The organism is Polynucleobacter sp. es-EL-1, assembly GCF_018687975.1.
GTDB lineage: Bacteria > Pseudomonadota > Gammaproteobacteria > Burkholderiales > Burkholderiaceae > Polynucleobacter.
This window is the reverse complement of record NZ_CP061310.1, coordinates 1323763-1379150: the sequence shown is the minus strand read 5'-3', so window position 1 is coordinate 1379150 and position 55388 is coordinate 1323763. Positions and strand designations below refer to the sequence as shown.

The window sequence follows — 55388 nt, the reverse complement described above, 5'->3', positions numbered from 1 at the left end:
CCTAAGGGTGACGACTACGCTAAGTACCGTGGCGCCACAGTCTTGACTCCGAATCGTAGCGAACTACGTCAAGTGGTTGGTCAGTGGACTAGCGAAGAAGATCTTACAAAGCGAGCGCAAGATCTTAGAAAATCATTAAACCTGGAAGCGCTTCTCCTGACTCGCTCTGAAGAGGGGATGAGTTTATTTACTGAGGCTGGTGTGAGCCACGTTAAAGCGCAAGCCCGTGAAGTATTTGATGTCTCTGGTGCCGGTGATACTGTTATTGGCACGCTGGCAGTCGCATTGGCAGCTGGCTGGCCCCTGGAAAGAGCGATGGCTTTGGCTAACCGAGCTGGCGGTATTGTGGTTGGCAAGTTGGGAACAGCCACCGTTACTTCTGAGGAATTGCAATGACGATTATCGTAACCGGCGCTGCCGGATTTATCGGCGCCAATATTGTTCAAGCGCTCAATGCGCGTGGTGAGAAAAATATCATCGCAGTAGATGATTTACGCCCTGCAGATAAGTATCGCAATCTAGCTGACCTAGACATCATTGATTATCTGGACAAAGATGAGTTTCTAGAAGCATTTAGAAGTGGTCGCTTCGGCAAAGTAAAGGCAGTTTTTCATGAGGGGGCTTGCTCCGATACGATGGAAACTGATGGCATTTTCATGATGGCTAATAATTTTCGCTACACCATGGATTTGCTCGATATCTGTACGGCTCAAAATGTTCAGTTGCTCTATGCCTCTTCTGCAGCAACTTACGGTGGATCAGATATTTTTATTGAGAGCCGTGAGCATGAGAAGCCACTCAATATTTATGGCTATTCAAAATTCTTATTTGATCAAGTAATGCGTAAGCGCTTTGCTGAAAAATCAAATTCTGCCCAAGTGGTTGGATTCCGATATTTCAATGTGTATGGTCCGCGTGAATCCCATAAGGGTCGCATGGCTTCTGTAGCTTTTCATCAGTACCATCAGTACAAATCTGCTGGTAAGGTGAAGCTTTTTGGTGAGTATGGCGGCTATGGCGCCGGTGAACAAAGTCGTGACTTTGTTTCGGTAGAAGACGTTGTCAAAGTTAATCTCTATTTCTTGGATCATCCAGAAATTAGCGGCATCTTTAATTTAGGCAGTGGTCGTGCGCAACCCTTTAATGATGTGGCACATGCAGTGGCTAACGCCATGCGTAAGATTGATGGTGCTAATCCTGCAAGTCTCGAAGAATTGGTTAAAGAAAAGGCGATTGAATACATTCCTTTCCCCGAAGCACTCAAAGGGAAGTATCAGTGCTTTACTCAGGCTGACCTCACTAAGTTGCGTGCCGCTGGGTATGCAGAACCCTTCTTAAATGTAGAGCAGGGTGTCAGTCGATATATTGCTTGGTTATCAGCCAATACTGATTTCTTGGCAAGCCCGCTTTAAAGACTGAAATACAGTCAACAGTCTTTAATCCCATTCGTTGTAACTGATTCACCGGCACGTTGTGCGGGTGGATTTTTTTATTCACTAATGGAGATTGCATGAATCAATTATTAAAGTCTTTAGTATTTTCGGTATTAGTAGCTGTCTCTGCTTTATCTGCGGCCTCACCAGTCAACGTCAATACTGCTACCCAGTCTGAGTTAGAGAGTATTAAAGGAATTGGCCCATCCAAGGCTAAAACTATTATTGCCGAGCGATTGGATGGAGGTCACTTTCAGGATGCCAATGATTTGCAAAAACGGGTACGGGGAATTGGCATGAAATCAGTCGAGAAAATGGTGAGTAATGGTCTGACAATCGAAGCGCCAAGTTCCTTTCGTGAGCCCAATGGGCGCACCAACAAGGAGGGGTCTAGCTCCACTAGGCGTAGTTCGCGTTCTCAAGGCGGTTCTCGTCATCATACGGATCGTACGGGCTCAAATCGCCGAAATTAAGCCCTTATATGTCTAGGCGCGCTTATGGCTAAAATGGCTTCATGAGCACACCTTCTTACCTTACCATTTCTCAGACTGTAGGCAATACGCCTTTAGTTCGTTTACAACGCATTCCAGGTGCGGATATCGACAAAAGAAATAATCTGATTTTAGGTAAGTTAGAGGGCAACAATCCAGCGGGGTCGGTTAAAGATCGACCCGCGCTGTCGATGATTCTGCGTGCTCAAGAGCGTGGTGAAATTAAGCCAGGCGACACTCTGATAGAGGCAACGAGTGGTAATACCGGTATTGCCTTAGCAATGACGGCTGCGATGCTAGGTTATAAGATGATTCTAGTAATGCCCGAGAATCAAAGTATTGAGCGTAGACAAAGCATGGCTGCTTATGGTGCTGAGCTCATTTTGACGGCGACCTCTGGCGGTATGGAATTTGCACGTGATTATGCTTTGCAGTTGCAAAAAGAGGGACGTGGTCGATTGCTTGATCAGTTTGCCAATCCTGATAATCCCCGTGCACATATTGAAACGACTGGCCCAGAAATTTGGCGCGATACGGATGGGCAAGTCACTCATTTCATTTCTGCAATGGGTACTACTGGGACTATTACTGGTGTATCCACCTTTCTGAAGTCGATGAATCCTGATATTCAGATTATTGGCGCCCAACCAGAAGAAGGTTCACAGATTCCGGGTATTCGTAAATGGGCTCCGGAATATTTACCAAAAATTTATCAGGGCGATAGAGTGGATCGCATTGAGTATGTCAGCCAGGCTGAAGCTGAAGAAATGGCCCGACGTATGGCGGCCCAAGAGGGTATTTTCTGCGGTATATCTGCTGGTGGCGCATTGGCTGTGGCTTTAAGGGTTGCACGTCAAGTGGAAAATGCCACGATTGTGTTTATTGTGTGTGACCGTGGTGATCGCTATTTGTCTACCGGCGTATTCCCTGCTTAAGTCGGTAAGCAACATACCGCTGCTCTAACTCTTTTGTTTTGACTTTTTTGAGCCTGTTTTTTTCGTCTTTGCTTTTGTAGCCCCGGGCGCCTTTACTACCCCTGCATCAGTGTTCGCTGGTACTACACTTTGGTTTTTATACCCCAGCGCTTCTGCAAATTCAGCAACACTTTGTGCATAAAAATAACTGCGGTTGTACTGAACAATCGAGAGAAAGTTATTAAGACCAACTACGTAACGGACTTGATCAATTCCATCTTTGTCGGGATAAGGAAGATCGACAATCAGCGCTTTACTCTGAGGCTCCACCCCACCGCTTTGCAGATCTCCCTGGGCCTTTGTCAAAATACCTTTTTCAATAAGCTCTTGCACTGTGTACTTGAGTTGAGGTTCGCCATCCGCTAGCGCTCTTGCAGCTTCAATCCCCGATTCTGGGATTGGGAAGTAAATGGGCATACCTGGTTGCCAGCCATGTTTTCTCATGAAGTTAGCAACACTAGCGATCGCATCCTTAGGACTTTGTTTGAGATCAATATAGCCGTCACCATCTCCGTCAACTGCAAAGCTACGAATACTGCCTGGCATAAATTGAGGCAATCCAATGGCGCCAGCATAGGAGCTATTTTGATTGAGGCAAGAATTCAATCGTGAGTTATTAACGCCCTGAATACTGTTATTTGCCGGTAGCTGACCGCCAGCCTCAGTCCAGCACAAGAGAATGAGATCTTGTAATTGGTCCTTAAAGAGTTGCTCGCGCGCTGCTTTGTTTGGAGTATCTGGATAGCTAAAGGCCAGGGTAGATAAAACATCCTTGACTCGAAAGTTCCCAGTATGACGACCATAGATGGTTTCAATGCCAATAATCGAGACAATGACTTCAGCGGGTACGCCAGATTCTTGCTCAATCTTGTCTAGAAAGGCTTGGTTTTGCTCCCAAAATACTTTTCCGGCTTTTAGGCGGATGGGCTCAATAAAGCGTTTGCGATAAGCCACCCAATTCTTTTTAAAGGTTCCCGATGGGGGTAATACGAGCTTGCGGATGGATGCAATGGTCTTAACATCGGCAAAACTAGATTCGAGGATAGGTAAAGGGATGCTTTGTTTCTGCGCAACTTGGCCAATTAATTGCTTAAGGTTTTGGCTAATTTGGGCCTCTGAAGCAAGATTCTCGGACTGGTTTACGATAGCCTCTGGAGTTTTTACTTCTTGGGTGGGGGTGGTAGAGCAGGCACCCAAGACAAGTGAACTAATTAGTAATACAGTAAAGTGGCGGGCGCGAAAATTCATGAAATAGGGTGTGGGTTTTTGATGTGCCGCAAGAATAAATGAAATTATAAAAATTATAGTTCTGCTAAAGGGAATTCTTAGTCATGACAACAGGATACATAACGCATTCAGACTTTCTCAAGCATGAGATGGGCAGTCACCATCCTGAGTGCCCAGAGCGCATTCAGGCCATTAATGATCAACTCATTCGTAGCGGTATAGATCGTTTTTTACACCATTTAGATGCGCCATTAGCAAGCGAGGATCAACTTGAGTTAGTACATAGCCCTGAGCACATTGCTTTTGTCAAAGAACGATCCCCAGCTAGTGGCTACTACATGCTAGATGGCGACACCATTATGAACCCTTATACATGGAGTGCAGCTCTGCGTGCTGCTGGTGCGGCTATTGCAGGGGTAGATGCTGTGATGAAGGGTGAGGTCGAGAATGTATTTTGTGCAGTTCGTCCACCAGGGCACCATGCTGAACCAACTCGCTCGATGGGATTTTGTGTTTTTGATAATGTGGCAGTAGCCGCTCGCTATGCCATGGAGGAGTACGGTATCAGTCGTGTGGCGATCATTGATTTTGACGTACACCATGGTAATGGTACTGAGGCGGCATTTTTTAATGATCCCAATGTGCTGATGTGTAGCTTCTTTCAGCATCCCTTCTACCCCTATAGTGGCTTGGATAAAGCAAAGAATATGGTGAACGTCCCACTACCAGCTGCCACACGTGGCGATGTAGTGCGCTCAATCGTAGAGGAGCAGTGGTTGCCACGGCTAAGAGAATTTGAGCCAGAGCTCATCATTATTTCTGCTGGGTTTGATGCGCATCGTGAGGATGATTTGGGTCAGATGGGTCTGGTAGAGGATGACTATGCTTGGATTACTAAGAAGCTCAAAGAAGTTGCCAATCAATTTGCCCACGGTCGTATTGTGAGTTGTCTAGAGGGTGGATATAACTTGTCTGCCTTGGGGCGCAGCGTAGTGGCTCATGTGAAAGCACTGGCTGACATCTGAAATGATTTTGCCTGGGATGATTGTGGGCAGATAAAATAGAGAAGTTAATTCATAGATTAGAGAATTGAGAATGAAGATTTTAGTAGCTGTAAAGCGTGTTGTAGATTACAACGTCAAAATCCGCGTTAAGTCAGATGGTTCTGGTGTTGATCTTGCCAATGTCAAGATGAGTATGAATCCTTTCGATGAGATTGCTGTTGAAGAGGCGGTGCGACTGAAGGAGGCTGGTGTTGCCAGTGAGATAGTGGTGATTTCTGCCGGCCCTACCCAATGTCAGGAAACGCTTCGTACAGCTCTAGCAATCGGCGCAGATCGAGCCATCCTAGTCGAGGAAGACGCTGAATTACAACCTCTTGCAGTTGCCAAGATCCTCAAAGCCTTATGTGAAAAAGAGCAAGCGCAAATCGTGATTCTGGGTAAGCAGGCAATCGATGATGATAGTAATCAGGTGGGCCAAATGTTGGCTAGTCTAATGGATATTCCGCAAGCGACTTTTGCGTCTAAGGTGCTCATAGCGGATGGTAGGGCCAATGTGACTCGTGAAGTTGATGGTGGTCTAGAGACAATCGCCATTAGTTTGCCGGCAGTTATTACAACTGACTTGCGTTTAAATGAACCTCGTTACGTTACTCTCCCCAACATCATGAAGGCCAAGAAAAAGACGCTTGAACTGATTAAGCCAAGTGATCTTGGGGTGGATATTAGCCCGCGCCTTAAAACCCTCAAAGTGGAAGAGCCTCCTAAGCGCTCAGCTGGTGTGATGGTGGCCGATGTTGCTGCTTTGGTTGATAAATTAAAAAATGAAGCGAAGGTAATTTAAATGGCTGCATTAGTAATTGCTGAACACGACAATGTCTCTCTCAAGGCGGCAACCTTAAACGCAGTGAGTGCTGCCTTACAGTGCTCACCAGAGGTGGATATTTTGCTAGCCGGTAGCAGATCTGATGCTGCCGCAGCTGCAGCTACCAAAATTACTGGGGTTCGCAAGGTGATCCAGATTGATGATGCAGCCTTGGCTGACCAGTTGGCTGAGCCGTTAGCAGCCCAGATTCTGTCGATTGCTTCTGATTACGGTCATATCTTGGCTCCTGCAACTGCAAATGGCAAAAATGTTCTGCCACGAGTTGCCGCTAAGTTAGATGTTGCCCAGTTATCAGACATTACCAAAGTGATATCAGCAGATACTTTTGAGCGCCCAATATATGCGGGCAATGCAATTGCTACTGTTCAATCAATCGATCCCGTCAAAGTGATTACAGTTCGCACTACTGGCTTTGATCCAGCTGCTTTGGGCGGTTCTGCAGTACTTGAAAAGCTTGCTGCTGTAGATGGCTCTGGTAAATCCACTTTTATTGGTCGTGAATTGACTAAATCTGATCGTCCAGAATTGACTGCTGCCAAGATTATTGTGTCTGGTGGTCGTGGCCTTGGTTCTGGTGAGAAGTACCAAGAACTCGTGGTGCCATTGGCTGATAAGTTAGGTGCTGCACTGGGTGCATCTCGTGCTGCGGTAGATGCAGGTTATGTGCCTAACGACTATCAAGTTGGTCAAACGGGCAAGATTGTGGCGCCACAGCTTTATGTTGCTGTAGGTATTTCTGGTGCGATTCAGCACTTAGCTGGTATGAAAGATTCCAAGGTCATTGTTGCTATCAATAAAGATCCAGAGGCGCCAATCTTTGGTGTTGCTGATTATGGTTTAGTTGCCGATTTGAACGTAGCGGTTCCTGAGCTTACAAAGGCGCTGTCATAATCAATTCAATAACTTAGCTGTCTCCAAGTAAAAGCTATCCGCATTATTGGGATAGCTTTTTTGCTTCTTTGAGTTGTGAGATGAAAAATTGCTCAAATGCAATGGCTAGAAAAGTCATCATGAAGCCAGCACCAAATACCAATGAAAAAATCACTGTGAGTACAACTGGCCAGCCCGATTTTGTAGCGCGACTTGGCTCTAAGTCAGGGTTGAATTGAGCATCCCATTTTTCATCGGCGCGTAGACCGAAGGCAATTGTCGTAAGCCAACTTGCTTCTAGCGTGATGAATCCAAAGGTGATGAGAACCCATCCGGGCGCAGAATTAAATTGGGTATCTTTGAGGATGAGCCATCCAGCAATGCCGCCAATGAACGCAAAGAGCTGAGCCCAACCCCAGAATGATTTAAAGCCTTGGAGGTAAAAACAATTGAGGCCCATGCCTGGAAAAAATAATCCAAGTGAGCAAAATAGAAGTTTGTGTTTTTTCATAGCTACTTTCAGGAACAGTGATTATTTTGCATCACTAAGCTATTCCATGCTTTTTAATTAGCGCGTTGAGTGAAACTGAGAACCTCACGGTTCGCTCCAATCATGAGCAATTGATCGCCATTGCGCACAATGTTGCGGTAGTCATTGAGCTCATAGAGAAAGTCTCGTTCTAATTCCATCCGCTGAGGTGTGCAAGCCATCTTGGTACTGGCGATTTGATCGAGAGTGAATCCTCGAGCATCCTCGTTGATCCGAGCCGTAAAGCGATTGCAGCCCGTTGATCCGCTGATGCGCTCCCCATTGCCATCAAAAACAATTTGGATGGGATTGCTGTTGTCGCCCTGGGGGATTTGCCTGGTGCGAACCTCTCCCCGACTGTTGGGGGGTAGGTTCCAGCGTACAAGCTCCCACTTAGTATTGCGAAGCTCGCTAGCGGGAGGACTAGTTTTGGCAGTGCATGGCGGTATGACGTTGGCGCAAGCAGTTAGAAGGCTCAATCCTGCGCAAGAAATCACTAGAAACAGTCTATTTAAAGAGCCTCTAAATGGAAAAAAGGGTGCTATTTTAGCGGTCATATTTCTGTAACTTATTGTTTTTAATGGGTATTTATTGATTTCTGCTATCTCATTCTACTGTTGTAGCTCCATTGGTGAAGTTTTAAATAGGTGGAACAAGTAGGGGTTTTCGTCTAGAATATGAGGTTTTCCGCTCTACCGTGCATTTGTATTGTCAATTTGCCTGGTAAGTTGGAGCCCAAGATTTTGTAGTAATTTCATTGGGTTGTAATCAACCTGTTTTCATTTTAGATTTTAAGGAATAAGTATGGTCGTCATTCGACTGGCACGCGGCGGTTCAAAGAAGCGCCCTTTTTATAGCATCGTAGCTACAGACAAGCGTAATCGTCGCGACTCGAACTTCATCGAGCGTATTGGTTATTTCAATCCACAAGCAGCTGAATCTGAGCAGGCAATGCGTATCGCTCAAGATCGTTTGACTTATTGGACTGGTGTTGGCGCACAGATTTCTCCAACAGTTGTTCGTTTGATTAAAAACAATCCTGCAGTTTAAAAACATCCATATCAAAGACTTTTTCTCATCGATAAAGTCTTTGGTAGCAGAATTGATTTGTAGTGTCATTTGGGGAAATGGGGTGGCTTTATCATGAGTACACCTTCCCTAGATGATCTGATTGAGCTTGGCGCAGTCCAGGATGCTCAAGGCCTGCAGGGTCAGATTAAGATTCGTCCGCATTCATCGGACCCCGTAGCGCTTCTATCTTCTAAAGAAATTTGGCTATCACTCATCCCTCGTCGAAGTGCAGGTGTTGCGCTATCTTATGAGCAGGCATCATTAACGCTCTACAAAGTAAAGCTAGCAAAGATGCATAGCGGTACAGTTGTGATGGCCTTAGATGGCGTTACAGATCGTGATCAAGCTGAAGCTTTAAAAGGCGCACGCATTTTGGTGGCACGCGATGTATTCCCAAAGGCGGAGACTGATAGCTATTACTGGGTAGATCTCATTGGCTGCAAAGTGATTAATCTCCAAGATGAAGATCTTGGAGAGGTGATCGACATTAATGACAATGGTGCACACGGCATTATTGCTATTGGCGATCTGCAAACAAAGACCGTCAAACAATTGGTTCCTTTTGTAAAAGAAGTGGTTCAAAACGTTGACCTGGCAAATAAGCGCATTACACTGGATTGGCAAGCCGACTGGTAGTCCAATCTAAAGCCACAACAGTAATTGATCCTTAAATTCCAATATGCGCTTTGATGTAGTGACCTTATTTCCAGAGATGTTCTCCGCTTTAACTCAGTGGGGTATTACTGGGCGCGCCTGTGATCAAGGTCTTGCCAAGGTAAATCTTTGGAATCCCCGCGATTATTGTGCTGACCCTCGTAAAACAGTGGATGATCGTGCTTATGGTGGTGGCCCAGGAATGGTCATGATGGCAAAACCCTTGGAAGACACCTTATCTGCTGTTAAAGCTGCACATCAAGCAGAAAATATCGCTTCTGGGCCAATTTGTCTTTTGGCGCCTCAAGGTGAGGTGTTTTCGCAGAAGATAGCGACAGATATCCTCAGTTATCGTAATTTAACCTTTATTTGCGGTCGATATGAGGCTGTTGATCAGCGTTTTATCGATCGAAATGTGGATTTGCAGCTTTCTATGGGCGATTTTGTGGTTTCTGGCGGTGAATTACCCGCCATGACTATGATGGATGCCGTGATTCGCCTTATTCCAGGGGCATTAGGGGATGGAGAATCAGCAATCCAGGATAGCTTTATGAATGGACTTTTGGACCATCCTCACTATACCCGCCCAGAAATATATGAAAATTTATCTGTTCCGGACGTGCTTTTAGGCGGACATCACGCTAAAATAGCGGATTGGCGTCGGCAGAAGTCTTTAGAGCTGACGTTAACGCTTCGGCCTGATCTGATTGAAAAGGCGCGAGCAAATGGGTTGCTAAGTAAAGAAGATGAGCATTTTCTTCGTACGCTGTCAGTAATGTCAGTTGCGAATAAATAGTTTGTGTTTTGATTTAGTGAAATGGTTTTAACTACATCCTCTGTCTGGTCCGTTGATGAAAGTCTCGGGATTGAACGCTGACAAGATGTTTAAGGATTAATAATGAATTTGATCGAAAAAATTGAGCAAGAAGAAATTGCTCGCTTAAGCGCTAATAAAACTCTTCCAAGTTTTGCCCCTGGCGACACTGTTGTAGTTGGCGTAAACGTTGTTGAAGGTACACGTAAGCGTACCCAGGCGTTTGAAGGTGTTGTGATTGCTAAACGTAATCGCGGACTCAATTCCAGCTTTATCGTTCGCAAAATTTCATCTGGCGAAGGCGTAGAGCGTACATTCCAAACTTACTCACCATTGATTGCTAGCATTGAAGTGAAGCGTCGCGGTGATGTACGTCGTGCTAAGTTGTACTACTTGCGTGATCGTTCAGGTAAGTCTGCACGTATTAAAGAGAAGTTGCCTGCTCGTAAGGTTGCTGCTCCAACTGCTGCATAAGCATTGCTTTAATGCGGTGAGAAGGCAGCCTAGGCTGCCTTTTTTATTGCCCTAAAATAGATCTATGACTCAGTCACCACGCTCAAACAATTCGGCCTTTAGTGCTGCTGTGCCAGCGGGGTTTGATGCGCAAGCCATTCCGATTCAAGAAGTTTGTAGCGATCAGCCAAGGATTGCAGTAGATCGCTTGCATCCAATGGCGCTCAAAAGTCGCTTGCAGAGCCCGCCCCCTTGGCAGCCAGAAATCACTGATGAAAATCGCCATGTGATTGCTGCAGACATTATTGCTAAGCGTCAGGCAGCGGGAAAGGTTACCCATGCTGCGGTATTAATTCCTTTGCTGTTAAAAGAGGAGGGGCTCTCAGTCCTATTAACGCAGCGTACGAATCACTTACATGATCACGCCGGTCAAATTAGCTTTCCTGGAGGCCGAATGGACCAGCAGGATTTGACTCCTCATGACACAGCTTTGCGTGAGAGTGAGGAAGAAATTGGTCTTCAGCGCGAGGCGGTGGAGATCATCGGTCATTTGCCTCAGTACTTAACTGTTTCGGGCTATAGTGTTACACCAGTGGTCGCTTTAGTTCAACCTCAGGCAGAATATGTCTTAGATACATTTGAGGTGGCTGATGTTTTTGAAGTGCCCTTACACTTTTTGATGGATCCAGCCAATCATCAGGTGCGGGTTTGGCAAAGTGATTTGGGTAGCCGTCGTTTTTATTCAATGCCCTATGAAAATCGCTTTATTTGGGGTGCTACTGCTGGAATGTTGCGTAACCTTTATCATTTACTAAAAGTATGACTTTCTTTTCTATTCTTATCGCCCTCATTGCTGAGCAATATCGCCCAGTAACTTCCGCTCATTGGATTGCGCGTATCAGTGCGCGCTGGTTGGATTGGGTTGCAGGGGAGTTTGGTGGAAAGACGGAGCAGGGTGCAAGCCCGGTGGGCGCTCGTATGGCCTGTTTAGTCGCCTTCATATTGCCAACCTTTTTAGTATTTGTAATCTATGTAGTGTTTATGGTGACGTTTCCCATTCTGGGCTTTATTTGGAATGTGATCATCGCCTACCTATTTTTTGGCTTTCGCCAATTTAGCCATTCCTTCACCTTGGTTCATGAAGCGATTGCAAATCATGATTTACCCGCTGCTCGTGCAGCATTGGGTGAATGGTATGGGCCTGAACTAGATACAGCCAATCTATCTGAAACAGAAGTCATTTCTCTAGCCTTAGAGCGTGCAATTATTGGTTCGCATCATCATGTATTTGGAGTGCTATTTTGGTTCTTAATGCCAATGGGTCCTGCGGGTGTGGTGCTATACCGTCTTGCAGATACAGCGGCGCAGCGCTGGTCACAGAGAGGTGACTTCAATTTAGGTGAGTCTGCTCGTCATTTTTTCTATGTCTTAGATTGGGTTCCAGCTCGCATTACGGCAATTGGCTTTGCTATTGTCGGTAACTTTGAAGGCGCAGTGTATTCATGGCGACACCTTACGCAAAAATGGTCTGATTCCTTATCGGCTGTGATTTTGGCCGCTGGTAGTGGTGCTCTTGGTGTCCGTTTGGGTGAACCAATGAGTGAGCCTGATAGTGATGAAGCTTTGCGAATGGCTGAGGCTGGTGAGCCAGTAGTTTATGAAGTGGGTCTAGAGCCTAATGAGCGAACTATGCGTTCTGCAGTAGGCTTGGTATGGCGCCTGGTTATCGCTTGGATGATTTTATTGCTAATGCTGACCATCGCTCTTTGGCTTGGCTAATTCCTTGAATCTGCGTATCGGCTGTTTTTGAGTCGGAGCGTAACTGTCTAAATAGCGCTAGTCTTTCTGGCGCTATTTCATTTTTGTCTACCGCATCTCGAATGGCGCAGTCTGGTTCAGACTGATGTGCGCAATTATGAAAACGACACTTCCCAAGATATTCTTTGAACTCCCTGAAGGCATGCTCTAGTTCGCTCACGGACATATGGGCTAAACCAAATTCTTGAAACCCTGGAGAGTCAATGAGTGCGCCTAGCTTGCCATTAGCATCACGTCCCCAGGATTGGGGCAATTCAAAATAGCGACAAGCAGTAGTTGTATGTTTACCGGTATCAAGCCTGACTGAATATTCTTGTGTAATGGCAGCAGCATTGGGTATCCAAGCATTTAACAGGCTGGATTTTCCCATGCCAGATTGCCCAACAAAGACAGATACCTTTCCGGATATGGCTGGGCGAAGAGCCTCAATCGATGCTGCATCAAACTTGGCAGATACCTCCGTAACTGGATAGCCCATACGCGCATATGGCGCAATGATTTTTCGGGCATGCTCTAAATTCTCTTTGAGGTCGGATTTATTGAGCAGAATATGCAGGCCAATTTGGTTTGTTTCTGCAGCGACTACTGCTCTGCCTAATAGGTCTGGCGAGAATGCAGGCTGAGTGGCAAGCACAACCAAGATTTGATCAACATTAGATGCAATGAGTTTGCTTTTAAAAGCATCCGATCGGTAGAGTAAATTTTCTCTGGGTTCAATGCGAATAATGCGTGCTTGATCAGCTGAAGTCATTTCTAACAACATACGATCACCAACCGCGCCAATATGCTGTTTGGCCGGAGTGCTCACTTGAATTAACTCTCCAGCAGGGCTTTCATTGCCGTACTCATCTTCAAGTAAGCGCTGCGCTAAATAATGCCTCCCGTAAGAGGCAGTCAGTAGCGCACGAAATTGATCCATTAAGGCTGATGCGAATTAACTAAATCGTTTGAGATTAGCAATTCGTAATGGTGCAGGTGGGTGAGAGCTGTAAAAGGCTGTGTAGATCGGATCTGGCGTTAAGGTTGAAGCATTGTCTTGATACAGCTTTACCAAAGCCGAAATCAAATCCGAGGCAGAGGATTTCTCAGCGGCAAAGCCATCGGCCTCATATTCATGTTTACGTGACGCCAAACTAGACAGAGGTGTGAGGAAGAAGCTAAACACTGGTGATACCAGCATAAAGAGAGCTAAGGCAAGACCACCGTTATAGCCATTTGGGTTGGGAGTCACGCCGAGATCGCTATAGAACCATGGCTGAATACTAAGCCAACCCAAAGTTGCGAATGATAATAAAAATAGAATATACATAAAGATCAATTGTTTTCGATTATGTTTTTTCTTGAAGTGTCCTAATTCATGGGCTAAGACGGCTTCGATCTCTGCGGGCTCTAGTTTTTCAATCAAAGTGTCATAAAAGACTATGCGTTTCGCAGTACCCATTCCGGTAAAGTATGCGTTCCCATGGCTGCTACGCTTGCTACCATCCATCACAAATAGACCTTGGCTTACAAAATTACAGCGATTTAGCAGAGCCTCAATTTGTGTCTTGAGTGCGCCATCCTCTAATGCTTGAAACTTGTTAAAGATGGGGGCAATAAATGTTGGCGCTATCACCTGCATTACGGTTGCATATACAACAACAACACCCCAGGCCCAAAGCCACCAAAGGTCACCTGCTTTTTCCATGAGGCTCAGTACTACCCATAACAAGGGCACGCCAATTGCGCCACCTACACCAATACCTTTAAACATATCGCTAAAGAACAATCTGGTGTTCATGCGGTTAAAGCCAAAGCGCTCTTCTAAATGAAATTGTTTGTACCAAGAAAAGGGAATATCAATAATCCCAGAAATCAAAACAATGGATACCAACAAGGCAATTTGTTGGGCAATGCCTTCACCCAAGAGTCCTAAGAGCGCTGAATTGAGAAGTTGTAAGCCACCCAAAAGCGTAAAGGAAATGAGGATGATGGCACTGACACCATTCTCTAAAATACCCAAGCGTAATTTGGCGATCGTATAGTCAGCAGCCTTTTGATGCTCAGCTAAAGTAATCTGGGAGGCGAATTCTGCAGGGACCGAATCACGATGATTGGCCACATGGCGAATTTGGCGTTGAGATAACCAGTGGCGTAAACCAAAGCTGGCAACAAAGGCGATTAGAAAAACAATAGTGAATGTCATGAGATGATTATAGATATGAGTGAAAAAACAAGTATTCCGACAGCAAAATCTGCTCCCGCTAGCGAACACCTGATTTGGGTGGATATGGAAATGTCAGGCTTAGATCCTGAAAAAGAGCGAATTTTAGAAATTGCCGTCATTGTGACCGATGCCCACCTCAACACCATTGCGACCGCACCAGTTTGGGTTCTGCATCAAGAGGATGCCCTTCTTGAGGCAATGGATGCCTGGAATAAGGGCACCCATGGACGCTCGGGCTTGATTGATAAAGTAAAGGCATCGACTTTGGACGAGGCTGCCGTAGAGGCTCAATGTATCGCTTTTTTGAAGCAATACATCAAACCGGGGATTGCTCCCATGTGTGGCAATACGATTGGTCAAGATAGGCGCTTTATGGCCAAATACATGCCTAAGCTGGAGGCGTATTTTCACTATCGCAATATTGATGTCTCGACCCTGAAAGAGTTATGCAGGCGTTGGCATCCTGAATTAGTCAAGGGGTTTACCAAAAAGCAGGCCCATACTGCTTTGGCGGATATTGAAGAGTCCATTGAGGAGCTCAAGTATTACCGAGAAAAATTTATTATTCCGTTGCCGCAACCCGCTTAAAAATCAAAAGGCCCTCACTGGGCCTTTTTCTTGATCGCAAGGATATTTGGGCGATATTGAGATTTCTTAGGTTTTGACCGCACTTTTAGGTCTAAAGACTTTAATAACCGATTCGTGGGTTTGAACAATAGGGCCGCCAAACAATTCGATGCAATAGGGCACGGCGGCAAAAATACCGGGCACTATCGAATTTCCCTCTGCGTCTTTTAGGCCCTCAAGGGTTTCCTTGATGGATTTAGGCTGCCCTGGCAAGTTAATCACCAGAGCCGTATGCCCCTCGATTTCTCGTAAAACGGCTGTCTGCCGAGAAAGTATGGCGGTGGGGACAAAACGTAAGCTAATTTGACGCATTTGCTCGCCAAATCCGGGCATTTCACGGGTTCCAGCATTGATGGTGGCCTCAGGGGTCACATCTCTGCGGGCGGGCCCTGTACCGCCTGTAGTGAGGATTAAATCGCATCCCAATTCATCGCATAACTCCACAATGGTCTCGGTGATGACTTCACGTTCATCTGCAATTAAGCGCTCATGAAAAACATGGGGGGTACTGAGGGCGGTTATAAGCCATGTTTGCAGGGCGGGTATCCCTTGGTCGGCATAAACGCCTTGGCTGGCTCTATCAGAGATGGAGATGAGGCCAATTTTGATTTCATTGGGGGCAGAACGTGCCCAGGCTTCGGTATGCTTCATGTTTCTATTCTAGCTATTATTGGGATATGTTTACATACTCATCAAACCAGTTTCAAGAAATTATTGATTTCATGCTCAAAGAGGCCAAGAGAAGGGGGGCCTCCGATGCTGTTGCGGAAGTGTCTGAAGGCCAAGGGCTATCAGTGACGGTGCGCAAGGGCGAGGTGGAAACTATTGAGCAAAGTCTTGATAAGCAAGTGGGTGTCACGGTGTTCTTGGGGCACCGGCGTGGCAATGCCAGCACCAGCGATTTTTCCACTCAATCTCTTAAAGCAACAGTAGAGGCTGCGTATCACATAGCGCAGCATACGGCTGAGGATGTTTGTGCGGGACCAGCTGAAAAAGAATTACTAGAAAAAAATCCACTGGATTTGGATCTGTTTCATCCTTGGGATTTAGATTCTGCTACGGCAATAGAAATCGCTCGGTCTGCTGAAGGGGCTGCCTTTGCAGTGAGTAAGCAAATTCAAAATAGCGATGGTGCATCTGTATCCGCTCACCATGCCCATTTCATGATGGGGACAAGCCATGGTTTTATGGGTGGCTATCCATTTTCCCGTCACTATATTTCATGCGCTCCTATCGCAAATGAGGGTGGCAAAAAAGCACTCATGCAACGGGATGATTGGTATTCCAGCTCGCGCATTCCTGAGGAGTTAGCTGACCCACAGGCAATAGGAAAATATGCTGCTCAGCGAGCGTTATCTCGTTTGCATGCCAGATCATTAAGTACGCGTAAGTGCCCAGTCATTTTTGAGGCGCCCTTGGCAACTGGCTTACTGGGAAGTTTGGTTCAGGCGGTGTCAGGCGGTGCCTTGTATCGCCGCTCTAGTTTTTTATTGGATAGCCTTGGAAAACAAGTCCTTCCAAAGCACGTCAGCCTTTTTGAAAATCCGCATCTTTTGTCTTTAACTGGCAGCGCGCCATTTGATGAAGAGGGCGTGAAGACCTCGGCCAGAACGGTGGTGGATAAAGGTATTTTGCAAGGCTATTTCTTATCCACTTATTCTGCTCGTAAGCTGGGAATGAAGACTACTGGTAATGCGGGCGGTTCTCACCACCTCACTTTGCAAAGCAAGAAGACACCTAAAGGTGGCCTATCTGCTTTATTAAAGGTAATGGGCTCAGGACTTTTAGTTACTGAGCTAATGGGTCAGGGCGTGAACTATGTCACTGGAGACTATTCACGCGGCGCATTTGGTTATTGGGTAGAAAATGGAGAAATTCAATACCCGGTTGAGGGAATTACCATTGCTGGTAATTTGCGCGACATGCTTCTAGATATTCAAATGATTGGCAGCGACTCCTTAATTCGAGGCACCAAAGAGACCGGCTCTATTTTGATTGGATCTATGACGGTTGGCGGTAAATAAATTATAGAAATTGCAAAGGGATATTGATGCAAAGACGTTCATTTTTAAAGAAAGCTACCTTAGGCGCCGGGGCTGCTGCTTTATCTGCTCCAGCTATTGCGCAGAACTTACCAACGCTAAATTGGCGCTTAGTTTCTAGCTTTCCCAAATCATTAGATACCTTGATTGGCACCCCAGAGATTTTTGCAAAAGCATTGAGTAAGGCAACCAACGGAAAATTTAATGTCAAAGTCTTTGCTGCCGGTGAGATTGTGCCGGCATTACAGGTGTTAGATGCAGTACAAAATGGCACGGTTGAGTGTGGACATACCGCGAGCTACTACTACATTGGTAAAAATAGCGCCTTTATCTTTGATACAGCTGCACCATTTGGAATGACGGCTCGTCAACAATCAGCTTGGATGCTGCAAGGCAATGGGATGAAGTTAATGCGTGAGCTCTATGCCAGCTACAACATTGTCAATTTTTTAGGTGGTCAAACCGGCACGCAAATGGGTGGATGGTTTCGTAAAGAAATTAAGTCTCCCGAAGATCTCAAAGGCTTGAAGTTTCGTATTGCAGGCTTTGCGGGTCAAGTCCTCGCTAAGTTGGGTGTAGTGCCTCAGCAATTACCTGCCGGTGAAATTTATTCCGCTCTGGAGAAGGGTACGATTGATGCCGCTGAGTTTGTTGGTCCTTATGACGATGAAAAACTCGGCCTAGCTAAGGTCGCTAAAAATTATTACTACCCCGCTTTTTGGGAAGGGGCAGCTGGATTGTCCTTCTTAGTCAATAAAAAACAGTGGGACTCCTTGCCTCCTTCTTACCAGGCTGCGTGGCAAGCCGCTTGCTTTGAGGCTCATACTGACATGTGCGCTAAATACGATGCCTTAAATCCTCCAGCATTACAGCGCCTTATTCAGAATGGGGCAGTCTTAAGAAAGTTCAATACTTCGGTATTAGATGCCTGCTTTAAGGCTGCTCAAGAAACTTACGCAGAAGAGTCTGCTAAAAATCCACAGTTTAAGAAAATCTTCGAGGATTACCGCGTCTTCAGAAATATGGAGGCTCAGTGGTTCAGTGTTGCTGAGCAGGCTTTTGCTCAGTACAGTTTTGCTAAGAAACTGTAAAGATAGTGCAAATGATTTGAGGTGGAATAAAAAGGGCCCGAGTGGGCCCTTGATTATTTTCGCTCTAGCGTAATAAAGCTAAAGTGAATATCACCTTCAGAGGCTGGGGTTCTTTCAACTTCCTGCCACTGCTCTGGATGAGGGACTGTAAAGAAGGTATCGCCACCATCCACATCGATATCGATTTCAGTGATGAAGAGGCGATCCGCTTTTGGGAAAGCTTGTGTAAATAATTGCTCTCCGCCAATCACAAATACGCGGGGGAATTCATTCAAAGTAGCGAGTGCTGCATCCAAAGAGTTGACTACCTCTGCACCGGTTATCGTGAGATCTGCATTGCGGCTGACCACAATGTTACGACGTCCAGGTAGAGGGCGCCCAATCGATTCCCAGGTCTTGCGCCCCATAATGACGGGGTGACCCATCGTCACCTTTTTAAAGAACTGCAAGTCTGCAGAAATCTTCCACGGCATTTGATTGTCTCGGCCAATGACATGATTGCGTGAGCGAGCAACAATCATTGAGATAGCAGGTTGTGAAGTAGCGGTCATGGGATCAATTCAATTAAACAGCTACAGGAGCTTTAATAGCAGGATGGGATTCATAGCCGACGATTTCAAAGTCTTCGAATTCATAATCAAAAATGGAATCAGGCTTGCGCAATATGTTGAGCTTGGGTAGTGGATAAAAGTCTCTGGATAATTGCAGATCGACTTGCTCTAGATGATTGCTATATAAATGGCAGTCACCGCCAGTCCATACAAAATCGCCCACCTCAAGATTGCATTGCTGCGCCATCATATGTGTGAGTAGCGCATAGCTAGCGATATTAAAAGGTACGCCCAGAAAAATATCAGCACTACGTTGGTAGAGCTGACAGGATAATTTTCCATCGGCCACATAAAACTGAAAGAAGGCATGGCAAGGCGCTAAAGCCATGCGGGGAATATCTGCCACATTCCATGCGGAAACAATAATGCGACGGGAATCCGGATTCTTTTTAAGTGTTTCAACAACTTCTGCAATTTGGTCAATATGCTCACCATTGGGGGCGGGCCATGAGCGCCACTGATAGCCGTAAATGGGGCCGAGGTCACCATCAGGCGCTGCCCATTCATTCCAAATCGATACGCCACGCTCTTTGAGCCAATTGTTGTCTGTACTGCCTTTCAGAAACCATAGTAATTCAAGGATGATGGACTTGAGATGTAGCTTCTTAGTCGTCACCATCGGAAAGCCTTCGGCCAAGTTAAAGCGCATCTGATGACCAAAGATGGAGAGGGTGCCGGTCCCCGTGCGGTCAGATTTTTGGACGCCTTTTTCAAGGACTTCCTTCATGAGATGGTGATATTGATGCATGACGATATTGAGCTAAGTAATTGGGTTATAGGTAGAGCTTACTCGAATCTGGGTGGGTTGACCCCAAGCGCCTTATGGAGCTTTGGCGAGGTCGTGGTGTACTGGAGCTGAATCTGTTTTTCAGGGGCTAGGTACGCTGCAGCAGCAAAAGCAGCGAGAGCCGCCTCATGAAAGCCTGACAGAATAAGTTTTTTCTTGCCGGGGTAAATATTGATGTCGCCAACAGCATAAATTCCGGGTGTGCTTGTCTGAAAGCAGGCGGTATCCACAGCAATTTGTTTGCGATCAATATCTAAACCCCATTGCGCTATAGGACCCAATTTGGGTGATAAGCCATAAAAGAGTAACAGGGCATCGACGGGTAGCTGTTGCGTTTCCCCGTCAATATTGCTGACTTCAATGCCAGTTAAATTACCATCTGATTCTTCTAAGCTAGTAATTTGCCCGATACAGAGTTGAAGATCGCCAGCGGCACAGAGCGCACGCATTTTTTCTACGGATTGAGGGGCAGCCTTAAATTCATCACGACGATGGATTAGGGTAACGCTAGCGGCTTTGCCAACAAAGAAAAGCACCCAGTCAAGGGCGGAATCTCCCCCGCCGCAAATCACTATTTTTTTACCAGTGAATTGATCGGGATTTTTAACGCGATAGAAAACCTGTCGGTCTACAAATGCTTCAATGCCTTCAAGATTGAGCGTTCTTGGCTGAAATGCGCCAACCCCTGCAGCAATAAACACGGTCTTAGCTAAAAAGTGCTGATCTTGAGAGGTGCTCAGCAGAAAACGGCCATCTGCTTGTTTTTCAAGGCTAGAGACTTCTTGATTGAGATGAAACTGCGCTGCAAAGGGTTTGATCTGTTGCAGTAGATTGTCAACCAGCTCACGACCGGTGCAGACCGGAATGGCTGGAATATCGTAGATGGGCTTGTCGGGATAAAGCTCAATACATTGACCGCCTACTTCAGGCAGGGAGTCAATGACATGGGCTTTAATTTCTAGCAGTCCAAGTTCAAATACTTGGAAGAGTCCCACTGGACCGGAGCCAATAATGACTGCATCGGTTTCAATGGGGGAATGCAATTTACTTTACCAGCTGGTCAAGTTTGTTTTTAACCTCTTTCCACTCTTCCGCTTCGGGAAGGGCTGCCTTGGATTTGGTAATTGAGGTCCAACCAGGCGATAGTTCAGCATTGAGCTTGATAAATGCTTGTTGATCTCCTGGCACATCATCTTCTGCATAGATTGCATTTACCGGGCACTCTGGCACGCATACCGCGCAGTCAATACACTCGTCTGGATCGATCACTAAAAAGTTAGGGCCTTCACGGAAACAATCGACAGGGCAGACGTCCACACAGTCAGTGTATTTGCAGCGAATGCAGGCTTCAGTAACAACGTAAGTCATGATGGTATAAATGTAAGGCGCCCAAAGTATCAGCAGGCCGCCGAGTTGTCAAAACTCAATTTTATCCGATTCAAGTAAATTTTTAGGCAAAAAACCAATTTAGTTTTTGAGGTAAAGTCCCTTTATGAATACAACCACCAACCCCGCCCACCTAACCCGAAAACCTAAAATTTTGGTTGCCAGGGCCATATTTCCTGAAGCGCTGGCGAAATTAGAAGAGACTTTTGAGGTTCGCTCTAATCAGGCGGATAAAGTTTTCACCCCGCAGGAGCTGCAAAATGAGCTCGCCACGGTCGAAGGGGCTCTAGTTACTGGAAGCGAACGTATCGATGCTCAAGCCTTATCCCAAGCCGATCAACTCAAGATAGTGGCTAATATTTCCGTAGGCTATAACAACTTCGATATCCCGGCTATTACTGCGGCAGGGGTCATGGCCACTAATACCCCTGATGTTCTTACGGATACAACGGCGGACTTTGGCTTTGCTTTGTTGATGGCTGCAGCTAGGCGCATTACTGAATCCGAGCATTGGGTTAGAGCCGGCAAATGGGATCAGTGGTCGATTGTGAATAACCCATTGGGTATGGATTTAAATGGCAGCACTTTGGGCATTATCGGTATGGGGCGTATCGGTAAGGGAATTGCTCGGCGTGCACTTGGTTGTGGCATGAACGTGATTTATCACAATCGCAGTCGTTTGCCTGCTGATGAAGAGAAAGCTTATAGCGCAACATATGTTTCTAAAGAGGACTTACTCCGCACGGCAGACCATGTCATTCTCGTGTTGCCTTATACAGCAGAAAACCATCATACGATTGGCGCTAAAGAGCTGGGCTTAATGAAGCCCACGGCAATATTAGTAAATATCGCCCGCGGTGGAATTGTCGACGATGCAGCCCTAGCACAAGCTTTGCAAAACGGAACAATCTTTGCAGCGGGATTGGATGTTTTTGAAGGTGAGCCTAAGGTGCATCCTGAGTTGCTAAAGTGCAGCAACATCGTCTTGGCGCCACATATTGCTAGCGCAACAGAAAAGACACGAAGAGCGATGGTCGATCTTGCGATTAAAAATCTCACTACGGCACTGGCTGGCAACAAGCCACCAAGTTTGATTAATGCGGAAGCGTTTAAAGGCTAAATGATTGAGAATGAAGCTGACTGAGAAATCAGTCGGCTTCAATTTCTTCTGGGAGCTCTCTGAGAGCCAATTCAATCCCGCCAAATTTTCCGGCGACCCAGTTATATACTTTGCAAGCAATCCAAAGCAATCCAAAGCCCAAGATGGCATTTAAGATTAATGCTGAAAGAACTGTAAATCCGGGAATAGCACCATCACGTATGAAGGCTACAAATAAGGCTAACAAGACAATCGGCACTGAAAAACAGAGGTAAACCAAAACTAGGGTTTTGGCAGTATGCATGGGGTCTAAGAAGACAAGTTCTTTTTTACTAAGTTTCATGAGGTGCAATCTTAAAGCAGTCCGTCGAAAAGCGCCACATCTACCCAGTCCCCAGCAGCAACACTCCCTTGTTCATGATTGAGAATGACGAAACAATTTGCCTCACTCATTGAGCGCAAAATACCAGCACCCTGACTGCCAGTAATGCGCACGGTGGGCTGGCCATTGGCTCCGCGCTCCATGATGGCCCGCTGAAATTCAGTTCGACCAGGCTTTTTACGAATGGAAGTTTGGGCAATAGCCTGAGTCAAAAGGGGCTCAGTTTGACTTGCGCCATTGAGTTGCAGTAGGGCCGACCTCACAAACTGATAAAAAGTCACCATAACTGCTACTGGATTTCCGGGCAAGCCAAAAAAGAGCGTTCTATGCTTTGCACCAGATTCTGCGATAGGTTTTAATACCCCAAAAGCCATGGGGCGCCCTGGGCGCATCGCAATTTTCCAGAATCCAACATCCCCTAGCTCTTGCATGATTTGTTTGGTGAAATCAGCTTCACCAGCAGAAACTCCTCCTGAAGAGATCAGTACATCTGCTTTTGTAGCTGCCGCAATGAAAGCGGCTTTCAGAGATGCGGGATCATCCTGCACAATTCCGCAATCGATGATTTCTAAATTGAGGCGATTGAGTAAGCCGGTAAGACTATAGCGATTACTGTCATAAATACTGCCCGCATCAAGTGATTGACCAAGGGGCCGCAGTTCATCACCAGAAGACAGAATCGCTACCTTGAGTTTGCGATGCACTTTGAGTTCCGCAATTCCCAGGGACGCAGCAAGACCAAGATCGGAGGGGCGTAATAGGCGACCAGCTGAGATGGCAGGTTTGCCACACTGCAAATCTTCACCAGCAAGGCGTCTATTCTCGCCACGCTTTAATTGGCTTTGCTGAAAAGTAACTATCGTGCTGTCGCCCTTACTTGTTGCGCTAGTAAATTCTTGCGGGATAACAGTATCGCAATCGGGAGGCATTAATGCTCCAGTCATAATCTTGAGACACTCTCCTTGGCCGATGCTTCCTTCATAGGGCTTGCCTGCAAACGCAGTTCCCACTACTTTAAGTGTGATGTCTGGGTCTTGAGTCTCTAGACAGTTGCCATTAAAAGCATAGCCATCCATTGCCGAGTTATCGGCTGCAGGAACATCAATCGGCGAGAGCAAATCTTCAGCCAAAATTCGGTTAATTGCTTGATCTAAAGAGACAAGCTCGATATCACCCACGGCGTTTCGGATGCGGGACTCGGTGATTAAATCGTTGACTAAGCCAGCAATAGCCTTGCGAGCATCATCAACATGTAAGGAGGGTGTCAGTAAAACAGGGCTATTGGGAGAAAGAGGATTGGAGTTACTCATGGAGATACTTTTTCTAAGGCCTCTAGTTCTTCTGGTGTGTTGACATTGGCAAAAGCAAGTGCATTTTCAAAAATGACAGTGCCGCTATGAAGTTCTTTAAACCAGCGATCAATTTTCAAATCACCCTTGTTAAGGAAGTTCGTCAATGAGTCGCGTAAATTACTGCGCATTAAACAGAAAACAGGTTGCGCCCAAGCCTTGCCATCTTCAAGCGATGAAGCATAGACTAAATCTAGATTGTGTAATTCCAGTTCTGTCACCATTTTTTCTGCAAGATCGCTTGGCAGTAAAGGGGAGTCGCAAGGCGAAGTTAATAGATAGGGTGTTTGGCAATGCTTTAGGCCAATAGAAAAGCCAGCCAAGGGACCAGAAAAGTCTGGCGTTTCATCCATGATGACTGGATATCCATAATGGGCATACTTCGTAATATTGCGATTGGCATTAATGAGAATGCTAGCCACTTGTGGTTTTAAGCGCTCAATGGCAGATTCAATCAACGGTTTGTTATGAAAGGGTATGAGGCCCTTGTCAATGCCGCCCATTCTTTGGGCGCGGCCACCTGCCAAAATAAGTCCAGTAATTTTTTTGGAAGAATTCATCATCCGCCGATGTATGACATTTCTACTTTTCTAGCACCTTTGGTGCTAGGCGTATTCGATCCTCTAATTTCAGAATAGTGATCATCGCGACCAGACCAGGTGTTCATAATCGCATTGGCAATCTCTAAATCAGATTTTCCTGAGCGCAGTAATGTTTTGAAATCAAAACCTTCATTCGCAAATAAACAAAGATAAAGTTGGCCATCAGTTGAAATGCGCGCTCGAGTGCACTCATGGCAAAAGGTTTGAGTAACGCTTGAAATAAAACCAATCTCACCAGAACCATCTAGGTAGCGCCAGCGCTGAGCAACCTCACCAGGGTAGTTGGCTTCAATTGCTTCAATGGGAAACACAGCATTGATGCGATCGGCCACTTCTTGAGAGGGGAGAACTTGAGACATATCCCAACCATTAGAGCTTCCCACATCCATAAATTCAATAAAGCGCAGTGTGACACCGCTACCCTTGAAATGTTTGGCCATGGGAATAATCTCTTGGTCGTTCGTTCCCTTTTTAACCACCATATTAACTTTGAGATTGGTAAAGCCCACTTCTTGAGCGGCAGCTATTCCATCTAGTACGTCGGTAACCGGAAAATCGACATCATTCATTTTCTTGAAAATGTCATCATTCAAACCATCAAGGCTAATAGTGAGACGTTGTAAACCTGCTGCTTTGAGCGCAGCAGCTTTTCTACGCAAGATACTGCCGTTGGTAGTGAGCGTTAAATCCAGAGGCTTGCCCGCTGTTGTCCGAATCTTCGCGAGCATTTCCACCAGGACTTCTAGATTTTTACGTAGTAAAGGCTCTCCTCCGGTAAGGCGAATTTTCTCAACGCCAAGACCGGCAAAGATCGTAGTTAATCGCGCGATCTCTTCAAAACTGAGAAGATCCTTGTGAGAAAGGTAGGGGTAGTTAGAGTCAAATACTTCCTTTGGCATGCAGTAAGTGCAGCGAAAGTTACAGCGATCAGTAACTGAAATGCGCAGATCCCGTAATGGTCGTCCACGAGTGTCTGTCGTCAATCCATTGGGGGCAGTAAGCTGCCCAGGAATGGACGGCGTAAGGCCTTTACCTTCATCTAAACGAATGGGGATGACTTTTTCAACCATGGCTAATTATGGCTGTGAAACGGTATTTCTGCCAAACTGCCAAATATCCTTGTGGGATAAATGACAGTCTGGAGAAAATGTTTTAAACCGCTTTTTCTTGGCCGCCAGTTTCCACCAGAATCATAGGGCCTTCTGAGAGACTAACTGGCGCTTTAGGCGTTCTGCCTAAATGGAGGGTTTCAGGCTCAGCTTGAATCTGCGATTGCGCTTGAGCATGTTTGCCCGCATCCGTTGCAACCCAAATCATGCCAGCAGATTGAACAACGCTATGGAGCGGAGTTTCTTCTAATGCCTGAAATGATACTTTTGGGAGAGCCGGCATCGGTTTGGTAATCACCTCAATGCTACTGACAGCAACTGCTACAGCGCTGACTGTCTGAGTGCTTGGTGTCTGAGCATGGTTAGCGTTAGGCCGATTCTCTGTGCGTGGTGCACGTGGCTCTCTTGGCGTACGTGGTGCACGTTCCTTCGGAGCGCTAGCAACTGCATTAAAGCTCTTGACAATGTTCTGAATTGGCATCGATGCAGATGCGCCGGCCATTCCTACTGGTGGGCCTGAGAAAGCAGTTGGAGCTTGCGCGCCTGATGCAACACCGGCTTCACCAGTATTTTCAGTACGCTCGCCACGTTCACGTTGACCACGTCCGCGACTACGGCGATTACGACTACGTCCACGGCGCTCTTCGCCCTCTGCGCTCGGAGTAGCTTCTGCTCCAGAGGCAGCTTCAGTTGCTGGAGTTACTGCAGCTGGATTCTCTGGTTTTGGATTATTTTGATTGCGATTGCCGTTGCGGTTACGACCCTCTTGACGAGGGCGACCACCATTGGCTTCACGTGGAGCAGCACCTTCAGCATTGGATGGTGAGCCTTCTGCAGAACGTTCGCCACGATCATTGCGATCACCACGACGACCGCGATTGCGATTGCGATCGCCATTGCGATTATTTTGATTGCGTCCACGCGGTGCACTTGGGGCTGGTTTTGCTTCTGGTGCTGGTGAGGAAGAGAACAGTCGCTTGATAAATCCAAAAATTCCACCGGTACTAGTAGCTTCGACTTGCGATTTTTCAGCACGTGCAGGACGTGGCTGGCTTACTGGGGCTGGTGCATTAGGAGTGATCCCCTTCACAGCAGCTTCAGGACGGACTTTCACATCTGCATCTTTGCGGCTAACAGCAGTATCGGTTTCGAGTTCGCTGGCAGCTTCTTGGGCCATGACATAACTGGCTTTTTGGTCATCTAAGCGCGGATCATCGTGACGTAAGCGCTCTAACTTGTAGTGTGGCGTTTCTAAATGCTTATTCGGGATCATTAAGACATTGACTTTGAAGCGAGTCTCAATCTTGATCACTTCAGGACGCTTTTCATTCAACAAGAAGGCAGCCACTTCAACTGGTACTTGTGTATGAATAGCGGCTGTGTTTTCTTTCATCGCCTCTTCTTGGATGATGCGCAAGACTTGTAATGCAGAGGACTCGGTGTCACGAATGTGGCCAGTACCGTTACAACGTGGGCAGGTTACATGGCTGCCTTCTGAGAGGGCAGGGCGTAAACGCTGGCGTGACATTTCCATGAGGCCAAACTTGGAGATCTTGCCCATTTGAACGCGGGCACGATCATGACGCAGCGCATCACGTAAGCGATTCTCAACATCCTTTTGTGCCTTACTCGATTCCATGTCAATGAAGTCGATCACAATCAAACCACCTAAGTCACGTAAACGTGCTTGGCGAGCGATTTCATCGGCAGCTTCTAAATTGGTACGTGTAGCAGTCTCTTCAATATCAGAGCCACGGGTAGCGCGTGCAGAGTTGACATCTACAGACACCAAAGCTTCGGTATGGTCAATCACGATTGCGCCGCCGGATGGTAATGGCACAGTACGTGAGTAGGCAGTTTCAATTTGATGCTCAATTTGAAAACGTGAGAATAGCGGCACGTCATCCTGATAGCGTTTTACTCTCGGTAAATTATCTGGCATGACAACAGACATAAATGCCGCAGCTTGCTCATAGATGTCATCGGTGTCGATCAAAATCTCGCCAATATCTGGCTGGAAGTAATCGCGGATTGCCCGAATGACTAAGCTAGATTCAAGATAAATCAGTAGGGGGGCAGAATTGCTTTTAGCGGCTTCATCAATGGCACCCCATAACTGCATGAGGTAACTTAAGTCCCACTGCAATTCAGTAGCATCGCGGCCAATACCAGCGGTACGGGCAATGATGCTCATGCCGTCTGGTACTTGTAATTGAGACATTGCCTCACGCAGTTCTTGACGGTCTTCACCCTCAATGCGGCGAGAAACGCCACCACCACGAGGATTATTTGGCATTAAGACCAAATAACGACCAGCTAAGGAGATAAAAGAGGTGAGGGCGGCGCCTTTTTGGCCACGCTCTTCTTTTTCTACCTGAACAATGATTTCTTGGCCTTCACGTAAGGCATCTTTAATGGAGGCATTGCGAACATCAATACCTTCCTTAAAGTAGGTTCTTGCAACCTCTTTAAATGGCAAAAAGCCATGACGCTCCTCGCCGTAATTTACAAAGCAAGCTTCGAGCGAAGGCTCAATGCGGGTAATAACACCTTTGTAGATATTGCCTTTGCGTTGTTCGCGACCGGCAGCTTCGATATCGATATCGATGAGTTTTTGACCATCGACGATGGCAACTCGCAACTCTTCTTGTTGAGTTGCATTAAATAACATGCGTTTCATAACACTCTCCTATTGGGGAGTGAGTCGTTGCGCGCTGCGTTAGGGACAGATTAAGCACCGCTTGGGGCATAGCCCATTGGCGGTTTTGGAGTGTGGATCAAGCAAATCCAGGCATCTTTTACCTAGTACACCGAATTCAATGGTTGTTAAACCGGTGCCACACTTGACGATCGCCGCAGAGACCTCCTTTAGGTCATCAATGCAGGCGCGCGCCTGAAAACTGTCTTCTAATCGCGGGTCGCGGCATACGGCACACTAACCCTGCGCCTCATTACAACGGGGGAGGGGCAACCCCGGGAGTCTATTAAGGGCGACTCCAAGCTCCACGATTCAAACCTGACTTCAGGTTGGGATCTGGCCAATAAATTGGCTAGAGCGTTGATTATACGGCACAAGTTGAACGACAATGGGGTATTGTTGAGTCCCTTGTCGACCACTGTCGAGGTGACAAGAGAGATAAATCATGAAATCCGAACCCATTTCCAAGCCATTGGCAGCAAAAACAGCTACTGCAGCTGCAGTACATCTTCAGACCATCGGTCCTGAGGAGGCGGGTCAGCGCTTGGACAATTACCTGCTGCGTTGGGCTAAAGGGGTTCCCAAAAGCCACGTTTATCGCATTATTCGCTCTGGAGAAGTTCGGGTAAACAAGAAGCGTGCTGAGCCAACTACCCGTCTAGTTGAGGGTGACATTGTTAGAGTGCCGCCCGTCAGAATTGCCGAGCCAGCCCAAATGGCAGCCGTCAATACTGCCCAAACTAAGTCCCGAGCTCAAGGGTATTCCGACAAAATGCCGATTTTGTTTGAAGATGAAGCCTTGCTGATTGTGAATAAGCCCGCCGGCTTGGCTGTTCATGGCGGCTCTGGTATTGCCCTTGGAGTCATTGAAACTTTACGGATTACGCGTCCGGAGCTGAAATTCTTGGAATTGGTTCATCGACTGGACCGCGACACCTCGGGTGTTCTACTTTTGGCAAAAAAGAGAAGTGCTTTGGTGGAGCTACATCGTCAAATTCGAGAGGGGCAGACAGATAAGCGCTATTACTTGCTAGCCCACGGTGAGATTGCGCAAGGTCCAGGTGTAATGCAGCTGAAGTACCCACTGCACAAATACTTATTGGCCAATGGAGAGCGCCGCGTGCGGGTTGATCCAGATGGCTTGCCAAGTCACACCGCCTTGCGAGTCACTAAAGTAATGAAGCGGGAAGATGCCACCATTACCATGGCAGAAGCTCAGCTGAAGACGGGTCGCACCCATCAAATTCGGGTACACCTACAAAAACTGGGCCATGCTATTTTGGGTGATGATAAATATGGCTTTGAAGATCAAGATAAGGCAATCAAGTCAAAGCGCCTGTACCTTCACGCTCACTTGGCCGGCTTTACCCACCCACGCACCGGCGAGAAGATGCGTATTGAATCCCCACTGCCAGCAGAATTTACTGCCATGATGAAAACCTTTGAGGCAGCTAGCAATGATTGAAGAGTCAAAGCCAGATCGTCGTTATGACTGCATTGTGTGGGATTGGGATGGAACGATTATGGATTCCACGCCAACCATCGTGCAGTGCATTCAGCAAGCTTGTCGCGATTTGGGTTTTAAAGAACCCGATGATTCCTTAGCCAGTTCAGTAATCGGCTTGGGTATTCAAGATTCATTACGAAGAGCAGTGCCTTGGATTGAGCCAATGCACTTCCCTAAATTAACCGAACGTTTTCGGTATCACTATTTGGCCAAAGACCACGAGCTACATTTGTTTCCCGGCATACGTGAATTATTGGACGGTTTGCGTGAAGATGGCTATTTATTAGGCGTTGCTACCGGCAAGTCTCGCGTGGGTTTGGATCGCTCTTTGCAGCATCATCAAATTGGACACCTGTTTCATGAGACTCGTACTGCAGACGAATCTTTCTCGAAGCCTCACCCGGGAATGCTCTTAGAGTTATCGGATGTGATGCAAGTGCCCACACGTCGCATGCTGATGATTGGTGATACCACCCATGATTTAGATATGGCCGCGAATGCTGGAGTAGATGCTGTCGCTGTGACCTACGGAGCGCATCCTCCTAGCACCTTAAAAGAAGCGCCATCACTGGCCCACGTTGACGATGTTGCTCAACTTGCGCAATGGCTTAAAGATAATCTCACTGTCACTAAGGAATAAAAGACATGGATCAAAATCAATCTGAGAATGCTAACCAAAACTGGGAGCGTCAGGCGCTTGAGCATTTATTGCTAGAGAATTTAAAAGAGACTCGAAAGGCGCGTCGTTGGAAGGCGGTTTTTCGAGTTCTGACATTGATTGTATTTGTAGGTGTGATCCTCGCAATCTTTGATTTTGAAGTGCCTGGTGGTCGTATGGGTACAGAGAAACACACCGCACTCGTTTCTCTTGAGGGTGAGATTTCATCTAGTTCGATGGCAAATGCACTCGATATCAATTCTTCCTTGACAGCTGCATTTGAGAATGAACATAGTGTTGGCGTGGTGCTGCGTATTAATAGCCCTGGTGGTTCACCAGTACAAGCCGGCATGATCAATGATGAGATTGCACGTTTACGCAAGCTTTATCCAAACAAGCCGCTACACGTAGTGGTTGAAGATATTTGCGCATCTGGCGGCTACTATGTTGCAGTGGCTGGCGATCAGATTTTGGTGGATAAGGCGAGCCTCGTTGGATCCATTGGCGTCATCATGGAAGGCTTTGGTTTCACTGGATTGATGGAGAAGTTGGGTGTAACTCGTCGCATGATTACGGCTGGATCCAATAAAGGGATGCTAGATCCTTTTTCCAAAGAAAATCCACAGCAGGTAGAAATGCTGAAAACCATGATCGATGAAATTCATCAGCAATTTATTGATGTAGTGAAAGCAGGGCGCGGCGATCGTTTGAAAGAAACACCGGAGATGTTCTCAGGACGTGTTTGGAATGGAGAGCAAGCCGTCAAAATTGGTTTAGCTGATGGTTATGGGACAGTGGAAACCGTAGCGCGCGATATCTTTAAAGCTCCTGATATCTTGGACTACACCATGAAAGAAAATTTCGCCGAACGGGTTGCCAAGCGTTTTGGTGCTGAGGTTGGTGCTGCAGCTGGTAAGGCTTTAATTAAGACACCCGATCTCAAGTAAAAAAATATAGATAAAAAGCTAGCTCAGCAAGCAGTTAGGCCAGCAATAGAAATATCGCTGGCCTATTTTGTAATGGGGCGCAGCCCGCTTCATTCGGATAGCGCTTGCGCCAGTCCGCAATCGAAAGCGTTGTAATCATCTCGGATTTAAGACTGAGGTCCATACCAACACACAACATAGAGTGTGGTGACAAGGTATTGAAGCAGGCCATCAGCATTGCCAAATTACGATAGGGTGTCTCAATCCAAATTTGGGTCTGCTGAAGTTTTCTAGATTCACTTTCCAATTGTTTGAGTTTTGCGATGCGGTCTTGTGTATCGTGTGGAATATAGCCTTGAAAAGCAAAGCGTTGACCATTTAAACCGCTTGCCATAAGGCCCAATAAAATCGAGCTTGGGCCAACCAAAGGCTTTACTTTTGCACCTAGCTTATGCGCTGCCAGCACGAGTTCAGCGCCTGGATCGGCAACCCCTGGAACACCGGCCTCTGACATCAGACCCATGTCATTGCCAGCCATTAAGGGTTTGAGTAAATCGATTGGTTTGACCGCGTCACCATATTTAGCGTTGCGTGCCACACCCCGCCACTCACTCATCTGCATTTCTTGAATAGTGCAGGCCAAGGGGGAAACGCTATCTACTGCTTTTAGAAAGGCTCTTGCTGTCTTGGCATCCTCAACAATCCAATGAGTCAGCCTAGATGTTTGTGCAATTGTTTCATTAGGTAATACCCAAGGCAATTGCTCATCACGAGCATCATCACCTAAGGTATTGGGAATTAAGAAGAGGGTGCCTAAGGTTGAGCTCATTTATTTAGTTTCGTTTTTTATTTCTTTGCTGGAATAACAAAACCCGCATCACGCAAGAGTCCGCTCAGCGCTATCAATGGCAGGCCAATTAATGCAGTGGGATCATCGCTCTGAATGGATTCTAAGAGTGAGATTCCCAAGCCTTCAGACTTGGCGCTGCCAGCGCAGTCATAGGGTTCTTCGGCGTGAAGGTATGCCTCCAGAACATCATCTGATAGTTTGCGAAAGGTCACTTGCGTAGGAATATTGACAGTTGTTTCTGCATCACCACGCATCAGGCATAGCGTAGTATGAAAAGTCACAGTAGCACCCCGCATTAGTTGGAGTTGCGCTAAGGCACGCTCAAAATTACCAGGCTTGCCGATTGCGGTGCCCAGAAAGTCGGCGACTTGATCTGAGCCAATGACCCAAGCGTCTGGATGATCTTGAGCCACCGCTGCCGCTTTGGCTTTAGCAAGACGCAACGCTAAGGTGAGCGTACTTTCTCCAGGTAAAGGAGTTTCATCTACCTTGGGCGATACGATCTCAAAAGGAATGCGCAGGCGCTCCAATAGCGCTTTACGGTAGATGGATGTTGATGCCAGAATTAGTTTTTTTGCAGAATTACCCATCACTTATTGCGCTTTCGCTGTTGCCTTCATTTAGACTGATGTCATGAATCGTAATCAAGTTTTACCTCAAGTTGAACTATCTGCTGATCTGAGCGCATTGCGCAGGGTAGATTTTTGCGCTCCCCAGTCTTATTTGGGTGGGGGATTTTTGAAGATTCCGGATTTACCTCGATTGGCGCAGGAGGCCTCCAAAGTGGAGGCTGGGGATGGCTTTGAGTGGAATGCAAAGACGTATTTTGTGGATTCCCCGGGTTCTGAACCGCATCAGATCCTTCAATTGGGTCTAAAAGGTCGTCTCCATATGATTTGCCAGCGTTGTTTGCAGGACTGCCCAGTCGATTTATCTGAAGAGCGTCAATTTGTCATGGTGGCCACGGAAGCTTTAGCTGATGCCTATCCGATTGAGGATGATGAGCTAGAGCCCATCGTTGCTAGCCAGCACTTTGACCTCTTAAGCTTAATTGAGGATGAAATTTTGCTGTCTTTGCCCTTAATTCCGAAGCATCCAGAGGGTGCTTGCCAGGCTCATGCCTCATCCTTTGGGGATGCCAAAACAGGTGCTGACGCGCTAGAAAAGCCTGAAAATCCCTTTAACATATTGAAAAATATGAAGAAAAGTTCATGAGGGCGGTTCAGTTGCCTACTCTATTTGCCGGCTACATGAACAATAAATCAAGCATTTAGCGTCTTTTCCATGCTAGAATGTCGCCTTGCTTAGGAGTTCAATATGGCCGTCCAACAGAATAAAAAATCACCTTCCAAACGTGGCATGCACCGTGCGCACGACTTTTTGACCGCACCTGCTACGGCTGTTGAAGCCACAACTGGTGAGGCTCATTTGCGCCACCACATTTCACCAAACGGCTACTATCGTGGCCGTAAAGTTGTTAAAACTAAAAACGACTAATCTTTTAGTCTAAAAGATCGAAGCGGCTCCATTCAAAGCCGCTTTTTTCTTAAAAAATCCACTTGCAGCAATTCATGACTTTATGAGCGTCACTCTTGCGATCGATGCCATGGGTGGGGATCACGGAGTAGTTGTCACCGTTCCCGCCTGCTGTGATTTTCTTGAAAAACACGCTGATGTGAAGATTGCCTTAGTCGGCGATCCGGAATTGCTCAAGCAAGCTTTGGGTAAGTTTCCAAAAGCGCCTGTAGAGCGCATTCAAATTATTCCTGCTAGTGAAGTGGTCTTGATGGATGACCCCATTGAGGTTGCGCTGCGTCGTAAAAAAGATTCCTCTATGCGCCTAGCTATCGAGCAAGTCAAAGAGGGTAAGGCTGATGCCATTATTTCTTCTGGCAACACTGGCGCCTTGATGGCGATTTCACGTTATGTTCTCAAGACTCTAGAGGGTGTTGATCGTCCTGCGATTGCTACTGCCATCCCCAATGAAAAAGGGCGCGGTACCACGATGTTAGATCTGGGTGCGAATGCAGATTGTGAGCCAATGCACTTGGTTCAGTTTGCCCAAATGGCGAACGTCATGGTGCAAGTAGTCGACGGCACAAAGACCCCTTCTATTGGTCTTTTGAACATCGGTGAAGAGGTCATTAAGGGTAATGAGGTGGTCAAGCAAACGAGTGAGTTACTTCGACAAAGCAATCTCAACTTTTATGGCAACGTAGAAGGTAATGACATCTTTAAGGGCACTACGGATATCGTGGTGTGTGATGGTTTTGTAGGTAATGTTGTCTTAAAGGCAAGCGAGGGCTTGGCAAAGATGATGAGTGGCTTGATTCGCGAAGAATTTAATCGTTCTTGGTTAACGAAGCTCATGGCAGTTTGTGCGATGGTGCCTTTATTGCGTGTTCGTAAGCGAGTAGATCATCGTCGTTACAACGGCGCAGTACTGTTGGGTTTACGTGGTTGTGTGATTAAGAGTCATGGCTCAGCCGATCGTTTCGCTTTTGGTTTTGCCTTAGATCGCGCCTATGAGGCTTCTAAGAATCGCATGGTAGAGCGTATCGCTCAGGCATTTGTGGTGGAGACAAAATAATAATGACAACGTATTCACGGGTAGCCGGTACGGGAAGTTACCTTCCTGAGTTGCGTTTAACCAATCAAGATCTTGTCGAGCGTTTAGCAAAGATTGGTCTTGAGACTAGTGATGAGTGGATTGTGACTCGCAGCGGTATTTCTGCCCGTCACTTTGCTGCAGACAATCAATTGACTAGTGATTTAGCAGTCAAGGCCGCAGAGGCTGCATTGGAGAGCGCTGCTTGTACTTCAGAAGATCTTGACCTGATTATTTTGGCTACATCCACTCCTGATCATTTGGGTGGCTTTCCAAGCACTGCGTGTGTTGTACAAGATAAGTTGGGCGCACATACCAATTGCGCTGCATTTGATGTGCAGGCAGTTTGTGCAGGTTTCACTTACGCACTTGCGATTGCAGATGCTTTTATCCGCTCTGGGACCTATAAAAAAGTATTGGTTCTAGGTGCCGAAACTTTCTCTCGGATCTTAAACTTCGAGGATCGCACGACCTCAGTATTGTTTGGGGATGGCGCAGGCGCAGTTGTACTAGAAGCATCTAGCGAGCCCGGTATTTTATCGACCGCCTTGCATGCGGATGGCAGTCAGCGGGATATTCTTTGTGTTCCAGGGCGCGCTGGTAATGGCCAAGTGCATGGCTCGCCATTTATGACAATGGATGGTCAAGCGGTATTCAAATTAGCAGTAAAAGTGCTTGAGCAAGTGGCTCATGAAGCTTTAGAAAAGGCCAATCTCAAGCCTGAACATATTGATTGGTTGGTACCACATCAAGCGAATATCCGCATCATGGAAAGTACTGCACGCAAGATGGGTATGTCTATGGATAAGGTCATCGTCACGGTTCATGAACATGGCAATACTTCAGCTGCTTCGATTCCATTAGCTTTGGATGCTGGTGTTCGTTCTGGTCAAATTCAACGTGGTCAACATCTTCTCTTGGAGGGTGTGGGCGGAGGATTTGCTTGGGGCGCTGTAGCGATCAAGTACTAAGTAAACAGTATTTCAACAACATTAACTCAGCGAATATTTTTATGACATTTGCCTTCGTATTTCCTGGTCAAGGTTCCCAATCTGTTGGGATGCTCAACACTATTGCGGATCGCCCTGAAGTGCGCGAGACCTTGCAAGAAGCTTCAGAAGCATTAGGCGAGGACGTTGCAACGCTGATTGCCCATGGCCCTGCAGAAGCCCTTGCTTTAACAACGAATACTCAGCCAGTGATGCTGACTGCTGCAATTGCTTTTTATCGCGCTTGGTTGGCGGCTGGCGGCGCTATTCCTAAAGTCATGGCGGGTCATAGTCTTGGTGAGTACTCTGCTTTAGTTGCTGCAGGAGTACTTTCTTTTAAAGATGCGGTTCCGCTAGTACGCTTTCGCGCGGAAGCGATGCAAACTGCAGTACCAGTTGGTACAGGCGGTATGGCCGCTATTTTGGGGCTTGAGGATGCCATCGTGAAGACCGTATGTGCAGAGGCTGCTACGGCTTGCGGCGGTGTTGTGGAGGCAGTGAACTTTAATGCACCTGGACAAGTAGTGATCGCTGGCGGCAGCGATGCTGTTACCAAGGCATGTGAATTACTAAAAGCGGCTGGCGCGAAACGGGCACTGCCTTTGCCAGTATCTGCACCATTCCATTCTTCTTTGCTGCAGCCTGCATCAGAGAAGTTAAAAGCCTATTTAGCCAATATTGAATTCAAAGCACCCACGGTTCCTGTAATTAATAACGTGGATGTAGAGATATTGAATGATCCTGCTGCCATTAAAGACGCTTTGGTACGTCAAGCTGCTAAGCCAGTGCGCTGGCAGGAAACCATCAATATGATGGCTGCGCAGGGCATCACCGAGGTTATTGAGTGTGGCCCCGGAAAAGTCTTGGCTGGCCTCACCAAACGCATTAATGAAAAGGTTATTGGACTGCCTATTTTTGATGAAACCAGTCTGAACGAGGCACTTGCTGCAGTAAAGTAAATATTCACAATTATTGAGAAATAACGAAAGACAAATATGAATCTCGATCTAAGCGGACAAATTGCATTGGTCACTGGTGCATCGCGCGGTATTGGTCAGGCTATCGCGGATGAGTTGGTGAAGTGCGGCGCTAAAGTGATTGGTACGGCTACTTCAGACAGTGGTGCCAAAGCTATCGATGAGCGTTTAAAAGCCTCAGGGGGTGCAGGTAAGGTATTAAATGTCACTGCACCAAATGCTTGCGAGGAAATCATTGATCTCATCGTTAAAGAGTATGGCGGAATCAATATCTTGGTAAACAACGCGGGTATCACGCGCGATAACTTGGCGATGCGAATGAAGTCTGAAGAGTGGAGTGACGTGATTGATACTAATTTAAGTTCAGTCTTTCGCTTATCTCAAGCGGTCATGCGTCCGATGATGAAAGCGCGTGCTGGCCGCATTATTAATATCACCTCGATTGTTGGTCATATGGGCAATCCTGGACAGGCCAATTACGCTGCAGCAAAAGCAGGAGTTTCAGGGATGACTCGCGCTTTAGCGCGCGAAATCGGTAGCCGCAACATCACTGTTAATTGTGTGGCACCTGGGTTTATTGACACAGATATGACCCGCGCTTTGAGTGAAGAACAGCAAAATGCCCTCAAAGTGAATATTCCCTTGGCTAGATTGGGTAGCCCTGAGGATGTAGCCCAGGCTGTAGCATTTTTAGCCTCTCCAGCAGCAGGATACATTACGGGTAACACCCTACATGTCAATGGCGGCCTCTATTTAGCTTAAATTTATAGCAGGAATTTGGTCATTTTTTGGTGGATTTGCTAATTCAGTCCGCCAAGCTGATAAAATTCTTTTCATCGTTTTTTTACAACCCTTGGGGGACTTAATGGATAACATCGAACAACGCGTTAAGAAGATCGTCGCTGAGCAATTGGGCGTCGCAGAAGCAGAGATCAAAAATGAATCTTCTTTTGTGAATGACTTGGGCGCAGACTCTCTTGACACTGTTGAGTTGGTAATGGCTTTGGAAGATGAATTCGGCATCGAAATTCCTGATGAGGAAGCTGAAAAAATCACTACCGTTCAGCTCGCTATCGATTTCGCTAAATCTAAAGCTCAGGGTTAATTCCCTAGCTAATATCTAGCTATTACTGTGTCAGCATCAAATGGCCGTCGCCGGGTAGTTGTTACCGGCCTGGGCCTTATTTCACCTGTTGGTAATTCTGTTGATGTAGCTTGGTCTAATTTGCTCGCGGGCAAATCAGGCATCGCTACCATCACGAAGTTTGACCATACACCACTGAGCGTGCATTTCGCTGGTGAGGTGAAAGATTTCAATGTTGAAGAATATGTGTCTGCCAAAGAGGCGCGCCATATGGATACCTTTATCCATTACGGTATTGCCGCTGGCACGCAAGCCATTCGCGATAGCGGACTGCAAGTAACAGAAGAGAACGCAGAACGCATTGGCGTGATGGTGGGCTCAGGCATTGGTGGTTTACCAATGATTGAAGAGACTGGCGCTGAGCTGTTGGCTCGGGGTCCTCGTCGCATTTCTCCATTCTTTGTACCAGGCTCGATCATTAATATGATTTCTGGTCACCTCAGTATTTTGTTTGGTCTGAAAGGGCCAAATGTTGCAGCAGTGACGGCTTGTACAACTGGTTTGCATAGCATTGGATTGGCAGCACGCTTAATTCAATATGGTGATGCCGATGTGATGGTGGCTGGCGGTGCAGAATCTACGATTTCTGCATTAGGCGTTGGCGGCTTTGCATCTGCTCGCGCGCTTTCAACCCGTAATGATGATCCTGCAACTGCTTCACGCCCTTGGGATGTAGACCGTGATGGTTTTGTTCTGGGTGAGGGTGCAGGTGTCATTGTTCTCGAAGAGTATGAACACGCTAAAGCACGCGGTGCAAAAATTTATTGCGAGCTGCTCGGCTTCGGTATGAGTGGTGATGCGTATCACATGACTGCTCCCAATATGGATGGCCCACGTCGTTGCATGGTCAATGCCATGCGTGATGCCGGCTTAAATCCTGATCAAATTCAATACATCAATGCGCACGGAACCTCAACGCCTTTGGGTGATAAGAATGAAACCGGCGCCATTAAAGCAGCTCTTGGTGAGCATGCCAAGAAGACTTTGATTAACTCCACTAAGTCCATGACTGGCCACCTCTTGGGTGGTGCTGGCGGCTTGGAATCTGTCTTTACTATTTTGGCTTTACACAATCAAAAGTCTCCGCCAACGATTAATATCTTCAATCAAGACCCTGAGTGTGACTTGGATTACTGTGCCAATACGGCTCGTGATGTGAAGATTGAGCATGCTGTCAAAAACAACTTTGGCTTTGGGGGTACTAACGGTACCTTGATTTTTGGCAAATTGACCTAATATTCAGATTAAGTAACTTCTTAATCTCATTCACTGGTATTTACCAAGTAGGTCTAAAGCATCATGAAAAAGTACTTTATTGCGCTCCTGGCTATTCTGAGTCTTGGGCAAATTGCATTCACTCCAACAGCATTTGCGCAAAATCCGCGGGTTTTGCTGCCTGATTTTGCAGATTTGGTTGAGCGTGCTAGTCCTGCGGTGGTCAATATTCGGACTACTGAAAAAGTGATGGCGCAGCAAGCTCAGGGAGGATTCCCTGGGATGCCTGACGATCAGGCAGAGTTCTTCAGGCGCTTTTTTGGAGTGCCAATGCCAGGGATGCCTAATGGCAATCCCCCCAAGCAAGGACAACCCAATTCCGGCAAGCCGCAAGAGGCTGACCGGGGTGTGGGCTCGGGATTCATTATTGAATCCAATGGCTTAATTCTGACAAATGCCCATGTTGTAGAAGGTGCCACAACAATCTATGTCACTTTGACTGACAAGCGTGAATTTAAGGCCAAGTTATTGGGTATGGATAAGCGTACCGATGTAGCGGTTGTGAAAATCGATGCTCGTGATTTACCTCGCCTACCTTTGGGAGATTCTTCCAAAGTGCGTGTAGGTGAATGGGTCGTAGCCATAGGCTCTCCATTCGGCCTTGAAAATACCGTTACTGCCGGCATTGTGTCTGCTAAGAGTCGAGATACTGGGGATTATTTACCCTTTATCCAGACGGACGTAGCGGTCAATCCCGGTAATTCTGGTGGCCCTTTGCTCAATACAGCTGGTCAAGTGATTGGGATTAACTCGCAAATCTTTAGCCGCTCTGGTGGTTATATGGGCATTTCTTTTGCCATTCCGATTGATGAGGCGATGCGGGTTGCAGACCAGTTGCGTACCAATGGCAAGATGACCCGTGGTCGTATTGGTGTAGCCCTAGGAGAAATGACAAAAGAGGTTGCTGAGAGTTTGGGTCTAGGCAAACCTCGCGGAGCCTATGTCCGCAATGTCGAGCCTGGTGGTCCTGCGGCTGCGGGGGGTATTGAATCGGGTGACGTCATCTTGAGCTTTAATGGTCGAGATATTGCTAAATCAACTGATTTACCCAGGGTCGTTGGTGAGACTAAGCCTGGAACGAGTGCCACCGTACAAGTATGGCGTAAAGGAACTACTAAGGATCTAACAGTGACGGTGGCAGATACCGACGCTAGTCAGGCTGCAGCTAAGAAGCCAGAGAGCTCAGGAGCGAATGGTAAGAGTGCTAGTACCATGGGAGTAATCGTCTCAGAGCTTACAGAGGCTAAAAAGCGGGATTTAAATATCCGAGGTGGGGTTGAGGTCACTGGTTTAGGTGAGGGTCCTCTCGCCCGTGCAGGGGTTCGCCCTGGGGATGTCATTGTGCGTATTGCAGACACGGATATCACGGGAATTAAGCAGTTTGAGGCCGTGGCTAAGAGTCTAGACGCCAACAAAGCGGTTCCTGTTTTTGTCCGCCGTGCTGACAGCACTATGATCATCCCGGTGAGACCGAAATAAGCTAAAACCCTGCTTTTTAAGCGGAAAAAATGGGTTTGGCGCTATTTTGGCGCCACCCATTACAATCTCTTTCAAGACGACTTTTTGCAGCGCATCATCGTGGTGCGTTCTGACAAGGCGTTTTTTAAAGATCAAATAAGACGCTATGGATTTAATCCGCAATTTTTCTATCATCGCCCATATCGATCACGGCAAATCAACGCTAGCTGATCGCATTATTCAGTTATGCGGCGGCCTTTCCGATCGGGAAATGGAAGCCCAAGTTTTAGACTCAATGGATATTGAGCGCGAGCGTGGCATCACCATCAAAGCGCAAACTGCTGCGTTGACCTATAAGTCCAGAGATGGCAAAACGTATAACCTCAATTTAATTGATACACCTGGTCACGTTGACTTCTCTTATGAAGTCAGTCGCTCCTTATCGGCATGTGAAGGCGCATTGTTAGTAGTTGATGCCAGTCAAGGCGTTGAAGCACAAACCGTTGCCAACTGCTACATGGCGCTGGAGTTAGGTGTTGAGGTTGTTCCAGTTCTCAATAAGATTGATTTGCCTCAGGCAGACCCAGAGCGTGCTAAAAAAGAAATCGAAGATGTCATTGGTATTGATGCATCAGAGGCAGTAACTTGCTCAGCTAAAACAGGTATGGGCGTTGAGGATGTGATCGAAGAAATGATCGCTCGCGTACCTCCACCAAAAGGTAATGCCGCTGATCCTTTGCAAGCGCTGATTATTGATTCATGGTTTGACAACTACGTTGGTGTGGTGATGTTGGTGCGTGTTGTCAATGGCACTTTGAAGCCCAAAGAAAAAATCACCTTAATGGCCAATGGTTCTAGCCATTTGGTTGAGCACGTAGGCGTATTTAGCCCTAAGTCTGTCGATCGCCCAGAGTTATCTGCTGGCCAAGTAGGCTTTGTGATTGCTGGTATTAAAGAATTAAAAGCGGCAAAGGTGGGTGATACGGTGACGCACTCTCCAGGTCAGCAGGGTAAGGTGCCTGCCTCAGAACCACTGCCGGGATTTAAAGAAGTGAAGCCACAAGTATTTGCAGGACTCTATCCAGTGGAGTCTAGTGAGTATGATCAATTGCGCGAATCTTTGGAGAAGTTGCAATTAAATGATGCGTCACTCTTGTATGAGCCTGAGGTATCGCAAGCGCTGGGTTTTGGTTTCCGCTGCGGCTTCTTAGGTCTGTTGCACATGGAAATTGTGCAGGAGCGTTTAGAGCGTCAATATGGCATGAACCTCATTACCACTGCGCCAACGGTGGTCTATCAAGTGGAGCAATCTGATGGCTCAGTGATTTTGGTGGATAACCCATCGAAGATGCCAGAGGCGAGCAAGATTAATACAATTCTTGAGCCTATCGTGACCGTGAATTTATACATGCCACAAGAGTATGTTGGCTCCATTATTACTTTGTGCGTTGGCAAGCGCGGTATTCAGATGGATATGAATTATCTTGGACGCCAGGTCAAACTCACATACGAATTGCCCATGGCTGAAATCGTATTGGATTTCTTTGACAAGATGAAATCCATCTCGCGTGGCTACGCGTCTATGGATTATGAGTTCAAAGAATATCGTCCAGCAGATGTGGTCAAAGTTGATATTCTGATTAATGGTGAGCGGGTCGACGCCTTATCAGTGATTGTTCACCGCAGTAATAGCCAGCATCGTGGTCGTGAAGTGGTTGCCAAAATGCGCGGCATCATTCCGCGTCAAATGTTTGATGTGGCGATTCAGGCAGCGATTGGTAGCAATATTGTTGCGCGTGAGAACGTCAAGGCATTGCGTAAAAACGTATTGGCTAAATGTTATGGCGGCGATATCTCACGTAAGCGTAAGTTATTAGAGAAGCAAAAAGAAGGTAAGAAGCGCATGAAGCAAGTGGGTAATGTGGAAATTCCACAAGAGGCTTTCTTGGCCATTTTGCAGGTAGACGATTAATGAACTTCGCACTCATTCTATTTATCTTGGTCGTGGTTTCTGGCATTGCTTGGCTAGCTGATCGCTTTTACTTTGCGCCACAGCGCCGTGCCGATGGCATTGAACGTATGCCCCTCTGGTTGGAGTACACAGCAGGATTTTTCCCGGTTATTTGCGCAGTGTTTGTATTGCGTTCATTCATTGCTGAGCCCTTTAAGATTCCTTCAGGCTCGATGATTCCCACGCTGCAGATTGGTGATTTTATTTTGGTCAATAAATTTACCTACGGTATTCGTTTACCGGTCATCAATAAAAAAGTGATTGACCTTGGGACCCCTAAACGCGGTGATGTAGTAGTGTTCCGCTACCCACGGGATGAGTCGATTGATTACATTAAGCGGATCGTTGCCTTACCAGGTGATACCGTTGAGTATCAGGGCAAGCGCCTCACTGTTAACGGTCAGCCATTACAGTACAGCGGCGGCGAACCCTATCTTGATCCAGAAAATATGCGCTATGCCAAGCGTTATACAGAATCCTTTCCTGCCGATCTTGGCGGCAATAAACATGACATCCTCAATGATCCTGATCGACCATCAGCTAGCTTTCCAACGGAGCGTTTCCCGGGCTTTGAGAACTGCCAATACCAAAATGCTGGGCTGATTTGTACTGTTCCACCTGGACATTATTTTGCGATGGGTGATAACCGAGATAACAGTGCGGATTCTCGTTACTGGGGTTTTGTGCCGGACAAGAATATTGTGGGTAGAGCATTTTTTGTCTGGCTAAATTTAGGCAACCTTGGCCGCATTGGTGGCTTTGAGTAAGACAATGAACGCTCGCGCCGTTATTGAAACAGCCCCGCTTCAAGCGCGACTGGCTTATACCTTTAAAAAGCCAGAGTTGCTTCATCAGGCATTAACGCATCGCAGTCATAGCAAAAAGAACAATGAGCGTCTTGAGTTTTTAGGTGACTCGATTCTCAATTGCGTTGTCGCAGAAATGCTATACGAGCGTTATGCAGATTTAGATGAAGGCGACCTTTCACGCGTGCGCGCTAATTTGGTGAAGCAACAGGCTTTATATGAAATTGCCCAAACCCTCTCACTTTCTGACTATTTGCGTCTAGGTGAGGGTGAGCTGAAGAGTGGTGGATTTCGTAGACCATCAATCTTGGCTGATACTCTAGAGGCTGTGACTGGAGCGATTTTCTTGGATGGCGGTTTTGATGCTGCCAAGACCTGCTTACGAAAACTCTATTCGATTATTTTGGCCAACGTAGATCCAAAGACGCTTGGTAAAGACGATAAGACCTTGTTGCAGGAGTGTCTGCAGGGTTATCAGTTAGCTTTGCCGACTTATAACGTGATTGGCACTAGCGGTGCAGCTCATAATCAACAATTTGAGGTGGAATGCCTCATACCGAGTTTGAAGGTGTCTGTAAAGGGTGAAGGTGCTTCACGCCGAGCAGCCGAGCAAGCTGCTGCTAAATTGGCTTTGGTTGGGGCATTAAAAGCCTTGCCTCAAGAAATGGGTAAACCTAAGAAAACTCGGTCAGCCAAAAAGAAGGCTGCAAATAAAGTAGCAACCGAAGAACAGTTAAATCTTAAGCTGAAGGGCTAATCGTGTTTAGATGCGGCACTATCGCCATTGTCGGGCGTCCCAATATGGGCAAGTCAACCTTGTTAAATGCCTTGGTTGGTCAAAAAATTAGTATTACTTCGCGTAAGGCGCAAACCACGCGCCATCGTATTTTGGGGATTCAGAACCGTGAAGAGGCCCAGTTTATCTTTATTGATACGCCTGGTTTTCAAACACGCTTGATGAATACCCTCAACAAAGCCTTGAACCGCACGGTGACCACTGCCTTGCAAGACGTCAATGTGGCTTGCTTTGTAGTGGAGGCGGGCTATTTTGGTGAAGACGATAAGAAGGTCTTGCGCTTGCTGCCTACGGATTTGCCAGTGGTGCTGGTTTTAAACAAATTGGACTTATTTAATAGTCGTTTTCAGACACCATCTGAGCGTGATCAGGCCTTACTCAACTTCATGAAAGAGATGAGTCAGCCTTGGAGTGAGCTCGGTGGCCACGAGGATCAACAATGTGAGTTCGCTGAAATTGTGCCCATGAGCGCAAAAAGTCCTGGCGATATTGAGCGCTTATTAGATGTGCTTGAGGGTTATTTACCTGAAGCGCCAGCAGTGTACGATGGTGAAACCATTACGGACCGCAGTGAGCGTTTCTTGGCCGCTGAAATCCTGCGTGAGAAAGTATTCCGCTTTACTGGTGAAGAGCTCCCGTACACCAGCACAGTTGTGATTGATCAGTTCAAGATGGATGGCACGATGCGTCGGATTGCGGCAACGATATTAGTTGATCGTGATAGCCATAAGGCGATGATTATTGGTCAAAAAGGCGAGCGTCTGAAAAAGATCTCTACCGATGCACGTATTGATATGGAAAAGCTCTTTGATGGCAAAGTCTTCTTAGAGACATGGGTCAAGGTAAAACGCGGTTGGGCTGATGATCGTGCTGAGCTACGGGCGCAAGGGCTAGAGTAATTATTCATGGCCTCGATTCGTGTTGCTGACGAACCTGCTTTTGTATTGCACAGCATTCCCTACAAGGAAACTAGCTTAATTCTGGATGTATTTACGCGGCAGTATGGCCGTATGGCCTTGATCGCTAAGGGTGCAAAGCGCCCACATTCAACATTACGACCAGTTTTGCAACGTTTTCAACCACTCTTAGTTTCTTGGAGTGGTAAGTCAGAATTACGCACTTTAACCAAGTCAGAGTGGGTTGGTGGTACCCCATCCCTCGTGGGTGATGCACTCTTGTGCGGCTTTTATCTCAATGAGTTGCTAGTGAAGTTTTTGGCTCGCGAAGATGAATATGAAAAACTCTATGACTATTACACCAATACCATCTCGGCTCTATCTAATCTGGAGTTTGAGTCCAAAGGTTTGGAAGAGATTTTGCGTCCTTTTGAGTTAACCCTGCTACAAGAGACGGGTTATGCAGCAGCACTAGATCGTTGTGTAGAAACAAACCAAGCCCCCAATTCTGATGAGCAATATGTATATCAACCGGAGCGAGGTGTGAGGCCTGCCCAAGGTGATGATCCAGGCCATTGGCCGGTATTGAGCGGTAGATCATTATTAGCAATTGCAGCTGGGGACTTTTCTAGCCCAGAGACTCTCTCAGAGAGCAAGCAATTGATGCGTTTCTTGCTTGGCTTGCATCTGCAAGATCAAATCTTGACAACCCGTCAGATTTTGATTGATCTGAAAAAAATCTAGTAACCTAGACACATGAATACCCAACCAAAGCTTGAGCTTGGCATCAATATCGATCACGTAGCTACATTGCGCAATGCGCGTGGGACTGTCTACCCTGACCCCCTTAAGGCCGCACATCTGGCTGAGGAAGCCGGTGCTGATCTCATTACTTTGCATTTACGTGAAGACCGCCGCCATATTAAAGACGCAGATTTATTGGCATTGCGACCTCTCATTCAGACGCGGATGAATCTAGAGTGCGCTGTTACTCCAGAGATGATTAATATTGCCTGTAGAGTGCAACCTCATGATGTATGCCTTGTCCCAGAAAAACGGGAAGAGGTTACCACTGAGGGAGGTTTGGATGTGTTGGGGCACTATGAGGCTGTGAAGGCAGCAACTACCCAACTAAAGAATGCCGGTATTCGAGTGTCATTATTTATTGACCCAGAAGAAAAACAAATTCAGGCGGCTAAAGAGGTTGGCGCGGCCGTCGTAGAGTTGCATACAGGACGTTATGCAGACCTCTCAGGCGAGCAGCAAGCTCAAGAGCTTGAGCGTATTCGTAAGGCTGCGCAGTTTGGAAAGAGTATTGGCCTGCGTGTGAATGCTGGGCATGGCCTGCACGAGGGCAATGTGATGCCAGTTGCTGCTATTGCTGAGCTCTCTGAACTCAATATTGGTCATGCGATTGTTGCCGAAGCCTTATTTAAAGGTTGGCAAAAAGCCATTATCGATATGAAAACCTTAATGGCCAAGGGAAGAGCAAGTACTTCCAAACCAGATTAAACCCAGAAATATAAACATGATCATTGGAATTGGCACAGATATCTTGCAGATTGAGCGACTTCAAGCTGCGTACGATCGCACGAATGGTCGTCTTGCTGAAAAAATTCTCGGGCCAGATGAGATGTTGGTTTTCAAACATCGCTTAGGTAGAAATCACAAGCGGGGGATTGCTTTTCTGGCAACGCGTTTTGCTGCCAAAGAGGCTTTCTCCAAAGCGATTGGTCTGGGCATGAGAATGCCGATGACCTGGCGATCACTACAAACCTTAAATGAGCCTAGTGGTAAACCAGTCACTTCTTATTTAGGAGCACTAGCCCAGTTTATGCAAGACAAAAACTGGGAAGCCCATGTCACAGTCAGTGATGAGCAAGATATGGCAATTGCCCATGTGATTGTCACGCAAAGATAAATGAACGAAGTGAATGTAAATAAGTAAGCAAAGAACTACACCACCTATCTACCGAGGAATACATGAGTAAAGCGACGATGAACCCAGGCCCAATTACTTTAGATGTTGTGGGTTTAGAGTTAAATGCCGATGATCGTCGTCGGATCTTGCATCCACTAACTGGCGGTGTGATTTTATTTGGCAGAAATTTTTCTAATCGTAAACAGCTTTCTAAACTGACTGCAGAGATCAAAAAACTGCGTCCCGATGTATTGATCTCGATTGATCATGAAGGTGGACGCGTTCAGCGCTGTAGGACGGATGGCTTTACCCATTTACCTGCTATGCGTAAGCTTGGCGAGCTTTGGGGTGTTAAAAATAAATCAACTGGTAAAACAAAATATGCTGCTGAATCGGCTGCCCAAGCCATGGCAGCAGCAACTGCCTGTGGCTATGTTCTGGCAGCAGAGTTACGTGCCTGTGGTGTCGACTTTAGTTTTACCCCAGTACTGGATTTAGATTTTGGGCGTAGCGGGGTGATTGGTGATCGCTCCTTTAGTCGTGATCCGCAAATTACTTTTGCTCTGGCGAAAAGTCTTAATGAAGGCTTGCGTTTAGCAGATATGGCGAACTGCGGTAAACATTTCCCTGGTCATGGCTGGGCCGAAGCGGATTCACATGTAGCCATCCCGGTAGATGAGCGTTCCTTAGATCAAATTCTCAATGATGATGCTAAGCCTTATGAGTGGTTAGATCTCAGCCTAGCATCAGTGATGCCAGCCCATGTGATTTATCCCAAGGTAGATCAAAACCCTGCAGGCTTCTCTAACATTTGGTTGCATTCCATTTTGCGCGAAGAGCTTGGTTTTGAAGGGGTCATCTTCAGTGATGATCTTTCGATGGAGGGCGCGAGTGTCGCCGGTTCAGTAGTAAAAGGTGCGGAGCTTGCTCTAGATGCTGGTTGCGATGCGGTGCTTATATGTAATCGTCCTGATTTAGCTGATCAGTTACTCTCTCAACTCAAAGTCTCTAAAGCGAAGCGTTCTGAATCTGCACAACGACTAAATCGTCTCATGCCAGAATCCACTGCGCTCTCTTGGGGGCAGCTACAAGAAGAACCTGAGTACTGCCATGCCAAGGGTTTACTAAAGCAATTAAATCTCATTGCATAGAGTGCTGTTTATTTTTTTGTAACTCTTTCCCACTCGGAAAGAACAAATTTTTTAATGCTGTAACCTTGCTCTCTAGCGCAAACAATAGTCTCCACGTCAACCGGCTGATATATTTTTTGCAGTCTTAGCATGTCACCTTTGGTTGAAAAATTCGGCATCCAGGACCCCCAGAAAAACCCAATGCTCTCTAGATCAAGATAAGCATGGCCCGCTGCTTCTTGTTCAATTGGTATATCTAAATAAATAGATGCCAGATTGAGCGCTTCTAATTTGGTGAGTTCATGTTTGACTGCAGTAACTAAATCGCTGCCAATGCGATCGATTGCAATATTGGCCGTTTGAATGCTGGAATTGATAACGGTATGAAAAGTCGTTGTTCCGCTAGCAGCTATATTCGAACTTACGATGTTGCGTTGAATATTTAAATCTTTCACCAATGATTTTGCATGCTCAGCATGTTGAGCTGGCATAAAAATGGTATGTGGACGATCATTTAACTGCAAATAAAACGCCAGCAATGACATGCGAGTATCTGGATGATTTTCAAGACCCTTCATTGATATCGTGGCTGGAGTATCACCAATAAATAAACCTGTTTCTTTGGCGTTAAAGGTAATCATTTCATGTTGGCTGTATGGGTGGTTGGTTACGCACTCAGTCCAAAAACCCGGCAAAGAAAGTTCTTGGGCAATCTCAATTCGTTCTTTTGCCATGTTTTCGGCGATATGTTGACCTCTAAAGTTGGGGTCAACCATCATCTTCCCGGCTTCGGGTGAAACATTATGAGTGCCATCAAATGTAAGGGCGCAGTGCCCAATGATTTGACCGTTACCGTGTTTTGCTACCACCGAGTGCATCAACTTGTTTGTGATGATTTCTTCTAATTGATTGATGTCATACATCACTTTATTTGGATAGCTTTCGCCATAACAACGGCGAACACAGTCGATTAGCTGAGGAAGATCAGCGGGGTGAAGTCGAGTGATTTCTGGGGCGTTGGTATTAGTCATAGTGTGTTCATTATGACTTGTACTTGGGAAATAAAAAAGCCCGGAAAACCGGGCTTTTGAGCATCAGTAGTGGGCTATTTAGTTAGCGCGGCTACGGTATTCGCCGGTACGAGTATCGATCTCGATCTTGTCACCAGTATTGCAGAACAAAGGCACTTGTAATTCATAGCCAGTTGCCAATTTTGCATTCTTCAATACTTTGCCTGAGCTGGTATCGCCTTTCACTGCAGGTTCTGTATAAATGATTTCACGAACTAAAGAGTTGGGCATCGCTACAGAAAGTGCTTTTCCTTCATAGAACACTACTTCGCAGGGCATGCTTTCTTCAAGGTAATTCAATGCATCACCCATAAATTCAGCTTCAACTTCATATTGGTTGTATTCAGAATCCATGAATACATACATTGGGTCTGCAAAGTAAGAGTAGGTGCACTCTTTCTTATCTAGGATTACAACATCAAACTTGTCGTCGGCCTTAAATACACCCTCATTCGGTGCACCAGTTAACAAGTTCTTAAATTTCATTTTCACAACGGAAGAGTTGCGACCTGAGCGGCTGTATTCAGCCTTTAAAACGACCATGGCATCAGTGCCAATCATTACTACGTTACCAACGCGGAGTTCTTGTGCTGTTTTCATCTTGCTAGTCCTGGGTGCAGAGCTGCTTTTCTGCGGTTTTTATCAAAACCAAGATTGTAACCGCCCGAGGGCTCATTTCGTGTGAGATCAGGCTACAAAGTCCAATAGACGCGCTGCCAAGCCTCCATCAGCCTGTTTTTTGAGTAAATCCGCTCGCCAGGCCTTGGAATGGCTCTTCCAGAGATCTAATGATGCGATCCATTGCGTGGGCATTGCCCAGGTCATTGCGGCAATCACAGCAGTCCTCAGCTCCTGGGAAGTGTCATCTAGATAGAGATCTAAGAACGCGGCTAACTTCACTTCATGGGCACGATCTTCTTGAGGATAAATATGCCAAATGAAGGGTTTGCCTGCGAGTTGGGCTCTTACAAAAGAATCTTCACCTCGGACAATATTAAAGTCACATTGCCCAAGTACCCAATCATATTCATCTTGAGAAACAAAGGGAATGGAAATAAGTTGAATGGACTCTGGCAGAGTAATTTCTTGACTGGTGCTCAGTCTTAATTGCTCAAAGAGGCCATGAGTCAAAATGATGTCAAAGTTTTCACCAGTTTTACCTAGATCTGTGAGCCATTTCAGGAGTGGTGCGCCTGGATAGCAAAAAACGCTCATACGCTTGGCATTTGGCCGTAATTTTGACCAGCTGGATTTGAGGCTGGTTGGTATATTGCTAGGACTATCTGCAAGGGCTGGCACTGGATCAATGAGGATGCCGCCGGCATTCGCCTGAAAACCCGGAAAGAAGAAATATTTAGGAATGCCATGAGATTGAGGAGATGCCTTTTGATGAAAGTCCACAATCCAGGGCTCAGCACTGAGATACTCCAAATTGATGATGAGGGGTTTCTGGGGGGCAATCAGTAAACCCGTGAGATAGCGCTCTGGTAGCTCACAGCCAAAGGCTTCGACGACCACATCTGGAGTTTGAACGGGATGACGGCTATTGCTAAAGCTAGCCTCCCAGGGTTGAAGATCCACTTTTGCTTTGATCGACTCATCTACTCCAGAAGCGAGTAAATTAAGGGTTGGCAGATCGTCACAGAAAATGCGCACGTCTTGGCCATGAAGACTTGTTAAGCTTCTTGCTAGGCGCCAGCAAACACCGGCATCACCATAGTTGTCTACGATTTGACAGAAAATATCCCAACGCATGAGTAATTCGCTTTTTGAAACCCTTCAGCAGGATGTTAAACGGCTACCCGGATTGCCGGGGGTGTATCGCTTCTTTGATGAGGCAGGCCACATTTTGTATGTCGGAAAAGCGCGCAACCTCAAAAAACGTGTTTCTAGTTACTTTCAGCGCACCCAACTCTCCCCCCGTATTCAATTGATGGTGGGCAAAATTGCTCGCTATGAAACAACGGTAACACGCTCTGAAACCGAAGCCTTAATTCTAGAGAACAATTTGATTAAGGAGCTTGCTCCCCCATTTAATATTCTCTTTCGAGATGATAAGTCTTATCCCTATGTGATGTTAACTGGACACCAGTTTCCACGATTGGCTTCTTATCGCGGCAAAACGGATAAGCGTAATCATTACTTTGGCCCATTTCCAAATTCCTGGGCAGTTCGCAATAGCGTGCAAATTTTACAAAAAGTATTTCGCCTTAGAACTTGCGAAGATTCTGTTTTTAAAAACCGTAGCCGACCTTGTCTACTCCATCAAATCCATCGTTGTAGCGCCCCCTGTGTTGGGCGGTTGAGTGTCGAGCAATACGGACAAGATGTAGCGCAAGCAACCCGTTTCCTGGAGGGCGACCATAGTCGCGTGCTCTCTGAACTAGAGAAAAAGATGCTTGCCTATAGCGATGCCATGGAGTTTGAGATGGCTGCTGTCTTGCGAGATCGAATTGCCGATCTTTCTAGTGTGCTGCAACGGCAATCGATGGATACCGTTGCTGATGGTGAAGGTGATGTGGATGTGATTGCCGTCGCGCAGATGGAAGGGGTAGTCTGCGTGAACTTGGCGATGATTCGGGGTGGCCGTCATCTGGGTGATCGGGCCTATTTCCCAAAAGGCTTGAGAACAACATCAGGGGAGTTACCACCGCCTGAAGAAATTCTAGAAGCTTTTATTGCTCAACACTATTTAGAAGATAAAGAACTGGATGTTGAGTCAAAAACCAATCTCATTCCACCAGTGATTGTTCTTAATCATGCATTGCAGAAATCTCCTGAAGGTATTTCTACTGCAGAGGCGGGTGATGAATTGGCTCCTGAAAGTTTGCGTGACTTACTAAATACTCAAGCGGGTAAACGGATTACTTTCTTACATCAACCTCAAGGTCAAAGACGTCATTGGTTATCCATGGCTGAAGGCAATGCCAAGATTGCCATTGCCAAGCGCTTAGTGGAGACAGGTGGACAGCTTGCTCGGGCAAGGTCACTGGCCGATATCTTGAGTCTTGAGCTGGAAAGCTTGGAGCATTTACGCATAGAATGTTTTGACATCAGTCACACCTCTGGCGAAGCGACACAAGCATCTTGTGTGGTGTATGCAAAAAATGCCATGCAGGCAAGTGAGTATCGCCGTTTTAATATCAATGACATTACTCCTGGCGATGACTATGCTGCTATGCGCCAGGTATTGCAACGGCGTTACGCTAACTTCCAAGAGCTACCTATTGAGAAAATCCCGCAGGTGATTTTGATTGATGGTGGCAAAGGCCAGGTAGAAATGGCACGACAGGTTTTATCTGAATTTGGTATGGATATTGGTTTGATCGTTGGGGTAGCTAAAGGGGAAGGGCGCAAGGTCGGTCTAGAGACTTTAATTTTTGCCGATGAGAGAAAACCACTTGAGCTTGGTATTGACAGCCCCGCTTTATTATTAGTTGCCCAAATTCGGGATGAAGCGCATCGCTTTGCTATCACAGGTATGCGTGCTAAACGGGCCAAAGCCAGAACAGTTTCTCAGTTAGAAGAAATTGAGGGGATAGGAGCAAAACGTCGTCAGAAACTGCTAGCTCGCTTTGGTGGTCTGCGTGGGGTAGCCAATGCCACCATCGAGGAAATTGCAACTGTCGAGGGAATCTCCACGGCTTTGGCTGAGCAAATCTATCGGCAACTCCATTGATTTCCAAGTGCCGTCACATTGGTTTATGCTTGAGACATGCCATTTAATTTGCCCATTGCCTTAACCTGGTTGCGTGTTGCCGCAATTCCACTTGTCGTGGCAGTCTTCTATTTACCGAATGGTTGGCTTACCCCTTTTGATAAAAATCTGACGGCAACCATCATCTTTGTATTGGCAGCAGTGACCGATTGGTTAGATGGTTTCTTGGCAAGACGGATGAAACAAGAGTCTGCATTTGGGCAATTCTTAGATCCTGTGGCAGATAAGTTAATCGTTGCCGCTTCATTATTAGTTTTGCTCAATTTAGATCGCGTGCAAGTGTGGGTAGCCCTCATCATCATTGGCCGTGAAATCACTATCTCCGCCTTAAGAGAGTGGATGGCATTACTAGGCGCAGGTAAAAGTGTTGCTGTACACATGGTGGGTAAGCTCAAAACAACAGCTCAACTTGTCGCTATTCCATTTTTACTGCTCAATGACACCTTATTTGGTTGGTTAAATTGTGCGCAAGTAGGGACTTGGTTAATCTGGATTGCATCCTTTTTAACGCTCTGGTCGATGTTTTATTACATGAAAAAAGCCTTGCCGCAGCTAATAGATCAACCCAAATAAAGACCGCGAAGCTTGATTACAGCAGGCTTTTATGCTGATCAAGATGACCCAATTTATTTGCTTTGGGCAAAAATAATGCCCTCTTCTAAATAGTTTGTTAAACTACTGCCCTGTTATGCGGGAATAGCTCAGCTGGTAGAGCGATACCTTGCCAAGGTATAGGTCGGGAGTTCGAACCTCCTTTCCCGCTCCAAGTTCGATGGGAAGCCCTCAAAAGCTTCCCATTTTCGATTTCAGATATGGCGCGTTGGCCGAGTGGTTAGGCAGGAGCCTGCAAAGCTTCGTACGGGGGTTCGATTCCCTCACGCGCCTCCAGTGATTTTGCTTGACCACTGGGGCACATTCCCTAAAATACTTAATATAAAAAGTATTAGTGATTTTGTAGTGCATTCTTACTAGAGAGAAGATATGACCAAACTGAAGCGACTCCACTATCTTTTTGCAGCATCGGCACTGGTTTTACTGGTCAGTGCCTGCGCGACCTCCGGAGACTCTGCTACTGGCACCCCTAATGAGGTTGAGGAGATTCAGACACAGCTTTTAGGTGATATGCCATTGCCCGCTGCTTCAAAAATCATTGGAGCTGATTCGTTGATTATTGGTCGTGGTGATAACTGGGTAGGTCGCGTAGTGCTATCAGGTGTACAAACCCCAACGGACATTTATGCTTTCTTCCAATCTGAGTATCCTCGCGCAGGTTGGACTACTATCAGTGCAGTCAAATCTAAAACCAGCATTTTGGTTTTCACAAAAGGTGACCGCACGTCTACGATTGAGTTAAATGAAGGTTCTTTCACAGGACCTAAAACCTTGATTACGATTACTGCATCACCCAAGAATGCGAATGTGGTTGCACCGAGCAGAAAGTAATCAGTAATTTCTAACCAACAAAAAGGCCTCGTTTAGAGGCCTTTTGCTTTGTGTGGCTGGTGTTATAGGCCTTCAGCCCTGATAAGTCCTACTGCTTGACCTTCAATGGCAAAGTTCGGTTGACGACTATCGACCACGATATTTTTGAACTCTGGGTTCTCAGCTTGTAATTCAATCACTAAGCCATCGGCAGTTTTCTTTTGGTTCCAGCGTTTGACTGTTACCTCATCATCTAAGCGGGCCACTACGATATCCCCGTTGCGGACTTCAGAAGTTTTTCGGACAGCTAAATAATCACCATCCAAAATGCCAGCATCGCGCATGCTCATGCCAACTACTTTTAGTAAGTAATCGGCACCCTTGCTAAATAAGCTTGGGTCAATCGGCACTTGTTTTTCAATATGCTCGACAGCCATGATAGGTGATCCCGCAGCAACGCGGCCAATGAGTGGCAGGGTAAGTTGCTGAAGTGCGCCAGATGGTAAAGACATCTGGCGAAACTTATTGGGATTGTGAGATTGATTAAATCGTTGTGGAATGCGAATACCACGAGATGTGCCTGGAGTCAGTTCGATGTACCCTTTTTTTGCTAGGGCGCGCAAGTGCTCCTCGGCTGCATTGGCAGAGGCAAAGCCTAGTTGCGATGCGATTTCTGCGCGAGTTGGAGGTGAACCACTCTCATCAATTGCGTTAGTAATAAGATCCAAAATTTCACTCTGACGTGCAGTGAGTTTGGGGAGGGCAGTCAGCTCCTCAGGAAAATCGACTGTATTTATGTCCATACTGGGATTGTATACAGCACTTTTTGATAATTCAAGCAAATTGAAGGCGGATAATGGGGTATGAGCTCAAATTTAAGTCAATCCGTACAGTCTGCACACATTTTGGTTCTGGGTATGGGGGGCACTATTGCTGGCCTGGCCCAAAATCCCCAAGATCAGCCAATGAACTATCAGGCAGGTCAGCTTGGAGTCAATGATTTGGTGAGACATGTG

Annotated in this window: 62 protein-coding genes and 2 tRNA genes (2 of these 64 only partly in view); 43 read left to right on the top strand and 21 right to left on the bottom strand. The window is 46.6% G+C overall.

The genetic code is table 11. The features are described from left to right. The 4 genes from rfaE1 to cysM all read left to right on the top strand — a co-directional run. A protein-coding gene (gene rfaE1 / locus FD974_RS07075) for a D-glycero-beta-D-manno-heptose-7-phosphate kinase (RefSeq protein WP_215363833.1) crosses the window boundary here: on the top strand, positions 1-396 show its 3' end. It extends 534 nt beyond the left edge of the window; the window shows 396 of its 930 coding nt (coding positions 535-930); its start codon lies beyond the left edge, outside the window; the stop codon is at positions 394-396. Next, on the top strand, positions 393-1412 hold the full coding sequence (gene rfaD / locus FD974_RS07070) for an ADP-glyceromanno-heptose 6-epimerase (RefSeq protein ID WP_215363831.1): 1020 nt from the start codon (positions 393-395) through the stop codon (positions 1410-1412). The genes rfaE1 and rfaD overlap by 4 nt, the downstream gene beginning before the upstream one ends. Positions 1413-1510: 98 nt before the next feature. Then, positions 1511-1906 (top strand): helix-hairpin-helix domain-containing protein, encoded by a 396-nt coding sequence (locus FD974_RS07065; RefSeq protein WP_215363829.1) that lies wholly within the window; start codon positions 1511-1513, stop codon positions 1904-1906. Between the two features lie 41 nt (positions 1907-1947). Then, a complete protein-coding gene (gene cysM / locus FD974_RS07060) occupies positions 1948-2859 on the top strand; it encodes a cysteine synthase CysM (RefSeq protein ID WP_215363827.1) in 912 nt (303 codons plus the stop codon). 24 nt (positions 2860-2883) lie between these two features. Here the strand turns inward: cysM and FD974_RS07055 are convergent, their stop codons facing one another. Beyond that, positions 2884-4146: a lytic murein transglycosylase gene (locus FD974_RS07055; protein ID WP_215363823.1), complete on the bottom strand. Its 1263-nt coding sequence runs from the start codon at positions 4144-4146 to the stop codon at positions 2884-2886. An 83-nt stretch (positions 4147-4229) separates the two neighbouring features. On the opposite strand from FD974_RS07055, the gene FD974_RS07050 reads away from it, so the two are divergent. From FD974_RS07050 to FD974_RS07040, 3 genes are all read left to right on the top strand, one after another. Then, positions 4230-5150, top strand: a complete 921-nt coding sequence (locus FD974_RS07050) for a histone deacetylase family protein (protein ID WP_215363820.1) — start codon at positions 4230-4232, stop codon at positions 5148-5150. Between the two features lie 70 nt (positions 5151-5220). Beyond that, positions 5221-5970, top strand: coding sequence for an electron transfer flavoprotein subunit beta/FixA family protein (locus FD974_RS07045; protein ID WP_215363818.1), 750 nt, complete (start codon positions 5221-5223; stop codon positions 5968-5970). After that, entirely contained in the window at positions 5971-6903 is a 933-nt protein-coding gene (locus FD974_RS07040) for an electron transfer flavoprotein subunit alpha/FixB family protein (protein ID WP_215363815.1), read from the top strand. Positions 6904-6946: 43 nt separating this feature from the next. On the opposite strand, the gene FD974_RS07035 is transcribed toward FD974_RS07040, so the two are convergent. Continuing rightward, the gene (locus tag FD974_RS07035; protein WP_215363813.1) at positions 6947-7393 is read right to left on the bottom strand and encodes a hypothetical protein; all 447 of its coding nucleotides are present in this window, start codon (positions 7391-7393) and stop codon (positions 6947-6949) included. Between the two features lie 53 nt (positions 7394-7446). Continuing rightward, on the bottom strand, positions 7447-7968 hold the full coding sequence (locus FD974_RS07030; RefSeq protein WP_215363811.1) for an META domain-containing protein: 522 nt from the start codon (positions 7966-7968) through the stop codon (positions 7447-7449). Between the two features lie 247 nt (positions 7969-8215). Here FD974_RS07030 and rpsP point away from each other — a divergent pair, with 247 nt between their 5' ends. From rpsP to FD974_RS07000, 6 genes are all read left to right on the top strand, one after another. Continuing rightward, positions 8216-8461 carry a 30S ribosomal protein S16 gene (gene rpsP / locus FD974_RS07025; RefSeq protein WP_062311119.1) on the top strand — a complete coding sequence of 82 codons (246 nt, stop codon included), beginning with the start codon at positions 8216-8218 and terminating at the stop codon, positions 8459-8461. Between the two features lie 93 nt (positions 8462-8554). Then, on the top strand, positions 8555-9118 hold the full coding sequence (gene rimM, locus FD974_RS07020; protein WP_215363809.1) for a ribosome maturation factor RimM: 564 nt from the start codon (positions 8555-8557) through the stop codon (positions 9116-9118). A 43-nt stretch (positions 9119-9161) separates the two neighbouring features. Further along, positions 9162-9932 (top strand): tRNA (guanosine(37)-N1)-methyltransferase TrmD, encoded by a 771-nt coding sequence (gene trmD / locus FD974_RS07015; RefSeq protein WP_215363807.1) that lies wholly within the window; start codon positions 9162-9164, stop codon positions 9930-9932. 102 nt (positions 9933-10034) lie between these two features. Next, positions 10035-10424 carry a 50S ribosomal protein L19 gene (gene rplS / locus FD974_RS07010; protein WP_215363804.1) on the top strand — a complete coding sequence of 130 codons (390 nt, stop codon included), beginning with the start codon at positions 10035-10037 and terminating at the stop codon, positions 10422-10424. A 64-nt stretch (positions 10425-10488) separates the two neighbouring features. Then, positions 10489-11226, top strand: a complete 738-nt coding sequence (locus FD974_RS07005; RefSeq protein WP_215363802.1) for a CoA pyrophosphatase — start codon at positions 10489-10491, stop codon at positions 11224-11226. Beyond that, complete coding sequence (locus FD974_RS07000; RefSeq protein ID WP_215363800.1) at positions 11223-12182, top strand: CobD/CbiB family protein; 960 nt, start codon at positions 11223-11225, stop codon at positions 12180-12182. Before FD974_RS07005 ends, FD974_RS07000 begins: the two co-directional genes overlap by 4 nt. Here the strand turns inward: FD974_RS07000 and rsgA are convergent. Beyond that, a complete protein-coding gene (gene rsgA, locus FD974_RS06995) occupies positions 12127-13140 on the bottom strand; it encodes a ribosome small subunit-dependent GTPase A (protein ID WP_215363798.1) in 1014 nt (337 codons plus the stop codon). The two genes, FD974_RS07000 and rsgA, sit on opposite strands and share 56 nt — an antisense overlap. Positions 13141-13155: 15 nt before the next feature. Next, the gene (locus FD974_RS06990; protein ID WP_215363796.1) at positions 13156-14406 is read right to left on the bottom strand and encodes a M48 family metallopeptidase; all 1251 of its coding nucleotides are present in this window, start codon (positions 14404-14406) and stop codon (positions 13156-13158) included. A 15-nt stretch (positions 14407-14421) separates the two neighbouring features. On the opposite strand from FD974_RS06990, the gene orn reads away from it, so the two are divergent. Beyond that, on the top strand, positions 14422-15015 hold the full coding sequence (gene orn, locus FD974_RS06985) for an oligoribonuclease (RefSeq protein ID WP_215363794.1): 594 nt from the start codon (positions 14422-14424) through the stop codon (positions 15013-15015). A gap of 66 nt (positions 15016-15081) precedes the next feature. Here the strand turns inward: orn and mog are convergent, their stop codons facing one another. Then, positions 15082-15705, bottom strand: a complete 624-nt coding sequence (gene mog / locus FD974_RS06980; protein ID WP_215363792.1) for a molybdopterin adenylyltransferase — start codon at positions 15703-15705, stop codon at positions 15082-15084. Positions 15706-15776: 71 nt separating this feature from the next. Here mog and pmbA point away from each other — a divergent pair, with 71 nt between their 5' ends. Both pmbA and FD974_RS06970 read left to right on the top strand, forming a co-directional pair. Beyond that, a complete protein-coding gene (pmbA, locus tag FD974_RS06975) occupies positions 15777-17078 on the top strand; it encodes a metalloprotease PmbA (protein WP_371817136.1) in 1302 nt (433 codons plus the stop codon). Between the two features lie 26 nt (positions 17079-17104). After that, the gene (locus FD974_RS06970; RefSeq protein WP_215363787.1) at positions 17105-18187 is read left to right on the top strand and encodes a TRAP transporter substrate-binding protein; all 1083 of its coding nucleotides are present in this window, start codon (positions 17105-17107) and stop codon (positions 18185-18187) included. Between the two features lie 53 nt (positions 18188-18240). Here the strand turns inward: FD974_RS06970 and FD974_RS06965 are convergent, their stop codons facing one another. Genes FD974_RS06965 through fdxA form a run of 4 tightly spaced genes read right to left on the bottom strand, consistent with a single transcriptional unit; the run spans position 18241 to position 20953 of the window. Beyond that, positions 18241-18738 (bottom strand): dihydrofolate reductase, encoded by a 498-nt coding sequence (locus FD974_RS06965; protein WP_215363784.1) that lies wholly within the window; start codon positions 18736-18738, stop codon positions 18241-18243. Between the two features lie 13 nt (positions 18739-18751). Then, positions 18752-19546 (bottom strand): thymidylate synthase, encoded by a 795-nt coding sequence (locus FD974_RS06960; protein ID WP_215363781.1) that lies wholly within the window; start codon positions 19544-19546, stop codon positions 18752-18754. Positions 19547-19584: 38 nt separating this feature from the next. Next, the gene (locus tag FD974_RS06955; RefSeq protein WP_215363776.1) at positions 19585-20628 is read right to left on the bottom strand and encodes an NAD(P)/FAD-dependent oxidoreductase; all 1044 of its coding nucleotides are present in this window, start codon (positions 20626-20628) and stop codon (positions 19585-19587) included. Between the two features lies 1 nt (position 20629). Further along, positions 20630-20953: a ferredoxin FdxA gene (gene fdxA, locus FD974_RS06950; RefSeq protein ID WP_215363773.1), complete on the bottom strand. Its 324-nt coding sequence runs from the start codon at positions 20951-20953 to the stop codon at positions 20630-20632. Positions 20954-21077: 124 nt separating this feature from the next. Here fdxA and FD974_RS06945 point away from each other — a divergent pair, with 124 nt between their 5' ends. Continuing rightward, positions 21078-22091 carry a D-glycerate dehydrogenase gene (locus FD974_RS06945; protein ID WP_215363770.1) on the top strand — a complete coding sequence of 338 codons (1014 nt, stop codon included), beginning with the start codon at positions 21078-21080 and terminating at the stop codon, positions 22089-22091. A 28-nt stretch (positions 22092-22119) separates the two neighbouring features. Here the strand turns inward: FD974_RS06945 and FD974_RS06940 are convergent, their stop codons facing one another. From FD974_RS06940 to FD974_RS06920, 5 genes are all read right to left on the bottom strand, one after another. Beyond that, positions 22120-22413, bottom strand: a complete 294-nt coding sequence (locus FD974_RS06940) for a hypothetical protein (protein WP_215363767.1) — start codon at positions 22411-22413, stop codon at positions 22120-22122. Between the two features lie 11 nt (positions 22414-22424). Further along, positions 22425-23762, bottom strand: coding sequence for a gephyrin-like molybdotransferase Glp (glp, locus tag FD974_RS06935; RefSeq protein ID WP_215363761.1), 1338 nt, complete (start codon positions 23760-23762; stop codon positions 22425-22427). Next, a complete protein-coding gene (gene mobA / locus FD974_RS06930) occupies positions 23759-24361 on the bottom strand; it encodes a molybdenum cofactor guanylyltransferase MobA (protein ID WP_215366749.1) in 603 nt (200 codons plus the stop codon). Before mobA ends, glp begins: the two co-directional genes overlap by 4 nt. After that, positions 24361-25473, bottom strand: coding sequence for a GTP 3',8-cyclase MoaA (gene moaA / locus FD974_RS06925; protein WP_215363759.1), 1113 nt, complete (start codon positions 25471-25473; stop codon positions 24361-24363). The genes mobA and moaA overlap by 1 nt, the downstream gene beginning before the upstream one ends. An 82-nt stretch (positions 25474-25555) precedes the next feature. Continuing rightward, positions 25556-28192, bottom strand: coding sequence for an Rne/Rng family ribonuclease (locus FD974_RS06920; protein WP_215363757.1), 2637 nt, complete (start codon positions 28190-28192; stop codon positions 25556-25558). A 463-nt stretch (positions 28193-28655) separates the two neighbouring features. Between FD974_RS06920 and FD974_RS06915 the strand changes: the two genes are divergently transcribed. From FD974_RS06915 to FD974_RS06905, 3 genes are read left to right on the top strand one after another with little or no spacing between them, the layout of a single operon-like run. Further along, the gene (locus tag FD974_RS06915; RefSeq protein ID WP_215363754.1) at positions 28656-29675 is read left to right on the top strand and encodes an RluA family pseudouridine synthase; all 1020 of its coding nucleotides are present in this window, start codon (positions 28656-28658) and stop codon (positions 29673-29675) included. Next, positions 29668-30357: an HAD-IA family hydrolase gene (locus FD974_RS06910; RefSeq protein WP_215363752.1), complete on the top strand. Its 690-nt coding sequence runs from the start codon at positions 29668-29670 to the stop codon at positions 30355-30357. Before FD974_RS06915 ends, FD974_RS06910 begins: the two co-directional genes overlap by 8 nt. 5 nt (positions 30358-30362) lie before the next feature. Beyond that, complete coding sequence (locus tag FD974_RS06905; protein ID WP_215363749.1) at positions 30363-31322, top strand: S49 family peptidase; 960 nt, start codon at positions 30363-30365, stop codon at positions 31320-31322. A 34-nt stretch (positions 31323-31356) separates the two neighbouring features. On the opposite strand, the gene FD974_RS06900 is transcribed toward FD974_RS06905, so the two are convergent. After that, positions 31357-32130, bottom strand: a complete 774-nt coding sequence (locus tag FD974_RS06900) for an SAM-dependent methyltransferase (protein ID WP_215363747.1) — start codon at positions 32128-32130, stop codon at positions 31357-31359. A gap of 17 nt (positions 32131-32147) precedes the next feature. Beyond that, the gene (locus tag FD974_RS06895; protein ID WP_215363745.1) at positions 32148-32741 is read right to left on the bottom strand and encodes a Maf family nucleotide pyrophosphatase; all 594 of its coding nucleotides are present in this window, start codon (positions 32739-32741) and stop codon (positions 32148-32150) included. A 43-nt stretch (positions 32742-32784) separates the two neighbouring features. Here FD974_RS06895 and FD974_RS06890 point away from each other — a divergent pair, with 43 nt between their 5' ends. From FD974_RS06890 to nagZ, 17 genes are all read left to right on the top strand, one after another. Then, positions 32785-33366 (top strand): DUF177 domain-containing protein, encoded by a 582-nt coding sequence (locus FD974_RS06890; RefSeq protein WP_215363744.1) that lies wholly within the window; start codon positions 32785-32787, stop codon positions 33364-33366. A gap of 102 nt (positions 33367-33468) precedes the next feature. Beyond that, positions 33469-33648 (top strand): 50S ribosomal protein L32, encoded by a 180-nt coding sequence (gene rpmF, locus FD974_RS06885; RefSeq protein ID WP_011902241.1) that lies wholly within the window; start codon positions 33469-33471, stop codon positions 33646-33648. An 82-nt stretch (positions 33649-33730) separates the two neighbouring features. Continuing rightward, positions 33731-34741, top strand: coding sequence for a phosphate acyltransferase PlsX (gene plsX / locus FD974_RS06880; protein WP_215363742.1), 1011 nt, complete (start codon positions 33731-33733; stop codon positions 34739-34741). A gap of 2 nt (positions 34742-34743) precedes the next feature. Continuing rightward, complete coding sequence (locus FD974_RS06875) at positions 34744-35730, top strand: beta-ketoacyl-ACP synthase III (protein ID WP_215363740.1); 987 nt, start codon at positions 34744-34746, stop codon at positions 35728-35730. Between the two features lie 41 nt (positions 35731-35771). Beyond that, positions 35772-36707, top strand: coding sequence for an ACP S-malonyltransferase (gene fabD, locus FD974_RS06870; protein WP_215363738.1), 936 nt, complete (start codon positions 35772-35774; stop codon positions 36705-36707). Positions 36708-36743: 36 nt separating this feature from the next. Continuing rightward, on the top strand, positions 36744-37487 hold the full coding sequence (gene fabG / locus FD974_RS06865) for a 3-oxoacyl-ACP reductase FabG (protein ID WP_215363736.1): 744 nt from the start codon (positions 36744-36746) through the stop codon (positions 37485-37487). A 103-nt stretch (positions 37488-37590) separates the two neighbouring features. Beyond that, on the top strand, positions 37591-37830 hold the full coding sequence (gene acpP / locus FD974_RS06860; RefSeq protein WP_062311190.1) for an acyl carrier protein: 240 nt from the start codon (positions 37591-37593) through the stop codon (positions 37828-37830). Positions 37831-37857: 27 nt separating this feature from the next. Further along, positions 37858-39105 carry a beta-ketoacyl-ACP synthase II gene (gene fabF, locus FD974_RS06855; RefSeq protein ID WP_215363733.1) on the top strand — a complete coding sequence of 416 codons (1248 nt, stop codon included), beginning with the start codon at positions 37858-37860 and terminating at the stop codon, positions 39103-39105. Positions 39106-39168: 63 nt separating this feature from the next. Beyond that, on the top strand, positions 39169-40623 hold the full coding sequence (locus FD974_RS06850) for a DegQ family serine endoprotease (RefSeq protein ID WP_215363730.1): 1455 nt from the start codon (positions 39169-39171) through the stop codon (positions 40621-40623). A gap of 145 nt (positions 40624-40768) precedes the next feature. Then, on the top strand, positions 40769-42574 hold the full coding sequence (gene lepA, locus FD974_RS06845; protein ID WP_215363727.1) for a translation elongation factor 4: 1806 nt from the start codon (positions 40769-40771) through the stop codon (positions 42572-42574). After that, on the top strand, positions 42574-43380 hold the full coding sequence (gene lepB / locus FD974_RS06840) for a signal peptidase I (RefSeq protein WP_215363724.1): 807 nt from the start codon (positions 42574-42576) through the stop codon (positions 43378-43380). Before lepA ends, lepB begins: the two co-directional genes overlap by 1 nt. Positions 43381-43384: 4 nt before the next feature. Then, on the top strand, positions 43385-44176 hold the full coding sequence (rnc, locus tag FD974_RS06835) for a ribonuclease III (protein WP_215363721.1): 792 nt from the start codon (positions 43385-43387) through the stop codon (positions 44174-44176). A 44-nt stretch (positions 44177-44220) separates the two neighbouring features. Beyond that, positions 44221-45114, top strand: coding sequence for a GTPase Era (era, locus tag FD974_RS06830; protein ID WP_251374560.1), 894 nt, complete (start codon positions 44221-44223; stop codon positions 45112-45114). Positions 45115-45120: 6 nt separating this feature from the next. Then, entirely contained in the window at positions 45121-45855 is a 735-nt protein-coding gene (gene recO, locus FD974_RS06825) for a DNA repair protein RecO (protein WP_215363715.1), read from the top strand. A gap of 12 nt (positions 45856-45867) precedes the next feature. Beyond that, positions 45868-46623 carry a pyridoxine 5'-phosphate synthase gene (gene pdxJ / locus FD974_RS06820; protein WP_215363712.1) on the top strand — a complete coding sequence of 252 codons (756 nt, stop codon included), beginning with the start codon at positions 45868-45870 and terminating at the stop codon, positions 46621-46623. A 16-nt stretch (positions 46624-46639) separates the two neighbouring features. Then, positions 46640-47032 carry a holo-ACP synthase gene (acpS, locus tag FD974_RS06815; RefSeq protein WP_215363709.1) on the top strand — a complete coding sequence of 131 codons (393 nt, stop codon included), beginning with the start codon at positions 46640-46642 and terminating at the stop codon, positions 47030-47032. A gap of 62 nt (positions 47033-47094) precedes the next feature. Beyond that, positions 47095-48183, top strand: a complete 1089-nt coding sequence (gene nagZ, locus FD974_RS06810; protein WP_215363705.1) for a beta-N-acetylhexosaminidase — start codon at positions 47095-47097, stop codon at positions 48181-48183. Positions 48184-48191: 8 nt separating this feature from the next. Here nagZ and FD974_RS06805 read toward each other — a convergent pair whose 3' ends face one another. The 3 genes from FD974_RS06805 to earP all read right to left on the bottom strand — a co-directional run bounded on the left by FD974_RS06805 (position 48192) and on the right by earP (position 50987). Further along, a complete protein-coding gene (locus tag FD974_RS06805) occupies positions 48192-49193 on the bottom strand; it encodes a GNAT family N-acetyltransferase (protein ID WP_215363703.1) in 1002 nt (333 codons plus the stop codon). A 78-nt stretch (positions 49194-49271) separates the two neighbouring features. Further along, a complete protein-coding gene (gene efp, locus FD974_RS06800) occupies positions 49272-49832 on the bottom strand; it encodes an elongation factor P (RefSeq protein WP_215363700.1) in 561 nt (186 codons plus the stop codon). 87 nt (positions 49833-49919) lie between these two features. Continuing rightward, positions 49920-50987: an elongation factor P maturation arginine rhamnosyltransferase EarP gene (earP, locus tag FD974_RS06795; RefSeq protein ID WP_215363697.1), complete on the bottom strand. Its 1068-nt coding sequence runs from the start codon at positions 50985-50987 to the stop codon at positions 49920-49922. Between earP and uvrC the strand changes: the two genes are divergently transcribed. The 5 genes from uvrC to FD974_RS06770 all read left to right on the top strand — a co-directional run bounded on the left by uvrC (position 50986) and on the right by FD974_RS06770 (position 54393). Further along, a complete protein-coding gene (gene uvrC, locus FD974_RS06790; RefSeq protein ID WP_215363695.1) occupies positions 50986-52911 on the top strand; it encodes an excinuclease ABC subunit UvrC in 1926 nt (641 codons plus the stop codon). The genes earP and uvrC overlap by 2 nt on opposite strands. A 36-nt stretch (positions 52912-52947) precedes the next feature. Further along, the gene (pgsA, locus tag FD974_RS06785; protein ID WP_215363693.1) at positions 52948-53523 is read left to right on the top strand and encodes a CDP-diacylglycerol--glycerol-3-phosphate 3-phosphatidyltransferase; all 576 of its coding nucleotides are present in this window, start codon (positions 52948-52950) and stop codon (positions 53521-53523) included. 117 nt (positions 53524-53640) lie between these two features. Then, a tRNA-Gly gene (locus tag FD974_RS06780) sits at positions 53641-53716 on the top strand. A gap of 48 nt (positions 53717-53764) precedes the next feature. After that, positions 53765-53838: transfer RNA gene (locus FD974_RS06775), tRNA-Cys, on the top strand. Positions 53839-53931: 93 nt separating this feature from the next. After that, positions 53932-54393: a hypothetical protein gene (locus FD974_RS06770; protein WP_215363690.1), complete on the top strand. Its 462-nt coding sequence runs from the start codon at positions 53932-53934 to the stop codon at positions 54391-54393. Between the two features lie 62 nt (positions 54394-54455). Here FD974_RS06770 and lexA read toward each other — a convergent pair whose 3' ends face one another. Next, positions 54456-55175: a transcriptional repressor LexA gene (lexA, locus tag FD974_RS06765; RefSeq protein ID WP_215363688.1), complete on the bottom strand. Its 720-nt coding sequence runs from the start codon at positions 55173-55175 to the stop codon at positions 54456-54458. A gap of 60 nt (positions 55176-55235) precedes the next feature. On the opposite strand from lexA, the gene FD974_RS06760 reads away from it, so the two are divergent. Further along, a protein-coding gene (locus tag FD974_RS06760) for an asparaginase (RefSeq protein ID WP_215363685.1) crosses the window boundary here: on the top strand, positions 55236-55388 show its start. It continues 924 nt past the right edge of the window; only the first 153 of its 1077 coding nucleotides appear in the window; the start codon lies at positions 55236-55238; the stop codon falls past the right edge of the window.

Excerpts from the sequence above, each read along its gene's own strand:
- rfaD (WP_215363831.1), top strand. The coding sequence starts at position 393 with ATGACGATTATCGTAACCGGCGCTGCCGGATTTATCGGCGCCAATATT.
- rpmF (WP_011902241.1), top strand. The coding sequence starts at position 33,469 with ATGGCCGTCCAACAGAATAAAAAATCACCTTCCAAACGTGGCATGCAC.
- FD974_RS06915 (WP_215363754.1), top strand. The coding sequence starts at position 28,656 with ATGAAATCCGAACCCATTTCCAAGCCATTGGCAGCAAAAACAGCTACT.
- mobA (WP_215366749.1), bottom strand. The coding sequence starts at position 24,361 with ATGAATTCTTCCAAAAAAATTACTGGACTTATTTTGGCAGGTGGCCGC.
- FD974_RS07005 (WP_215363802.1), top strand. The coding sequence starts at position 10,489 with ATGACTCAGTCACCACGCTCAAACAATTCGGCCTTTAGTGCTGCTGTG.
- FD974_RS06895 (WP_215363745.1), bottom strand. The coding sequence starts at position 32,741 with ATGGGTAATTCTGCAAAAAAACTAATTCTGGCATCAACATCCATCTAC.
- FD974_RS07065 (WP_215363829.1), top strand. The coding sequence starts at position 1,511 with ATGAATCAATTATTAAAGTCTTTAGTATTTTCGGTATTAGTAGCTGTC.
- FD974_RS07055 (WP_215363823.1), bottom strand. The coding sequence starts at position 4,146 with ATGAATTTTCGCGCCCGCCACTTTACTGTATTACTAATTAGTTCACTT.
- pmbA (WP_371817136.1), top strand. The coding sequence starts at position 15,777 with ATGCTCAAAGAGGCCAAGAGAAGGGGGGCCTCCGATGCTGTTGCGGAA.
- recO (WP_215363715.1), top strand. The coding sequence starts at position 45,121 with ATGGCCTCGATTCGTGTTGCTGACGAACCTGCTTTTGTATTGCACAGC.
- moaA (WP_215363759.1), bottom strand. The coding sequence starts at position 25,473 with ATGGTTGAAAAAGTCATCCCCATTCGTTTAGATGAAGGTAAAGGCCTT.
- nagZ (WP_215363705.1), top strand. The coding sequence starts at position 47,095 with ATGAGTAAAGCGACGATGAACCCAGGCCCAATTACTTTAGATGTTGTG.
- pgsA (WP_215363693.1), top strand. The coding sequence starts at position 52,948 with ATGCCATTTAATTTGCCCATTGCCTTAACCTGGTTGCGTGTTGCCGCA.
- FD974_RS07040 (WP_215363815.1), top strand. The coding sequence starts at position 5,971 with ATGGCTGCATTAGTAATTGCTGAACACGACAATGTCTCTCTCAAGGCG.
- FD974_RS06910 (WP_215363752.1), top strand. The coding sequence starts at position 29,668 with ATGATTGAAGAGTCAAAGCCAGATCGTCGTTATGACTGCATTGTGTGG.
- lexA (WP_215363688.1), bottom strand. The coding sequence starts at position 55,175 with ATGGACATAAATACAGTCGATTTTCCTGAGGAGCTGACTGCCCTCCCC.
- FD974_RS07000 (WP_215363800.1), top strand. The coding sequence starts at position 11,223 with ATGACTTTCTTTTCTATTCTTATCGCCCTCATTGCTGAGCAATATCGC.
- rnc (WP_215363721.1), top strand. The coding sequence starts at position 43,385 with ATGAACGCTCGCGCCGTTATTGAAACAGCCCCGCTTCAAGCGCGACTG.
- mog (WP_215363792.1), bottom strand. The coding sequence starts at position 15,705 with ATGAAGCATACCGAAGCCTGGGCACGTTCTGCCCCCAATGAAATCAAA.
- rimM (WP_215363809.1), top strand. The coding sequence starts at position 8,555 with ATGAGTACACCTTCCCTAGATGATCTGATTGAGCTTGGCGCAGTCCAG.
- acpS (WP_215363709.1), top strand. The coding sequence starts at position 46,640 with ATGATCATTGGAATTGGCACAGATATCTTGCAGATTGAGCGACTTCAA.
- glp (WP_215363761.1), bottom strand. The coding sequence starts at position 23,762 with ATGAGTAACTCCAATCCTCTTTCTCCCAATAGCCCTGTTTTACTGACA.
- fabG (WP_215363736.1), top strand. The coding sequence starts at position 36,744 with ATGAATCTCGATCTAAGCGGACAAATTGCATTGGTCACTGGTGCATCG.
- FD974_RS06960 (WP_215363781.1), bottom strand. The coding sequence starts at position 19,546 with ATGCATCAATATCACCATCTCATGAAGGAAGTCCTTGAAAAAGGCGTC.
- FD974_RS06905 (WP_215363749.1), top strand. The coding sequence starts at position 30,363 with ATGGATCAAAATCAATCTGAGAATGCTAACCAAAACTGGGAGCGTCAG.
- FD974_RS06965 (WP_215363784.1), bottom strand. The coding sequence starts at position 18,738 with ATGACCGCTACTTCACAACCTGCTATCTCAATGATTGTTGCTCGCTCA.
- FD974_RS06900 (WP_215363747.1), bottom strand. The coding sequence starts at position 32,130 with ATGAGCTCAACCTTAGGCACCCTCTTCTTAATTCCCAATACCTTAGGT.
- rsgA (WP_215363798.1), bottom strand. The coding sequence starts at position 13,140 with ATGGATCAATTTCGTGCGCTACTGACTGCCTCTTACGGGAGGCATTAT.
- earP (WP_215363697.1), bottom strand. The coding sequence starts at position 50,987 with ATGCGTTGGGATATTTTCTGTCAAATCGTAGACAACTATGGTGATGCC.
- lepB (WP_215363724.1), top strand. The coding sequence starts at position 42,574 with ATGAACTTCGCACTCATTCTATTTATCTTGGTCGTGGTTTCTGGCATT.
- fabD (WP_215363738.1), top strand. The coding sequence starts at position 35,772 with ATGACATTTGCCTTCGTATTTCCTGGTCAAGGTTCCCAATCTGTTGGG.
- lepA (WP_215363727.1), top strand. The coding sequence starts at position 40,769 with ATGGATTTAATCCGCAATTTTTCTATCATCGCCCATATCGATCACGGC.
- orn (WP_215363794.1), top strand. The coding sequence starts at position 14,422 with ATGAGTGAAAAAACAAGTATTCCGACAGCAAAATCTGCTCCCGCTAGC.
- FD974_RS07045 (WP_215363818.1), top strand. The coding sequence starts at position 5,221 with ATGAAGATTTTAGTAGCTGTAAAGCGTGTTGTAGATTACAACGTCAAA.
- FD974_RS06990 (WP_215363796.1), bottom strand. The coding sequence starts at position 14,406 with ATGACATTCACTATTGTTTTTCTAATCGCCTTTGTTGCCAGCTTTGGT.
- fdxA (WP_215363773.1), bottom strand. The coding sequence starts at position 20,953 with ATGACTTACGTTGTTACTGAAGCCTGCATTCGCTGCAAATACACTGAC.
- cysM (WP_215363827.1), top strand. The coding sequence starts at position 1,948 with ATGAGCACACCTTCTTACCTTACCATTTCTCAGACTGTAGGCAATACG.
- FD974_RS06945 (WP_215363770.1), top strand. The coding sequence starts at position 21,078 with ATGAATACAACCACCAACCCCGCCCACCTAACCCGAAAACCTAAAATT.
- plsX (WP_215363742.1), top strand. The coding sequence starts at position 33,731 with ATGAGCGTCACTCTTGCGATCGATGCCATGGGTGGGGATCACGGAGTA.
- FD974_RS06875 (WP_215363740.1), top strand. The coding sequence starts at position 34,744 with ATGACAACGTATTCACGGGTAGCCGGTACGGGAAGTTACCTTCCTGAG.
- rplS (WP_215363804.1), top strand. The coding sequence starts at position 10,035 with ATGAATTTGATCGAAAAAATTGAGCAAGAAGAAATTGCTCGCTTAAGC.
- rpsP (WP_062311119.1), top strand. The coding sequence starts at position 8,216 with ATGGTCGTCATTCGACTGGCACGCGGCGGTTCAAAGAAGCGCCCTTTT.
- FD974_RS07050 (WP_215363820.1), top strand. The coding sequence starts at position 4,230 with ATGACAACAGGATACATAACGCATTCAGACTTTCTCAAGCATGAGATG.
- acpP (WP_062311190.1), top strand. The coding sequence starts at position 37,591 with ATGGATAACATCGAACAACGCGTTAAGAAGATCGTCGCTGAGCAATTG.
- trmD (WP_215363807.1), top strand. The coding sequence starts at position 9,162 with ATGCGCTTTGATGTAGTGACCTTATTTCCAGAGATGTTCTCCGCTTTA.
- FD974_RS07030 (WP_215363811.1), bottom strand. The coding sequence starts at position 7,968 with ATGACCGCTAAAATAGCACCCTTTTTTCCATTTAGAGGCTCTTTAAAT.
- uvrC (WP_215363695.1), top strand. The coding sequence starts at position 50,986 with ATGAGTAATTCGCTTTTTGAAACCCTTCAGCAGGATGTTAAACGGCTA.
- pdxJ (WP_215363712.1), top strand. The coding sequence starts at position 45,868 with ATGAATACCCAACCAAAGCTTGAGCTTGGCATCAATATCGATCACGTA.
- era (WP_251374560.1), top strand. The coding sequence starts at position 44,221 with ATGGGCAAGTCAACCTTGTTAAATGCCTTGGTTGGTCAAAAAATTAGT.
- FD974_RS06940 (WP_215363767.1), bottom strand. The coding sequence starts at position 22,413 with ATGAAACTTAGTAAAAAAGAACTTGTCTTCTTAGACCCCATGCATACT.
- FD974_RS06970 (WP_215363787.1), top strand. The coding sequence starts at position 17,105 with ATGCAAAGACGTTCATTTTTAAAGAAAGCTACCTTAGGCGCCGGGGCT.
- FD974_RS06920 (WP_215363757.1), bottom strand. The coding sequence starts at position 28,192 with ATGAAACGCATGTTATTTAATGCAACTCAACAAGAAGAGTTGCGAGTT.
- FD974_RS06805 (WP_215363703.1), bottom strand. The coding sequence starts at position 49,193 with ATGACTAATACCAACGCCCCAGAAATCACTCGACTTCACCCCGCTGAT.
- FD974_RS06770 (WP_215363690.1), top strand. The coding sequence starts at position 53,932 with ATGACCAAACTGAAGCGACTCCACTATCTTTTTGCAGCATCGGCACTG.
- efp (WP_215363700.1), bottom strand. The coding sequence starts at position 49,832 with ATGAAAACAGCACAAGAACTCCGCGTTGGTAACGTAGTAATGATTGGC.
- FD974_RS06850 (WP_215363730.1), top strand. The coding sequence starts at position 39,169 with ATGAAAAAGTACTTTATTGCGCTCCTGGCTATTCTGAGTCTTGGGCAA.
- FD974_RS07035 (WP_215363813.1), bottom strand. The coding sequence starts at position 7,393 with ATGAAAAAACACAAACTTCTATTTTGCTCACTTGGATTATTTTTTCCA.
- FD974_RS06890 (WP_215363744.1), top strand. The coding sequence starts at position 32,785 with ATGAATCGTAATCAAGTTTTACCTCAAGTTGAACTATCTGCTGATCTG.